50 protein-coding genes (1 of these 50 running past the window's edge) are annotated in these 57,671 nt (G+C 41.3%); 28 read left to right on the forward strand and 22 right to left on the reverse strand.

The window, feature by feature from the left end; translation table 11 throughout:
* Positions 1-97: 97 nt before the first annotated feature.
* From CWC17_RS04460 to ettA, 4 genes are all read right to left on the reverse strand, one after another.
* Positions 98-592 (reverse strand): TlpA family protein disulfide reductase, encoded by a 495-nt coding sequence (locus CWC17_RS04460; protein ID WP_138612185.1) that lies wholly within the window; start codon positions 590-592, stop codon positions 98-100.
* Between the two features lie 65 nt (positions 593-657).
* Positions 658-1,566 carry a histone deacetylase family protein gene (locus CWC17_RS04465; RefSeq protein ID WP_138612186.1) on the reverse strand — a complete coding sequence of 303 codons (909 nt, stop codon included), beginning with the start codon at positions 1,564-1,566 and terminating at the stop codon, positions 658-660.
* Positions 1,567-1,619: 53 nt separating this feature from the next.
* The gene (locus CWC17_RS04470; protein WP_055016855.1) at positions 1,620-1,985 is read right to left on the reverse strand and encodes a PilZ domain-containing protein; all 366 of its coding nucleotides are present in this window, start codon (positions 1,983-1,985) and stop codon (positions 1,620-1,622) included.
* Positions 1,986-2,103: 118 nt separating this feature from the next.
* A complete protein-coding gene (gene ettA / locus CWC17_RS04475) occupies positions 2,104-3,777 on the reverse strand; it encodes an energy-dependent translational throttle protein EttA (RefSeq protein ID WP_029773845.1) in 1,674 nt (557 codons plus the stop codon).
* Positions 3,778-4,011: 234 nt separating this feature from the next.
* On the opposite strand from ettA, the gene metA reads away from it, so the two are divergent.
* The 6 genes from metA to CWC17_RS04505 all read left to right on the forward strand — a co-directional run bounded on the left by metA (position 4,012) and on the right by CWC17_RS04505 (position 12,894).
* Positions 4,012-4,959 carry a homoserine O-acetyltransferase MetA gene (gene metA, locus CWC17_RS04480; RefSeq protein WP_004587433.1) on the forward strand — a complete coding sequence of 316 codons (948 nt, stop codon included), beginning with the start codon at positions 4,012-4,014 and terminating at the stop codon, positions 4,957-4,959.
* On the forward strand, positions 4,949-6,022 hold the full coding sequence (locus CWC17_RS04485) for a homocysteine S-methyltransferase family protein (RefSeq protein WP_138612187.1): 1,074 nt from the start codon (positions 4,949-4,951) through the stop codon (positions 6,020-6,022). The genes metA and CWC17_RS04485 overlap by 11 nt, the downstream gene beginning before the upstream one ends.
* A 10-nt stretch (positions 6,023-6,032) precedes the next feature.
* Positions 6,033-8,663, forward strand: coding sequence for a methionine synthase (gene metH, locus CWC17_RS04490; protein ID WP_138612188.1), 2,631 nt, complete (start codon positions 6,033-6,035; stop codon positions 8,661-8,663).
* A 535-nt stretch (positions 8,664-9,198) separates the two neighbouring features.
* On the forward strand, positions 9,199-9,954 hold the full coding sequence (locus tag CWC17_RS04495) for a hypothetical protein (RefSeq protein WP_138612189.1): 756 nt from the start codon (positions 9,199-9,201) through the stop codon (positions 9,952-9,954).
* Positions 9,955-10,138: 184 nt separating this feature from the next.
* Complete coding sequence (locus tag CWC17_RS04500) at positions 10,139-10,636, forward strand: (2Fe-2S)-binding protein (RefSeq protein WP_055019833.1); 498 nt, start codon at positions 10,139-10,141, stop codon at positions 10,634-10,636.
* Positions 10,633-12,894, forward strand: coding sequence for a xanthine dehydrogenase family protein molybdopterin-binding subunit (locus tag CWC17_RS04505; RefSeq protein ID WP_138612190.1), 2,262 nt, complete (start codon positions 10,633-10,635; stop codon positions 12,892-12,894). Before CWC17_RS04500 ends, CWC17_RS04505 begins: the two co-directional genes overlap by 4 nt.
* Before the next feature lie 66 nt (positions 12,895-12,960).
* Here the strand turns inward: CWC17_RS04505 and CWC17_RS04510 are convergent, their stop codons facing one another.
* The gene (locus tag CWC17_RS04510) at positions 12,961-13,158 is read right to left on the reverse strand and encodes a CsbD family protein (protein ID WP_002958133.1); all 198 of its coding nucleotides are present in this window, start codon (positions 13,156-13,158) and stop codon (positions 12,961-12,963) included.
* 274 nt (positions 13,159-13,432) lie between these two features.
* On the opposite strand from CWC17_RS04510, the gene hrpB reads away from it, so the two are divergent.
* Both hrpB and CWC17_RS04520 read left to right on the forward strand, forming a co-directional pair.
* Positions 13,433-15,859: an ATP-dependent helicase HrpB gene (hrpB, locus tag CWC17_RS04515; protein WP_138612191.1), complete on the forward strand. Its 2,427-nt coding sequence runs from the start codon at positions 13,433-13,435 to the stop codon at positions 15,857-15,859.
* Positions 15,860-15,947: 88 nt separating this feature from the next.
* Complete coding sequence (locus CWC17_RS04520; protein WP_138612192.1) at positions 15,948-16,412, forward strand: nuclear transport factor 2-like protein; 465 nt, start codon at positions 15,948-15,950, stop codon at positions 16,410-16,412.
* A 9-nt stretch (positions 16,413-16,421) separates the two neighbouring features.
* On the opposite strand, the gene CWC17_RS04525 is transcribed toward CWC17_RS04520, so the two are convergent.
* The gene (locus CWC17_RS04525) at positions 16,422-16,637 is read right to left on the reverse strand and encodes a hypothetical protein (RefSeq protein ID WP_138540644.1); all 216 of its coding nucleotides are present in this window, start codon (positions 16,635-16,637) and stop codon (positions 16,422-16,424) included.
* Between the two features lie 560 nt (positions 16,638-17,197).
* On the opposite strand from CWC17_RS04525, the gene CWC17_RS04530 reads away from it, so the two are divergent.
* From CWC17_RS04530 to CWC17_RS04565, 8 genes are all read left to right on the forward strand, one after another.
* Positions 17,198-18,928 carry a DUF4856 domain-containing protein gene (locus tag CWC17_RS04530; protein WP_138612193.1) on the forward strand — a complete coding sequence of 577 codons (1,731 nt, stop codon included), beginning with the start codon at positions 17,198-17,200 and terminating at the stop codon, positions 18,926-18,928.
* An 85-nt stretch (positions 18,929-19,013) separates the two neighbouring features.
* Entirely contained in the window at positions 19,014-20,288 is a 1,275-nt protein-coding gene (locus CWC17_RS04535; protein ID WP_138540646.1) for an imelysin family protein, read from the forward strand.
* 8 nt (positions 20,289-20,296) lie between these two features.
* On the forward strand, positions 20,297-22,531 hold the full coding sequence (locus CWC17_RS04540; protein WP_138612194.1) for a TonB-dependent receptor family protein: 2,235 nt from the start codon (positions 20,297-20,299) through the stop codon (positions 22,529-22,531).
* A 10-nt stretch (positions 22,532-22,541) separates the two neighbouring features.
* The gene (locus CWC17_RS04545) at positions 22,542-23,582 is read left to right on the forward strand and encodes a sterol desaturase family protein (RefSeq protein WP_138612195.1); all 1,041 of its coding nucleotides are present in this window, start codon (positions 22,542-22,544) and stop codon (positions 23,580-23,582) included.
* A gap of 110 nt (positions 23,583-23,692) precedes the next feature.
* Complete coding sequence (locus tag CWC17_RS04550; protein ID WP_138612196.1) at positions 23,693-25,600, forward strand: DUF1800 domain-containing protein; 1,908 nt, start codon at positions 23,693-23,695, stop codon at positions 25,598-25,600.
* Positions 25,601-25,609: 9 nt separating this feature from the next.
* Positions 25,610-26,950 (forward strand): DUF1501 domain-containing protein, encoded by a 1,341-nt coding sequence (locus CWC17_RS04555; RefSeq protein WP_138612197.1) that lies wholly within the window; start codon positions 25,610-25,612, stop codon positions 26,948-26,950.
* A 158-nt stretch (positions 26,951-27,108) separates the two neighbouring features.
* Positions 27,109-27,822 (forward strand): DUF1499 domain-containing protein, encoded by a 714-nt coding sequence (locus CWC17_RS04560; RefSeq protein WP_138612198.1) that lies wholly within the window; start codon positions 27,109-27,111, stop codon positions 27,820-27,822.
* Positions 27,823-28,025: 203 nt separating this feature from the next.
* On the forward strand, positions 28,026-29,075 hold the full coding sequence (locus tag CWC17_RS04565; RefSeq protein WP_138612199.1) for an NAD(P)-dependent alcohol dehydrogenase: 1,050 nt from the start codon (positions 28,026-28,028) through the stop codon (positions 29,073-29,075).
* A gap of 69 nt (positions 29,076-29,144) precedes the next feature.
* Here CWC17_RS04565 and CWC17_RS04570 read toward each other — a convergent pair whose 3' ends face one another.
* Positions 29,145-30,347: an MFS transporter gene (locus CWC17_RS04570; RefSeq protein WP_138612200.1), complete on the reverse strand. Its 1,203-nt coding sequence runs from the start codon at positions 30,345-30,347 to the stop codon at positions 29,145-29,147.
* Between the two features lie 369 nt (positions 30,348-30,716).
* Here CWC17_RS04570 and CWC17_RS19730 point away from each other — a divergent pair, with 369 nt between their 5' ends.
* Positions 30,717-32,018, forward strand: a complete 1,302-nt coding sequence (locus CWC17_RS19730; RefSeq protein ID WP_138612201.1) for a methyl-accepting chemotaxis protein — start codon at positions 30,717-30,719, stop codon at positions 32,016-32,018.
* 98 nt (positions 32,019-32,116) lie between these two features.
* Positions 32,117-34,252: a TonB-dependent receptor gene (locus CWC17_RS04580; protein WP_138612202.1), complete on the forward strand. Its 2,136-nt coding sequence runs from the start codon at positions 32,117-32,119 to the stop codon at positions 34,250-34,252.
* 47 nt (positions 34,253-34,299) lie between these two features.
* On the opposite strand, the gene CWC17_RS04585 is transcribed toward CWC17_RS04580, so the two are convergent.
* Complete coding sequence (locus CWC17_RS04585) at positions 34,300-34,476, reverse strand: DUF2986 domain-containing protein (RefSeq protein WP_138540656.1); 177 nt, start codon at positions 34,474-34,476, stop codon at positions 34,300-34,302.
* 169 nt (positions 34,477-34,645) lie between these two features.
* Here CWC17_RS04585 and CWC17_RS04590 point away from each other — a divergent pair, with 169 nt between their 5' ends.
* On the forward strand, positions 34,646-36,133 hold the full coding sequence (locus tag CWC17_RS04590; RefSeq protein ID WP_138612203.1) for a dipeptidase: 1,488 nt from the start codon (positions 34,646-34,648) through the stop codon (positions 36,131-36,133).
* Positions 36,134-36,208: 75 nt separating this feature from the next.
* Here the strand turns inward: CWC17_RS04590 and CWC17_RS04595 are convergent, their stop codons facing one another.
* Entirely contained in the window at positions 36,209-36,994 is a 786-nt protein-coding gene (locus CWC17_RS04595) for a putative porin (RefSeq protein WP_138612204.1), read from the reverse strand.
* 240 nt (positions 36,995-37,234) lie between these two features.
* Between CWC17_RS04595 and CWC17_RS04600 the strand changes: the two genes are divergently transcribed.
* Entirely contained in the window at positions 37,235-37,414 is a 180-nt protein-coding gene (locus CWC17_RS04600) for a 2TM domain-containing protein (protein ID WP_138540659.1), read from the forward strand.
* A 63-nt stretch (positions 37,415-37,477) separates the two neighbouring features.
* On the opposite strand, the gene CWC17_RS04605 is transcribed toward CWC17_RS04600, so the two are convergent.
* The 3 genes from CWC17_RS04605 to CWC17_RS04615 all read right to left on the reverse strand — a co-directional run bounded on the left by CWC17_RS04605 (position 37,478) and on the right by CWC17_RS04615 (position 39,708).
* Positions 37,478-37,915, reverse strand: coding sequence for an OsmC family protein (locus CWC17_RS04605; protein ID WP_138612205.1), 438 nt, complete (start codon positions 37,913-37,915; stop codon positions 37,478-37,480).
* Positions 37,916-38,066: 151 nt separating this feature from the next.
* The gene (locus CWC17_RS04610; protein ID WP_138612206.1) at positions 38,067-38,204 is read right to left on the reverse strand and encodes a DUF2256 domain-containing protein; all 138 of its coding nucleotides are present in this window, start codon (positions 38,202-38,204) and stop codon (positions 38,067-38,069) included.
* 1 nt (position 38,205) lies between these two features.
* Complete coding sequence (locus CWC17_RS04615; RefSeq protein WP_138612207.1) at positions 38,206-39,708, reverse strand: cryptochrome/deoxyribodipyrimidine photo-lyase family protein; 1,503 nt, start codon at positions 39,706-39,708, stop codon at positions 38,206-38,208.
* 84 nt (positions 39,709-39,792) lie between these two features.
* Between CWC17_RS04615 and CWC17_RS04620 the strand changes: the two genes are divergently transcribed.
* The 5 genes from CWC17_RS04620 (at position 39,793) to CWC17_RS04640 (ending at position 44,758) form a co-directional block, all read left to right on the forward strand.
* Complete coding sequence (locus CWC17_RS04620) at positions 39,793-40,398, forward strand: flavin reductase family protein (protein WP_138612208.1); 606 nt, start codon at positions 39,793-39,795, stop codon at positions 40,396-40,398.
* Positions 40,399-40,491: 93 nt separating this feature from the next.
* Positions 40,492-42,081: a YHYH protein gene (locus CWC17_RS04625; protein WP_138612209.1), complete on the forward strand. Its 1,590-nt coding sequence runs from the start codon at positions 40,492-40,494 to the stop codon at positions 42,079-42,081.
* A gap of 9 nt (positions 42,082-42,090) precedes the next feature.
* Complete coding sequence (locus tag CWC17_RS04630; RefSeq protein WP_138612210.1) at positions 42,091-42,621, forward strand: hypothetical protein; 531 nt, start codon at positions 42,091-42,093, stop codon at positions 42,619-42,621.
* Positions 42,621-44,075: an ATP-binding protein gene (locus CWC17_RS04635; protein WP_138612211.1), complete on the forward strand. Its 1,455-nt coding sequence runs from the start codon at positions 42,621-42,623 to the stop codon at positions 44,073-44,075. The genes CWC17_RS04630 and CWC17_RS04635 overlap by 1 nt, the downstream gene beginning before the upstream one ends.
* A gap of 8 nt (positions 44,076-44,083) precedes the next feature.
* Positions 44,084-44,758: a response regulator gene (locus CWC17_RS04640; RefSeq protein ID WP_138612212.1), complete on the forward strand. Its 675-nt coding sequence runs from the start codon at positions 44,084-44,086 to the stop codon at positions 44,756-44,758.
* Between the two features lie 16 nt (positions 44,759-44,774).
* Here the strand turns inward: CWC17_RS04640 and CWC17_RS04645 are convergent, their stop codons facing one another.
* Entirely contained in the window at positions 44,775-45,629 is an 855-nt protein-coding gene (locus CWC17_RS04645) for a PA4780 family RIO1-like protein kinase (RefSeq protein WP_138612213.1), read from the reverse strand.
* Positions 45,630-45,880: 251 nt separating this feature from the next.
* Here CWC17_RS04645 and CWC17_RS04650 point away from each other — a divergent pair, with 251 nt between their 5' ends.
* On the forward strand, positions 45,881-46,156 hold the full coding sequence (locus CWC17_RS04650) for an EF-hand domain-containing protein (protein ID WP_138612214.1): 276 nt from the start codon (positions 45,881-45,883) through the stop codon (positions 46,154-46,156).
* Between the two features lie 10 nt (positions 46,157-46,166).
* Positions 46,167-46,619 carry a hypothetical protein gene (locus tag CWC17_RS04655; RefSeq protein ID WP_055017149.1) on the forward strand — a complete coding sequence of 151 codons (453 nt, stop codon included), beginning with the start codon at positions 46,167-46,169 and terminating at the stop codon, positions 46,617-46,619.
* A 108-nt stretch (positions 46,620-46,727) separates the two neighbouring features.
* Here CWC17_RS04655 and CWC17_RS04660 read toward each other — a convergent pair whose 3' ends face one another.
* The 5 genes from CWC17_RS04660 to CWC17_RS04680 form a co-directional block, all read right to left on the reverse strand.
* Positions 46,728-48,107, reverse strand: a complete 1,380-nt coding sequence (locus tag CWC17_RS04660) for an FG-GAP repeat domain-containing protein (protein WP_138612215.1) — start codon at positions 48,105-48,107, stop codon at positions 46,728-46,730.
* 166 nt (positions 48,108-48,273) lie between these two features.
* Positions 48,274-50,214 (reverse strand): putative bifunctional diguanylate cyclase/phosphodiesterase, encoded by a 1,941-nt coding sequence (locus CWC17_RS04665; RefSeq protein WP_138612216.1) that lies wholly within the window; start codon positions 50,212-50,214, stop codon positions 48,274-48,276.
* A 133-nt stretch (positions 50,215-50,347) separates the two neighbouring features.
* A complete protein-coding gene (yghU, locus tag CWC17_RS04670) occupies positions 50,348-51,187 on the reverse strand; it encodes a glutathione-dependent disulfide-bond oxidoreductase (RefSeq protein WP_138540672.1) in 840 nt (279 codons plus the stop codon).
* An 89-nt stretch (positions 51,188-51,276) separates the two neighbouring features.
* Positions 51,277-51,858, reverse strand: coding sequence for a rhomboid family intramembrane serine protease (locus tag CWC17_RS04675; RefSeq protein ID WP_138540673.1), 582 nt, complete (start codon positions 51,856-51,858; stop codon positions 51,277-51,279).
* A 103-nt stretch (positions 51,859-51,961) separates the two neighbouring features.
* Positions 51,962-52,645, reverse strand: a complete 684-nt coding sequence (locus tag CWC17_RS04680) for a type 1 glutamine amidotransferase domain-containing protein (RefSeq protein WP_055017153.1) — start codon at positions 52,643-52,645, stop codon at positions 51,962-51,964.
* Between the two features lie 163 nt (positions 52,646-52,808).
* Between CWC17_RS04680 and CWC17_RS04685 the strand changes: the two genes are divergently transcribed.
* A complete protein-coding gene (locus CWC17_RS04685; RefSeq protein WP_138540695.1) occupies positions 52,809-53,732 on the forward strand; it encodes a LysR family transcriptional regulator in 924 nt (307 codons plus the stop codon).
* Between the two features lie 11 nt (positions 53,733-53,743).
* Here CWC17_RS04685 and CWC17_RS04690 read toward each other — a convergent pair whose 3' ends face one another.
* The 4 genes from CWC17_RS04690 to CWC17_RS04705 form a co-directional block, all read right to left on the reverse strand.
* Positions 53,744-54,478, reverse strand: a complete 735-nt coding sequence (locus tag CWC17_RS04690) for a dienelactone hydrolase family protein (protein WP_138612217.1) — start codon at positions 54,476-54,478, stop codon at positions 53,744-53,746.
* Between the two features lie 77 nt (positions 54,479-54,555).
* Complete coding sequence (locus CWC17_RS04695) at positions 54,556-55,887, reverse strand: glycerophosphodiester phosphodiesterase family protein (protein ID WP_138612218.1); 1,332 nt, start codon at positions 55,885-55,887, stop codon at positions 54,556-54,558.
* A gap of 55 nt (positions 55,888-55,942) precedes the next feature.
* Positions 55,943-56,806: a carboxylate/amino acid/amine transporter gene (locus tag CWC17_RS04700; RefSeq protein ID WP_055017155.1), complete on the reverse strand. Its 864-nt coding sequence runs from the start codon at positions 56,804-56,806 to the stop codon at positions 55,943-55,945.
* Between the two features lie 103 nt (positions 56,807-56,909).
* A protein-coding gene (locus tag CWC17_RS04705; protein WP_138612219.1) for a M3 family metallopeptidase crosses the window boundary here: on the reverse strand, positions 56,910-57,671 show its 3' portion. The gene runs 1,374 nt beyond the window's last position; 762 of the gene's 2,136 nt are visible here — the last part of the coding sequence; its start codon lies off the right edge, out of view; the stop codon is at positions 56,910-56,912.

Consider the following 57,671-nt stretch of genomic DNA (forward strand, 5'->3'; position numbering starts at 1 on the left):
ACACTTCATAGGCTCTGCCTTGTCTAAAAACCAAACATACTGCTGCAAATTTAACCATCAAAGGCCAGCACGCCCTGATTAACATGAATTTATACACTTAGTTGCTCACTTCGCGTAATAAAGTCCTGGCATATACGTGTAGGTTTTCGTCTTCAGGGTTTGAAGTGTTGGTTAAATAAATTACACGCCCAGCTTTATTAATAAATAGGGTAGTGGGTGTGCCTCTTATTCCTAATTTTTTTGCTATGGCATCGGCTTTAATAGCTGTTTTAAATGTATAGCCTCTATCAATTATTGCTTTGGCGGGGCTGGCATCATCGTCTTCTTTAAAGCTTACCGCAATGACCTTTAAGCCTTTGTGTTTTATTTTTTCAAGTGCTGGTTGCAGCTTTTTACAATATGGGCACCACGTAGCCCAAAAATGTAAAACGTAGGGTTGGCCTAATAAATCGTGCGTTTGAATGGTTGAACCATCAGCCATGTTTAACGTTATTGCAGGCAATAGTGGTAATGAGTCATCATCAGCGAGTTGCTGTGCAGAGCTTATAAAGCTTAATAAAATCAGTGTAATTGCAGAAATTAGTTTTCTCATGGTTCGTTCTTATTATTTTTTAATAGTGAGTTTAATAAGAACGTGAATTAAGTTATTTCATTTCATTAAAAACCAGCAGCCTGCTCAATCACTATTGCATGGCGCTGCGCTAAACGCGTATGGTTTCTGTCGTAACCGCCACCAATAACACTGGCAATAGCGGTGTTATGTTCAAGGCAGCGCTTGAATACTAAATGATCACGCTGTTTAATCCCATCCCACGTTATATCTAGCTTACCTAAGCCATCGTCTTGCCAAACATCTACACCGGCATCGTATAGGACTAAATCGGGGTTGAGCTCTTTTAGTAAAAACTGCAGGGTATCATCCACAATGCCTAAGTATTCTGCGTCTTGCATATTGTTAGCAAGGCCTATGTCTAAATCGCTGGGGGATTTTCTAAACGGGAAGTTTTTTTCGCAATGTATAGAGCAAGTGTACGCATACGGCTGATGTGCAAGCATTGCCGCTGTGCCATCGCCTTGGTGTACGTCTAAATCAAAAATGAGCACATTGGTCACTTCACCGCTTTGTATTAATGTTTGCGCGGTAAAGGCTAAGTCGTTCACCATGCAAAAACCTGAGCCAAAATCAGTGTGTGCATGGTGTGTACCGCCTGCTAAATGACAGGCTAAGCCATGCTTTAATGCTAAGCGTGCAGTTTGTAACGTGCCTTGGGGAGCGGTGAATGTACGATTCATTAATGGTTGCGACCAAGGTAGGCCAATGCGGCGCATGGCTTTTTCGTCTAGGCGGTTATGCCATAAATCGTGAATGTAGTTTTCACAGTGTACCAGTTCAAGTGGCTCGGGGGAGCCTAAAATAGGCTCTACTAAATTATTACCTGCAATGCCTAAACCTTTAACCTGCTCATACAAATGAGCAAATTTACTCATTACAAATCGGTGCTTAGGGTCAAAGCTAAACGAGTAATTACTGTGATAGACCAAAGGTAAATGAGGGTTTAGGCGCATAACTGTATCAATAATAAAGTTTGCGCTATGGTAATAAACTTAACTAAAGCAGTCTATTGTGGGTCTTCAATTAATGAAGTAAGTTCTCGGTGAAGTAGTTTGTCATCAGCTAAATTAAGCTCTACCAATCGTTTTAAATAGGTAATGCTGTTTATATCAATATGGTGGCATTTAAGGCCAACGTGCTTTTGCTCAATATGGCAAATAAGAACGTCCATTCTTATTTCTATATCGCTTTGTGGCAAAGTAAAGCGTAGTGTTGCGTCGCTGTCTTTTTTACCATTAAAAGCGTCACATTTTGTGATCAGCGCTCCGTGTAACGATACATCAAGCAACTTACATGGGTAAGTGCTCCCTGCAAATTCTAGCTGTGCAGAAGTTGAAAAAAGAATGCGCGAGAACTGACGACGATTTTCCATAAAACGAGTGCCTTTTTTGTAATATTTTAAACAAGCATAGCGGGAAATAGCGCATAGCGATAAAAAAAGGCATAAAAAAGCCCCGCATAAATGCAGGGCTTGTTGTATCAGTTAACACTTAACCAATTTTTTTGTACTTAATACGCTTAGGTTGCGCAGCTTCTGCACCTAAGGTCTTTTTAAGCCACTCTTCGTATTCAGTGTAGTTACCATCGAAAAAGTTAATTTGGCCTTCGTCGCGGTAATCTAAAATGTGTGTTGCAATACGGTCAAGGAACCAACGGTCATGCGATATACACATTACACAGCCTGGGAACTCTAAAATAGCGTTTTCAAGCGCGCGTAGTGTTTCAACATCAAGGTCATTGGTTGGCTCATCCAGTAGTACCACGTTACCGCCCGCTTTTAAAAGCTTAGCAAGGTGTAGGCGGTTACGCTCACCACCCGATAAGTCTTTTACAAACTTTTGCTGGTCGTTACCTTTAAAGTTAAAGCGGCTAACGTATGCACGGCTTGGGAACTCAAAGTTACCAATTTTTAGCACATCTTGCCCGTCAGATATTTCTTGGAAAACAGTTTTGCTTTCGTCCATATTGCCACGGAACTGATCAACTGTTGCAAGCTCTACAGTTTCACCTACGCTGATGCTGCCGCTATCTGGCTGCTCTTCACCACTTAGCATTTTAAATAGGGTTGATTTACCCGCACCATTGGCACCAATAATGCCCACAATCGCGCCTTTTGGCATACTAAAGCTTAAATCGTCGATTAATACGCGATCGCCAAAGCTCTTACGTAAGTTATTCACTTCAAGCACTTGGTCGCCTAAACGCGGGCCTGGTGGAATAAATAGCTCGTTAGTTTCGTTACGCTTTTGGTAATCAGACTGCTGTAGCTCGCTAAACTGCGCCATACGTGCTTTAGACTTAGCTTGGCGGCCTTTAGGGTTTGAACGTACCCACTCAAGCTCTTGAGCAATTGATTTTTGACGTGCTTTTTCAGATTTTTGCTCTTGCTGTAAACGTGCATCTTTTTGTTCAAGCCAAGAAGAGTAATTACCTTCCCACGGAATACCTTCACCACGGTCAAGCTCTAGTATCCAGCCAGCTACATTATCAAGGAAGTAACGGTCATGGGTTACTGCCACAACAGTGCCTTCGTAATCATGTAAGAAGCGCTCAAGCCATGCAACCGACTCAGCATCTAAGTGGTTAGTAGGCTCATCGAGAATAAGCATATCTGGCTTTTCAAGTAATAAACGACAAATAGCAACACGGCGACGCTCACCACCTGAAAGGTGCTCAATTTTAGCATCCCATTCTGGTAGACGAAGTGCATCAGCAGCGCGCTCTAAAACGTTATCGATGTTGTGGCCATCGTGCGCTTGAATAATCGCTTCAAGCTCGCCTTGCTCTTTTGCTAGGGCGTCAAAGTCAGCGTCTTCCATTGCGTACTCGTTGTACACTTCGTCAAGGCGATTAAGGGCGTGTTTAACTTCGCCAACGGCTTCTTCAACTATTTCGCGTACTGTTTTGCTTTCATCCAGTACTGGCTCTTGCGGTAAGTAACCAATTTTAGTGCCCGGTTGAGGGCGCGCCTCACCTTCAAAGTCTTGGTCAACACCGGCCATAATGCGAAGTAATGTAGATTTACCAGCACCATTTAAACCTAGCACGCCAATTTTAGCGCCAGGGAAAAAGTGCAACGAAATATCTTTTAAAATTGTGCGCTTAGGTGGCACAACTTTAGATACTCGACTCATCGAGAAAATAAACTTATCAGGTAAAACCATGGAGGAAAGCCTTCAAATAATAATAAAAATTTCAATGTTGTATTGTAGTGGCTCACGGGTGAAACAGTCAACGAATGGCGGGTTTTAAAGCGCTAATGGCTGCAGGTTGATAAAGTATAAAATCATGAATAAATTTCATTTAGACATCTATACATCTAGAGGTTGATATTTTTGGCATTCTGTTCATAATGAGAGCGTATTAATTCTCGGTTTTTATGAGCAGGAGCTTAAAAGATGCCAATTACAGTTAAAGACGAACTACCGGCTATTGCCCGTTTGCGTGAAGAAAACGTGTTTGTAATGCCAAAAAGTCGTGCAAAAACGCAAGAAATACGTCCAATGCGTTTGGCTATTTTAAATTTAATGCCTAATAAAGTAGAAACCGAAGTACAGTTTATTCGTTTGCTTGCTAATTCTCCTTTGCAAGTAAATGTAGAGCTATTGCGCCTAGATACGCACCGCAGCAGTAGCAACTCTGAAGAGCACCTAGATACTTTTTACCGTTATTTCTCCGAGGTAAAAGACAATAACTACGATGCATTGATCGTTACCGGCGCGCCACTAGCTCACCTTGAATACGACGATGTTGCCTACTGGGACGAGCTAAAAGTGATTATTGATTGGGCAGAGCAGCACGTTACCTCTACGTTGTTTTCGTGCTGGGCGGCGCATGCAGCGTTATACCACCGTTACAATTTAAAGCGTGATTTAAAAGAAGATAAACTCTGTGGCGTGTTTACCCACCAATGTTACTTTGACCATGGGGCGCTTACAAGAGGCTTCGACGATACCTTTTTAGTGCCGCACTCACGTTATGGCCACATAGATATAAATAAAATTAATGCCTGCGACGATATAGTCGTGCTGGCAGGCTCTGAAAAAGTAGGCGCTTACTTAATGAAAAATAAGTCGGGCAGCCAAGTGTTTATAACTGGCCACCCAGAATACGATGCCGACACACTAAAAGCAGAGTACGAACGCGATTTACAGAAAAGCCCTGATGCGCCAAAACCCGAAAACTATTTTCCAGATAACGATGCAAGTAAAAAGCCCTCAAAAACGTGGCAAAGCCATGCCTTTTTGCTGTTTTCGAACTGGTTAAACTACTACGTGTACCAAACTACACCTTATGATATTAATCTAGTTAGCCAAGATGTGAGGACTAACAACTATGCCGAATAACGTGCCAAACAAAAATAAGCAAAGCGAATTAAGCGCTGCGCTAAAACAGCGTATTTTAATTTTAGATGGTGCAATGGGTACCATGATCCAAACTCACAAGCTTGAAGAAGAAGACTACCGAGGCGAGCGTTTTAAAGACTGGCACGTACTAATTAAAGGCAATAACGATTTATTAAGCCTTACAAAACCTGAGCTAATAACCGATATACACCGTAGCTTTTTAGCCGCCGGTGCAGATATTATTGAAACCAATACCTTTAACTCAACCACCATTTCGATGGAAGATTACGACATGGCCAGCATAAGTCGTGAGGTAAACCTAGAGTCGGCCAAGCTTGCGCGCGCTATATGTGACGAGTTCACAGCTCAAAACCCAGAAAAACCACGCTATGTAGCCGGTGTGTTAGGGCCAACCTCTAAAACCTGCTCTATCTCGCCAGATGTAAACGACCCAGGCTATCGTAATATTACCTTTGATAAGCTGGTTACTGCGTATGTTGAGTCTACCTTGGCATTAATGGAAGGCGGCGCTGATTTAATACTTATCGAAACCATATTCGACACCCTAAATGCAAAAGCAGCCTCATTTGCAGTAGAAGAAGCGTTTGAGCAAGCCGGGCGCACATTACCAGTGATGATCTCGGGCACCATTACTGATGCGTCAGGCCGTACGCTTTCAGGGCAAACAACCGAGGCATTTTATAACTCTATTCGCCATATTAAGCCTATTTCAATTGGCCTTAATTGCGCCCTTGGCCCCGACTTACTGCGCCAATACGTAGAAGAGCTTTCGCGCGTATGCGAAACCTTTACCTCAGTGCACCCAAATGCGGGTTTACCAAATGAGTTTGGTGAGTATGACCTAGAAGCAGAGGACATGGCCGCCGAGATTATCGATTGGGGTAAATCGGGCTTTATAAATATTGTGGGTGGGTGCTGTGGCACCACGCCTGCGCATATTCGCGCCTTTGCTAAAGGGCTTGAAGGGGTTACACCTCGCCCTTTACCAGAGCTTGATGTTCGCATGCGTTTATCAGGCCTTGAAGCCTGTAACTTAAATTAAGGAGCCGACAATGACTCAACAAATTGCAGTATTTACCAACGTCGGCGAGCGTACTAACGTAACCGGTTCTGCCATGTTTAAACGCTTAATCATGGAAGAAGATTACGAGACAGCGCTTAACGTTGCTCGCGAACAAGTAGAAAATGGCGCCCAAATTATTGATATAAACATGGACGAAGCCATGTTGGACTCAAAAGCAGCCATGGTTAAGTTTTTAAACTTAATTGCCTCAGAGCCCGATATATCTAAAGTGCCTATTATGGTCGACTCCTCTAAATGGGAGGTAATAGAGGCAGGCCTTAAATGTATTCAAGGCAAAGCTATTGTTAACTCAATATCGCTTAAAGAGGGTGAAGAGCCGTTTAAACGCCAAGCTAAAATTATTAAACGATTTGGCGCAGCCGCTGTTGTTATGGCGTTTGATACCGAAGGCCAAGCTGACACCGCAGATAGAAAGTACGAAATATGTGAGCGCAGCTACAAAATATTAGTCGATGAAATAGGTTTTCCGCCGGAGGATATTATATTCGACCCTAATATATTTGCTGTAGCCACCGGTATAGAAGAGCACGACAACTACGCCGTAGAATTTATTGAAGGCACACGCCGCATTAAGCAAAACTTACCTCACTGTAAAGTGTCGGGCGGGGTGTCTAATGTATCGTTTTCGTTTAGGGGTAATAACCCCGTACGTGAAGCCATTCACTCGGTGTTTTTATACCACGCGATAAAAGCGGGTATGGATATGGGCATTGTAAACGCAGGTCAACTTGCGGTTTACGACGACATCCCCGAGGAACTTCGTAAAGCCGTAGAAGACGTAATCCTCAATACCGACCCCGGTGCAGGTGAGCGCCTTGTTGAAATAGCCCCTAAGTTTTCGGGTATGGCACAAGCCGAACGCGTAGAAGATTTAGAATGGCGCACATGGCCTGTTGAAAAACGCCTAGAGCACGCCCTTGTCAAAGGCATTACCACCTTTATAGATGAAGACACGGAAGAGTGCCGCGCAGCTGCCGATAAGCCTATTCACGTGATTGAAGGGCCACTCATGGATGGCATGAACGTGGTAGGGGATTTATTTGGTGCAGGTAAAATGTTTTTACCGCAGGTTGTTAAATCTGCCCGCGTAATGAAGCGCGCAGTGGCCTACCTAGACCCATTCATAGAAGCTGAAAAAGAAGAAGGCGCCACTAACGGTAAAGTAGTTATGGCCACCGTAAAAGGCGACGTGCACGACATTGGTAAAAACATTGTAGGCGTAGTACTGCAATGTAATAACTACGAAGTGATCGACTTAGGCGTAATGGTACCTGCCGAAAAAATACTGCAAACCGCCATTGACGAAAAAGCCGACATAATCGGCCTTTCGGGTTTAATTACCCCATCGCTTGATGAAATGGTACACGTAGCCAAAGAAATGACCCGCCGAGGCTTTGAGTTACCACTTATGATTGGCGGCGCTACGACCTCTAAAGCGCATACTGCAGTAAAAATAGAGCCACAGTACGACAAAGGCGTAGTGTACGTAAATAACGCCAGCCGAGCAGTGGGCGTAGTATCCAGCTTGTTATCAAACGATCTAAAACCCGCCTTTTTAGAAAAAACCAAAGCCGAGTACGACAAAGTACGCGAGCAGCAAGCGCGCAAAAAGCCACGTTCAAAACCGGTTACCATACAGCGTGCCCGCGATAACGCCGCCAAGCTTGATTGGGATAACTACACGCCACCTGTGCCTAAAAAACTGGGCGTGACTGAGTTTAATAATGTATCAATCGCCACGTTACGTAAATACATAGATTGGACCCCGTACTTTATGACGTGGTCAATCGCTGGTAAATACCCGCGCATAATGGACGATGAAGTCGTTGGCGAGCAAGCACGTAGCTTATTTAAAGACGCTAACGACATGCTCGACGACCTTGAAAAGTCAGGTGCTTTGCAACCTTTAGGTGTTATTGGTTTATTCCCTGCAAACCGTGTGGGCGATGACATAGAAATTTACACTGACGAAACTCGCAAAGAGCTGTTAACCACCTCATGCCATTTACGTCAACAAACCGAAAAAACCGACTTTGCTAACTATTGTTTGGCCGACTACATTGCGCCAAAAGGCACACCTGATTACTTTGGTGCGTTTGCCGTAACGGGCGGCTTAGAAGAAGACGACTTAGCCGATGCGTTCGACGCCAAGCAAGACGACTACAATAAAATAATGGTAAAAGCAGTTGCCGACAGGCTCGCAGAAGCCTTTGCAGAATACCTGCACGAACAAGTGCGTAAAGAGTATTGGGGTTACGCAGTCGATGAAAACTTAAGTAACGATGAGCTAATCCGCGAAAACTACCAAGGTATTCGCCCTGCGCCAGGTTACCCTGCGTGCCCAGAGCACACCGAGAAAAAGAAAATTTGGCAGCTGCTCGATACCGAAAAACGCATTGGTATGCAGCTCACTAGCTCCTACGCCATGTGGCCAGGGGCTGCGGTTTCGGGCTGGTATTTCTCACACCCAGAGGCAAAATACTACGCCGTAGCCGCGGTGCAAAAGGATCAGGTAGAAGATTATGCCAAGCGAACTAATATGACGCTGGAAGAGGCAGAAAGATGGTTATCGCCTAACTTGGGGTATGAGCCGGAATAGAGCGAAGTGGTTGAATAGCGAAGCGGTCAGTTTTTAGCTGTCAGCTATCAGTAAAAACAAAACGAGCCAAATTGGCTCGTTTTTTATTAGCTTATTAATTAATAGTACAAAATTGTAAGGTTCGATTAATGTCAGCTATTTACCATTGCTTTTTAATAGTTTTATAACCCTAATTACCCTTTCAAGGGTGATAGTAAGTAATAAAAATAATTCTGTAAACTCACGCATAATATTTCTCCTCAGTTATTGTTGATTTAATAGTATGTTTAGAATTCAAATTGGTCAAATTCATTAAGTTATTGTTTTTAATGGATTTTATTTTTCATCTGGTAGGCGTGTTTATTATACTGGGTTCTTTGGGTATTATGCTGGGAATTACTGGGGGAAAATGTTATTTTTTTTAAAAAAAACTGAAATTAACTACTTTTAAATTGTTTTTTGCTTGAGTAGTTATTTTCAGCATATTTTAAAGAGGGTTTTCACTAATATTAATCTTCATAAAGTTGTACAGGTACTTTAAACTTGAGGTCTACTGATGAAGTCTCTAAATTACATATTGCTTTGCCTAACTCTATTTTTCACATCGAACACATTTGCGCTTGAGAAGAAGTATCACGGGAGTGTTTTACCTGTTATTGCTGCTTTTAAAACGCAGGATAAAACTGCGATTGCTGCGCATATTCGCTACCCTCTAAAAAGGCAATATCCATTGCCTGACATTAAAAATGAAGCTGAATTTATTAACCGCTTTGATGAAGTGCTTGACGACGAGCTAGTGGCAGTTATTGGCAGCTCTAATATAAATACCGATTGGGATAAAGTTGGTTGGCGTGGCATTATGCTAAATAACGGCGTGATGTGGGTGGATACTGACGGTAAAATTATTGGTATAAATAGCCACACAGCTAAAGAGCAGGCATTTGCTAAACACTTAATTAAGCAAGACAAGCAGTCACTTCATTCAAGTATTAATACGTTTGAAGAACCAATACTTGATTGGAAAACGGCTAACTACCATATTCGCGTTGATGATTTAGGTGATAGAAATTACCGTTATGTAGTGTGGGGTATTGATAAAAAGCCAAGCGATAAGCCCGATATGGTTTTATTAAACGGTGATATTACCTTTGAAGGCACTGGCGGTAATCATCATTATACGTTTAAAAACGGACGTTATAGTTACATACTACACGTTACTGTAATTGGCTGCGATACATCGCCACCTGGTTGGCTTGAAGTTTATAAAGATGATGAGCAGTTATTAAAAGAGCGAGTTATAAGCGCTAAGTAGAGTCAACAAACCCTTCTTATGTATACCCTATAAGCGGTCACTTAATAACGGCTATTAATTAGCAGTTCGCCGATAAAAATTTCAATAAAATTGATCTAAGTGGTAGGCTAAAAATGTAGCAATTATTCAAACCGTTCTCGCGCAACAAGGCATTCCTTTAAAGCGCTTTGCCAAGGAGTTAAATATGATCACGCTTACCGTTAATGGTAATAAACATGAGTTTACAGGCGATCCGTCAACGCCGGTGCTTTGGTATCTTCGAGATGAATTAAATTTAACCGGGCCTAAATTTGGCTGTGGTATGGCGCAATGTGGTGCGTGCACCATACATATTGATGGCGTAGCGCAGCGCTCATGTATATTACCGGTTTCGGCTGTAGCAGGTCGCAATATTACCTCTATTGAAGGGCTAAGTGAGCAGGGCGACCACCCCGTGCAAAAAGCCTGGGTTGAGCATAAAGTGCCGCAGTGTGGGTTTTGTCAGTGCGGGCAAATCATGCAGGCGGCAAGCTTATTAGCCGCTAACCCCAACCCAACTGATGATGAAATAGTAAATAATATGTCTGGCAATATTTGTCGTTGTGGCACGTATCCGCGTATTCATAAAGCGATTAAGTCGGCAGCTAAAACCATGGCGGGCGTTGAATATTTTGACCCAAATGAACAAGGGGAAGAAGTATGAAAAACAACAATACGTACTTTGACCTAAACCGCCGCCAATTTTTAAAAACCAGCGCAATAGGCGCATTGGTATTAGGCACTTATTTTGTAGGCAGTGCGCCAAGAGCGTTTGCTGGCGTGTTAGAGCAACCCTCTGAGCAAGCAAAGCGCGCTAACTTATTTATAGCTCTGCGCCCCGATGGCATGGTTGAAATAACCTGCCACCGCTCTGAAATGGGCCAACAAATTCGTACCGCCATTGCCCAAATTGTGGCAGACGAAATGGAAGCGGCGTGGGACAAAGTAGTGGTTATTCAAGGTAAGGGCGACCCTAAATACGGGGATCAAAATACCGATGGCTCGCGCAGTATTCGCTACAACATGCAGCGCCTGCGCGAAATGGGCGCAAGTGTACGCTACATGATGCAGCACGCAGCTGCTAAATATTGGAACGTTGAGCCACACACCTGTACAGCTAATCAGCACGTGGTTACCCACAGCTCAGGGAAAACGCTTGGCTATAAAGATTTAATCGACCTCGCGCTTGGTATTACACCGCCAGAGCCTGACAAGCTAACACTTAAAACACGCAAAGAATGGCGCTATATAAATACCGGTATGGCGCACATAGATTTAACGGATTTAGTAACCGGTAAAGCCACATTTGCTGCCGATGTACGCGAACCAAAAGCGCTGGTGGCGATGATTGAGCGCCCGCCGGTAGTAGGTGGTGTGGTTAAATCGTTTGATGCCAGCGCCGCTAAAGCAATTAATGGCGTAGTTGATGTTATTGAAATGCCTGTTCCAAAAGGCGCACCGCAATTTCAGCCAAAAGGCGGCATTGCTATTGTTGCTAAAAATACCTGGGCTGCATGGCAGGCGCGTAAAGCACTTAAAGTAGTGTGGGATGATGGTAAAAATGGCGATTATAATTCAGAGAACTTTAAAAAGTCGTTATTACAAACAGTGAGTGAGCCGCAAGCGCATGTGCGTGAAAAAGGCGATGCCACCAACATATTGGCTAAATCGAGCAATACGTTAGTAGCCGACTATTACGCGCCGCACTTGGCCCAGGCACCTATGGAGCCACCGTGCGCCACTGCAATGTACAATAAAGACCGCGTTGATATTTGGGCTGCAACGCAAAATCCGCAAGCAGATATGAAAACCGTAGCCGCATTACTGGGTATGGACGAGAGTAAAATTAACGTACATGTCACCATGTTAGGTGGCGGTTTTGGGCGTAAATCAAAACCTGATTTTTCGGCAGAAGCCGCATACATTTCAATGAAAGTAGGGCAACCTATTCGCGTACAATGGACGCGAGAGGATGATATACAACACAGTTTTTATCATGCGGTGTCGGCTCAACATATTGAAGCTGCACTAGATGAAAAAGGTAACATAGAAGCTTATTTACATCGCACGGCGTTTTCGCCAATTATGTCTACCTTTCAAGAAGGGGCAACGGCGCCAGCAGGTTTTGAACTGCGTTTAGGCTTTACCGATAACCCTATTAACTCACCTAATTTAAAGCTAGAAAACGGCGAAGCACCCGCTAAAACAAGAGTAGGCTGGATGCGCTCGGTATCAAATATTTTTCATGCTTTTGCTATTCAGTCATTTATTGCTGAAGCGGCGCACAAAGCAGGGCGCGACCAAAAAGACTATTTACTTGAAACCATAGGCCCTGATCGTATTTTAGATGTAACCGAGCAAAATGCCTCGTACGATAACTATGGCGCCGATAAAGACGTTTACCCATTAGATATTGGTAAATTACGCCATGTTATTGAAAAAGTGGCTGAGATAAGTAAATGGGGCCGAAAGCTGCCAAAAGGTCGCGGGTTAGGTATTGCAGCGCACCGCAGCTTTTTAACGCATGTGGCTACTGTGGTTGAGGTAGAGGTATCGGACGCTGGCGATTTAAACGTGATTAAATCGTGGGTGGCTATTGATGCGGGTACGGTTGTAAACACCGATACAGTTAAAAATCAAACGCAAGGTGGTTCTATTTACGGTATTACCACTGCAATTAGCGATGGTATTACTTTTGATAAAGGCCGAGTACAGCAAAGTAACTTTCATGATTACCGCGTACCGCGTATGAGCGATTCACCTCTAGAGGTAGAAGTAGAAATAATACAAAGCGATGCGCCACCAGCAGGCGTAGGCGAGCCCGCAACACCGGTTTACGCCCCCGCATTGTGTAACGCTATTTTTGCCGCTTGCGGTAAGCGTATTAGGCAACTGCCTATAGGTAACCAATTAAAAACGTAAATAATTTCCTTTATTAGCCATAAAACAAAAAAACCGCCAAATGGCGGTTTTTTTAGAAGTAAGCGATTAGTGAGTTTTTTCAAACTCATCTACTTCACGCTCTGCTTCTTCTTTAGATTTACCGTACTGCTGCTGGATTTTACCCACTAGCTCTGTACGGCTACCTTCAATTTTGTCTAAATCGTCGTCAGTAAGATCGCCCCATTTTTGTTGTGCCTTACCTTTAAGTTCGTTCCAATTACCTTTCATACGATCGCTGTTCATAAGTTTCTCCTTACTTAGATTTAATTAACGTTCACTATAAAAGGAGCAAGGCGTGTACCAATAAGTTAAATTTAAATTTTATAATTATAATCAAGGTGTTATGTTTTTATTGGGGCAGTAGAAGTTAATATAGCGCGCATGTTCTTAAAAAATGTACAGAGCGGTTTGTAATTATTTCTGATTATGATGCTTTTTTATAACCACTCAGCTTTAGCGGCGCGTTTATTTTTGGTTTTTGTTACAATGCATACAAAGCAATTTTGGGTAAATAGCAGTGCTGCCGGTTCAAAACATATATCAACAACTTGTAACTACATTACAAACTAACCCTATAACGTTATTACAAGCACCACCTGGTGCAGGTAAATCAACCTGGTTACCGCTACAACTTATGCGCGACGGCCATTTTAAACGTATTGTAATGCTGGAACCGCGCCGCTTAGCTGCACGTAATATTGCCAATTACTTAGCACAGTGCCAAAACGAAAAAGTGGGGCAAAGTGTTGGTTTACGAGTACGTGGCGAGAGTAAAGTAAGTAGTAATACGCGCCTTGAAATAGTCACTGAGGGCATGCTTACACGCATGCTACAAAATGACCCCGAATTAAGCGACATTGATTTACTGATTTTTGATGAATTTCATGAGCGCTCAATTGCAGCCGATACCTCACTGGCCTTTGCTTTAGAGACCCAAAGTGCGCTGCGTGAAGACTTAACCATACTGCTTATGTCGGCCACCCTTGATACCGAGCGCTACACACAGTTTTTTGATTGCCCTGTTATTCAATCAAGTGGGCGAAGCTATCCCATAGATGAAGTATACGTACCCATAAAAGATGAAAGCCGCTGGCTTGATGCTATTCCCGCTTTAATAAAACAAGCACTAAGTGAGCAAAGCGGCAGTGCGCTAGTGTTTTTACCTGGGCAATTTGAAATATTACGTGTGCAGCAAGCGCTTAATGATTTACCAAGTGATTGCTTAGTTGCCACATTATTTGGCGAGCAAGATAAAGCTAATCAGCAAGCGGCGATTGCCCCTGCGCCTGAGGGCATGCGAAAAGTGGTGCTTACCACCAATGTAGCCGAAACCAGCTTAACTATTGAAGGCATACGTATTGTTATTGATAGCGGTAAACGCCGCGCTGCAACGTTTAACTTAAAAACAGGCGTAACGGAGCTTACAACACAAAGTATATCGCGTTCCTCTGCCGTGCAGCGCGCAGGGCGTGCAGGGCGAATAGAACCAGGTGTAGTTTATAGGCTTGGTTCAAAACAAACCTTTGAGCGACGCAATAGCCACGATAACCCCGAAATACTCACCTCAGATATAAGCCAACTTATGCTTGAAGCAAAACAGTGGGGCGCAAATATTAGCGAACTCACCTTGCTTGATACGCCAACAACGCAGCAATGCACACAAGCAATGAGCTTACTAACTATGCTTGAAGCCATCGATGGCAAAGGCAAGCTAACCAAGTTGGGCAGCAACATGCTGGGTTTTGGGGCGGATATTCGCTTAGCGCATATGCTTTTAAAAGCGCAGGCGCTTGAGACAAAGCTCCCTGGTATTTATCGCTTAGCACTTTATTTAGTAGCGCTGCTTGAGAGCAGAATAAACACCGCCAACGAGCTAAGTTTAGCGCTACACAGCCTGCAGCAAAGACCGCACCCAGTATTTAAACAGCAGTTAAAATACTGGCAAAGCCGCTTAAAAGTAACCGACAGTAACAGCGAGCTAAACACCGAGTATTTAGGTTTGCTGGTGGCATTAGCTTACCCCGATCGCATTGCAAAAAAACGTGGTAATGGTTACTTACTTGCCAATGGAGCGGGCGCTGATTTAAACACCGATTACTGGCATAACGATGACTACCTGGCTATTGCAAGCATGGGCGGTTATAAAGGCACGCGTATTTTTGCAGCCACCGCGCTTAGCCCATTTGAGCTACAAGATTACTTACCGCACTTGTTTACTACGCTTACCCGCTGTGAGTTTGATGAAAAAACCGCACGCTTTATCCATCAAGACGAAGTAAAGCTTGGCGCTATTACCCTTGCAAGCCAACCTAGCAAGCAAAAGCTTGATAAAACAGAGCGCGCTAAAGCGTGGCTTAATTTATTTGCTAAACACGGCTTTGCATTATTTAATGAACAACCCGATGCGCAGCAATTATTAATACGCATGAGTTTAGCCAGTCAATTTATGCCCGATACGTTCCCGGCAATAAGCGAGCAGCAACTTATCGAAACAGCTGAAGATTGGTTAGGCGTATATTTACAAGATATAAAAACACTCGAGCAGCTTAAAAAGTTTAACTATTTTGAAGCACTGCAAAATTGTTTTGACTGGACTCAGCAAACAGCCCTAAAAACACTGTTACCGCTTAGGTTAACGGTACCGAGTGGCTCAAATATAAAAATTAATTACCAACTAGATGGCCCCGCAAAACTTAGCGTGCGCATGCAAGAAGTGTATGGTTTAACCAGTACGCCTATGCTTGCCAATGGCAAGCTGCCACTGCTTATGGAGTTACTATCGCCGGGTAAGCGCTCTTTACAACTTACACAAGATCTTGCGCACTTTTGGGCTACCAGTTACCGCGATGTACAAAAAGAAATGAAAGGACGTTATCCCAAGCATTTTTGGCCAGACGACCCAGCCAATAGCGTGGCAACTAATAGAGTGAAAAGCAAAATGTAGGTGTTAGTTACATAATGTTATTTGTTTGATTATTGAACGTTCTAAGGTAATGTACCTATAAAACACTTTTAGCTACAGGGAATAGTCAATGAGGTTACTTTTAACATTAGGTATGGTATTGGTTATTAGCTTTTCAGCCCGAGCTGAAGAGTCATTTGATTTAAAAACATTTGCGCAGCATTACTACAAAACCATGACCGCCACGCAAGCCCCTAATGCAGGAGTTAAAGAGCTTGAAACTTACCTTGCTTTATTAACAGACGATGTAGGCAGCCAGCATATACCATATCAAATAGATGACTCTCGCACTGCTGATGGTAAAAAACAAATGCGCAAAGGGATGAGTTTTTATTTAGGCGCGCATACCCACTATAAAAGTGAGTTACTCAATACCTTTATATTTAACAATAGCGGTTTTGCGATTCGTTATAAAAACCACGCTAAAGGTATTCACCCACAAAGCAAACAGCCAATAGAGTACACATCAGTAATGATGGAAGTAATAGAGGTTGAGAATGGTAAAGTGGCGATGATCCGCAAATACCACGAATAACTTTATTGGTTAAACCTCTTTGCCGCCGTGTTGCTCTGCTAAGTCATCAAGCTCTGCAGAGGTGTAATCAAACCCGCTTTCATCATACTCGTAAGTAACTTTTACACTGTCGCCACCATTAAATAAGCGTGTTTTAACTTGGTTTACGGGCCAATCTTTTAGTACATGCACAAAACGGTTGGCAACTTGCGAGGATTCAAAACGGTAGCGAATTTCTGTTTTCATAAAAAAGGCTCTGTCATTATATGGCTTAGCTAAAAGTGAGTAGTAAAGTTACACATTTAATGCATTACCACCTCTCATGGTCTTTAGTATACCTTTAATCAATAGGCTGATATAAGCCCGTAACACAGTATGTAAAGCAAAAATTTACCCAAAACCGCTATAAGTGGCTCGCTATTGAAGTAAATAATAATTGTTGACCCAGCTTTTTATCTAAAAAGTTAAAACATCTTTATTTCTGCATAATCCTAGTATTGAATTTACACATTAATAACTTTTTCACTAAATTACCTACCTAAAGCGCCAAGTTAAAATATTAAGCTGTTGTAAGTAAAGTTTTTAATACACTTGATAGATGTGGATGATTGACCCATTACTTAATATTTAACGTATTGAATCACCTTATTAAATAGTGACTTTAAAATAAGGCTTTTGTTCTAAAAAATAAAACTATTTAAAAATTTAAACAAAAACTAAACATTTAGGTTGATTGTTAGTTATTTGTAATTAGAATAGTCGCTATTACAAATAAGAATGATTCACATACAATATTAGGATTCAACATGATTTTGCGTAAATCTCTCCTTGCTAGTGCAGTAATTACTGCAACTTTGGGTTTAACTGCGTGTGGTGGCTCAAGCTCGAACGATAGCGATGAAACACCGACCACACCAACAGTGACTAATTCGGCACCTACTGCAATTAGCTTATCAACATCAGCTGTAACAGAAGATGTAGTTGGTGCAGTTGTCGGTACTTTAAGTGCCACCGATGACGATGAAACAGGTATGGTATTTACGCTAGCTGATGATGAGCAGTATTTTGAAATTAACGACAGCAATGAATTAACGCTTAAAAGCGCATTAGCGCTTAATGCTGAGCAAGTAGAAACCTTAGATGTAACAGTTACCGCAACCGATGCCGGTGAGTTAAGCTTTACGCAAACATTGAGCGTATCTGTAACAGATATTGAAGCGCAAGATGGCGTAAATGTTTACGAATTTGCTTCAACAGTCGATACAAGCAATTCGGCTGTAAGTTACACAGGGCAAGTGGCTCGCCATGCGCTTTCGGCGCAAATTAAAGCCTACATAGGTTTATTAGATGTAGATTACATCGAAAGTAATGGCTTGACAGGCGATTCAGTAAAAGCGCAGCTAATGGCGTATTGGAGTGATTACGAAGCCGTAAAAGATAATAGCTTTTTGTTTGTTGATGGCAGCACAACGCTACAGCAATCATTTGCTGAAATTTCAAGTTCAGGTAAATCGTTAACGGGTAAAGTTGCCGGTAACGATGCATCAAAAATGGAAGAAGAGTGGCTAACAGAAGGCACATTTGAAGGGTGGAGTGACTTTGGTACTCAAGCTAAAACACCTGAAGGCCTTATTTTTCATTACTTTGATTTATTAGCGGCTAATGTAGGTGCAATAGCAAGCGGCACACAATCTGAAGATATAAACGGTAACGACATTACAGCAGCTTATATTACAACAAGTGGCCTAGATTTAAATCAGCTTATTCAAAAACATACATTAGGTGCGTTAATGTTCTCGCAAGGTACAGATGACTACCTAGATGAAGGGCTTGAAGAAGATAACACCGATGCAGCAGCCGCTGGCACTAATTACAGCACTTTAGAGCATCAATATGATGAAGGTTTTGGTTACTTTGGCGCTGCTCGTCATTACTTAGAATTTAGCGACGACGCTATTGCTGATGGTAGTGCAAACGCAGATGTTGATGGCGATGGAAAAATAGATTTAGCCAGTGAGTACAACTGGGGTAATTCAGTCAATGCCGCTAAACGAGATAACGGTGCAACAGTTGCGACTGACTTTAGCAGCGCAGCAATGACGGCATTTATAGCGGGTCGTAAAATTATTAACGATGCAGCACCAAGCGCATTAACTGATGAGCAAAAAACGCAGTTATTAGCACAGCGCGATATTGCTGTTGCTAATTGGGAAAATGCAATTGCAGCGACTGTTGTTCATTACATTAACGATACATTAGCAGACATTGATACAGTGCAAGGTACAGAGGCAAGCGCTGAAGATTTTACTAACTTAGCTAAGCACTTTAGTGAAATGAAAGGTTTTGCACTGAATTTTCAATTTAACCCATTTTCACCTTTTTACAGCGACGATAACGCAGGTAAATTTGCCGAGCTACATACGTTACTAGGTGAGGCGCCACAGTTAACAGATGCCTACAAAGCACAGTTAGTTGAAGCGCGTGATTTGATGCAACAAGTATACGGCTTTGATGCACAAAACGTTGAAAACTGGTAATTACCACCTGTTTTAGCACCAAGGAAGGTCAGCCCACGGGCTGGCCTTTTGACGTTTAATTTTCGAAGTTTTTAGGGTTGAAATAATGATCAATTATGCAAAAAAAGGGGTCGTAGTTGCAGCAGCTGTTTTAACACTTAGTGGCTGTGGTGAAAGTAGCTCAAGTAGCACGGGCAGTGATTTTCAAGGTAGTGATAGCGGGCAAACTACTACGCCAGTGGTGACAGAGTTTGATGAAGCACAACTGGTTGCTAACTTAGTCGACAATGTAATAACACCTACGTTTGTTTTGTTTAATCAACAAGCACAACTACAAACGCAAGCAGTAGCCAATTACTGTCAAGCCGAATTGCAAAGCGTTCAAGAAAGCTCTGAAGAGGCCATAGCACTGCGTACTCAGGCACAGCAAGCATGGCTTGATACCATGGCGGGCTGGCAGCAAGCCGAAATGATGCAAATGGGGCCATTACTTGATAACTCAGGCCAATTACGCAATCAAATATACTCTTGGCCTACGTTTAGCCGATGTGGGATAGACCAAGATGTGGTGTATAACCAAGACGGGGTAATAAACCAAGATCAAAATCGCCCGTATGATATTAACGAAAGAACAGCAACACGTAGGGGCTTATTTGCACTTCAGCACGTGTTGTTCAACGAGCAATTAGATCATCACTGTAGTGTTGCTAACGAGGCGTTGGCTGATTGGAATAACCGTACTGATCTGGCGCGTCGCCAGGCTCGATGTGAGTTTGCGGTGGTGGCAAGTGAAGATGTTTTAAACTCCTCAGCACAATTATTACAAGCTTGGCAAGGTGATAACGGTTTTGCGAATGAGTTAAAAAATACAGGAGACAGTGGTGGGCGCTTTAGCACTACTCATGAAGCACTTAACCATATTAGCGATGCGCTGTTTTACATCGATACACTCGTAAAAGATAAAAAATTAGCAGAGCCAATTGGAATTTTTTCAAATTCGTGTGGTACATCAGCATGCCCTGAAGATGTAGAAAGCCTAGATGCAAAAAGTTCTTTAGATAATATTCGTAACAATTTAACCGCGTTTGAAGCGTTAATAATAGGTAATTTAGAAGGCGCAGAGGCGGGTACTGGTTTTGACGACTTTTTAGATGCAGAGCAAGCACAGGCAACAAAAACGCGCTTAATAGAAGGCATTGCAGCACTAAAGACTACACTTAGCCAAATTGATAGCTCGTTAGCAGATTTACTCATAAGTAATGAGCAACAAGTACGTGATGTGCATGGCGAGGTTAAAGTACTTACTGATGAACTTAAAAATGACTTTATCAATGAATTAGCACTTGAGCTACCTACTACTTCTGCAGGCGATAACGACTAAGGGCAACAATGAAATACAATAAACTTACAATTGCATTGCTTATGGCCGTAAGTTGCCAAGCAGTTGCAGAGCAACAAAGCGACATAGAGCATATTCAAATTATTAGCCACAATGACAAGCTACGTACCGAGGCGGGATCTGCCACTTTAATTGGTGAAGCGCAGCTTGAACAATTTGAATTTGATGATATTCACCGTATTTTATCGCAGGTTCCTGGCGTAAATATACGTGAAGAAGATGGCTTTGGGCTAAGGCCTAATATTGGTTTTAGGGGCGTAACCCCCGAGCGTAGTAAAAAAATCACGATATTAGAAGATGGTGTTTTAATTGGCCCTGCGCCGTATTCTGCTCCCGCGGCTTATTATTTTCCGCTAACTACACGCATGACTGCGGTTGAGGTATTTAAAGGCCCAGCAGCCATACATTATGGCCCACAAACGGTGGCAGGTACGCTTAATTTAGTGTCGCGCCAAGTGCCAGATGATGCCAGTGGTATGCTTGATGTATCAGCAGGGTCTGATGGTTATAAAAAAGCGCACGCGTATTATGGTAACCGCGAAGGGCAGTTTGGCTTTTTAGTTGAAGGAGTACACCTAGAAAGTGACGGATTTAAAGAGCTTGATGGCGGGCAAGACACCGGCTTTGAAAAAGATGACCTATTAGTTAAATTAGATTACAAACTCGATGGTGAGCAGTTTAAGCAACGTTTTGAGTTAAAACTAGCGTACTCAGATGAGCTTTCAAATGAGACTTATCTTGGTTTAACAGAGGATGATTATAGCGAAAACCCATACCGTCGTTATGCAGCTAGTGGCCCTGCCAATATGGACACGAAGCATACGCAAGTTATGTTTACTCATCAGTTGAGCACTGACAATTTTGCACTGACTACCCGAGCGTATCGTAATGACTTTGAGCGTGCTTGGTTAAAGCTTAACTCAGTTACTAACAGCAGTGGCAGTTTGTCAGATATTTTAGCCGACCCAACGCGTTTTGAGCGTGAATATAGCGTTATTAGTGGTCAAGCTGATTCGGTTCAAAATGGCGAAAGCAATGTGTTTTTGACCATGGGCACTAACGACAGAGCCTTTTTCTCTCAGGGGATTCAGTTTGATGGCGATTGGCAAGTGGCGGCATTTGGGCTTGATCATTCTCTCTCATTTGGGGTTCGCTTTCATCAAGATGAAATAGAGCGTGACCACTTCGAAGATACCTACGCTATGGTTAACTCGGTTAACACCCGCACAGATACTGCAAGTGTATTTACAACGCAAAATACGGAGTCTACCGACGCATGGTCTGTTTATATTGAAGACAAAGTGACGTTCGATAAGTTAACACTCGGTGTAGGCGTGCGCGGTGAGTTAATGGATATGTCGTATCAGAATGATTCGCCGGGGCAAGAAAACGATTGGCAAAATAAATCGAGCCGAATTTGGCTACCTGGCTTAAGTGGTTTTTATCAGTTATCTGAAAACGCAGGGTTATTATTTGGTGTGCACCAAGGCTTTGTGCCATCAAGTCCATCGAGCCCAGTGCGTGAAGGGGATGATGAATTTGAAAAAAGCGTAAACTATGAATTTGGTGGCCGTTATAACGATGGTAATCGCCAAATTGAGGTGGTTAGCTTTTTTAACGATTACTCAAATTTAGTTGAAAGCTGCGGACAATCAAATTGTGGAATTGCAAACGAATTTGACCGTGAATTTAGCGGTGGTGAGGTGGATGTGTGGGGCGTTGAGTCTCAATTTGCACAAACCTTCTCACTAAACGAAAGTATCGATATTCCTGTGCGTTTAACGTATACCTATACGCAAAGCGAATTTAAAGAAGAGCTATTTAGTGAGTTTACGCAGTGGGGGCACATACGCCCAGGTGATCACTTACCATATTTGCCCAATCACCAGGCTGCACTTAGCTTAGGGCTTGCACATAACGATTGGTCTGTAGATGTATTAATAAAATACACTTCAGATATGCCAGAGGCTGCGGGTGTTGCTTATTCAGCGGGCGAAATTGGCAATACAACAGGCAACGACTTTGCTATGCCATTAGCCGGTGTTGATGTGCCATCAACTACGGTTGTTGATATTGCAGCACGCTACGAGCTTGATCAATATGGGCATATTTACGCAAAGGTAGATAACCTGTTTGACCAAGATAATATTGTTAGTCGTCGCCCATATGGTGCACGTCCTGGTAAGCCTCGCAGTGTTGCTGTAGGTTATAAATACCAATTTTAAGAGGTAAGTAATGCTCGAGACTTTATGGCAAACACTGCTGCAAACGCCTAATTATTTGTTTGATGCCAATAAACGCATATTTATTGGCTATAGCATTGCGGCGTTAGTTATTGCTATGTTGCTGTATTTCTCGGGCCGCGCCCAACAAAAAAAGCGCACTTGGCGTGGGCTGGGGCGTTATTTATTTAGTAAGCGTATTTGGCTTAGTAAAAGCGCCAAGCTTGACTATCAATTGCTAATTATAAATCGTTTACTCAAAGCCGCGCTATGGGTGCCTATAGTGCTAACTATGGTACCTGTGGCGATTGGCGTAAGCGATGCCTTGCAATGGCTTTTTGGAGAGCGTGCTGTATGGCAACTGCCAAGTACTGTGGTGCTAATAATATTTACTGTACTGCTTTTTATATTTGATGATTTGACCCGCTTTTTATTACATTTAGCACTGCATAAGGTGCCGTTTTTGTGGCATTTTCATAAAGTGCATCATAGTGCGTTAGTGCTCACCCCAATGACTATTTATCGCAGCCACCCGTTTGAAAGCTATTTATATGCGTGTCGAATGGCGTTAGCGCAAGGTTTTGTGGTGGGCGTTTGTGTGTATTGCTTTGGCCGAAACTTAACTATGCTAGATATTTTTGGTGCTAATGTATTTGTATTTGCCTTTAATGCGTTAGGCGCTAATTTACGCCACTCTCATGTATGGTGGAGCTTTGGTAAAAAAATAGAAAATTGGTTTATTAGCCCAGCTCAGCATCAAATTCATCACAGTGATAACCCAAAGCACTTTGACCGTAACTTAGGCTCTGCTTTAGCCATTTGGGATAGAGCTTGTGGCACGCTAATAAAAGCGCATCAAGTAGGTAAAATTACTGTGGGCGTAGGCAATAAAGACCGTGGCCACAACAGTGTAATAGATGCGTATTGGCGGCCAATTTACGAGAACCTACAAACGCCTTGGCAGCGTGTGACTAAAGCCGCTAATAAGGTGAATGTTTATAACAAAAAAAAGCCCATCATTGAGGTTAATATTAACGATAAAACAGTTAAATAGCGCTCGGTTACAAAAAATAAAGGGTTAAGTTGTAAATTTTGTGTTTCAATAATCGCATCAAACTCGGTACATACACGCGTACCTTCTTAAATTTACGATGACGATTTAACATGTATTACAAATCAGTTTTATTGGCAAGTAGTGCCTTATTACTCAGCGCCTGTGGTGGTTCTGGCGGCGATGATACGCCCACCGTTAATTCAAATAAAGTACCTACCTTGTCCGTATCCAACATTCCTGGCGAATTAAAAAAAGGACAAACCATTGAGCTAACTGCAACAGCAAGCGATGAGGATGGCACTATAAGCAGTGTGATTTGGCAACAAACTGCAGGCATAACGTTATTGAGTGAGCCACTAGAAGCGTTAAGTACCCGCCTTACAATACCTGCTGCACAAAGTTATGCACCCATAACATATTCATTTAGTGTAACAGCCACTGATAACGAAGGGGCTACAAGCACTCAAACCGTTACATTTGTAGCTAAAAATAGCATGGATATGCACAGTGCTGCTAGGTTATTACATCAAGCCAGTATGGGCCCAACGCTTGCTGAAATAAATAATGCTCAGGGTTTAAGTGAGCAACAATGGCTCGATAACCAAATAGCACAGCCAATTGGCTACCACCACGACTACCTTGTCACACTTGAAGATGATGAAGACTTTAAATACATAAGCCGTATAGATGCATGGTGGAAAGCGGTGCTACACAGTGACGATCAGCTGCGTCAGCGCGTTGCATTTGCACTAAGTGAAATATTAGTTGTATCGGATGAAAATAGCGATTTACGTGCGCAACCACAGGGCATGGTTACTTATTACGATTTATTACTCAAACATGCATTTGGCAACTTTAGAGAGTTACTCGAAGAGGTAACGCTTTCGCCCATTATGGGCACTTATTTAAGCCATTTAGGTAACGAAAAAGAAGACGAAGCACTCAATATTCGCCCTGACGAAAACTACGCCCGCGAGGTCATGCAATTATTTACTATAGGGCTTGATGAGTTAAACCTTGATGGCAGTGCTAAGCTAGATGCAAACGGCAATAGCATAGCAACTTACGGGCAGGCGCAAATACAAGGGTTTGCGCGTGTATTTACAGGCTGGACATTTGCAGACAGTGAGACTTTTAAACGCGTAAGTCGTGATTATATTAACCCTATGCAAGCTTATAGTGAGTACCATTCGAGCAAAGAAAAAGTCCTGTTAAATGGTGAGGTTATACCGCCTGGTTATGGGCCAGAGGAGTCGCTAAAAATAGCCCTCGATAATTTGTTTAATCACGATAATGTAGCGCCATTTATTTCTAAGCAGCTTATTCAGCGGTTAATTACCTCAAACCCGACTGCGCAATATGTAGAGCGCGTTGCTCGTGTGTTTAATGACAATGGAAGCGGTGTACGAGGCGATTTAGCCGCAGTTGTTAAAGCGATTTATTTAGATGATGAAGCGCGCCATTTTGGCAGCGTACTTAGCTATCAAGGTAAAATTAAAGAACCGCTTTTAAAAACCGTACAGTTTTGGCGAAACCTTAATGCTAAGTCACTACAAGGGTATTATAAAACGTGGAACCTGGTTGACAGCTACGGACAAGGCCCAATGCAGTCAGCGTCTGTATTTAATTTTTTCAGACCAGATTACCAAAGTGCGACTTTGCGCTCCCAAGGGCTTGTCGCCCCCGAATTACAAATAGCTAACGATGCGACTTTAATAGGCACAATGAACGCTCTATTTGCAAGTTTAGTTTGGAGTACCGCTGAAGCGCATACCGATTTAAACCCAGCCGGTATTTATGTCTATGTACAAAGCGATATGGATTACTTGGCGCAAAATGGCATTAATGCACTGATAGAACAATATAATACCTTGTATTTTGCCGGCAATATGAGCGCTGATACTAAGCAAGCCTTGCTTGATTTAGATGCCTACTTTAATGAGGAGCAGTACCGTGTAAGGGTTTCGTACTTGTTATACATGATTGCTATTTCACCAGAATTTAACGTGCAGTATTAGGAGCGCATAATGAGCATTAATAGAAGGCAATTTTTATCATTATGTTTAAAAGGCGGGGTATCGGCAGCCGCTTTAACCAGTTTACAGCTACAGGCGCTAACGGGCGCAACTAATGCAATAGAACTTGGTGATTATAAAGCCCTAGTGTGTGTGTTTTTATACGGCGGAAACGACTCACTTAATATGTTGCTACCCCTTGAGGGAGAGCAGCGTAGTTTATATGAGCAAAGTCGGCAAAACCTCGCAGTAGAAAATCCTTTGTCGCTAAGTGTTAGTTCGCAATTTGCAGGTGGTGTGGGCATCCACCCTTCACTTGCGCCTTTACAGAGTGTGTTTGAGTCGGATGATTTAGCCTTTATTGGCGGCGTAGGCACTTTGCTTACTCCCACCACATTAGCTGACTATAAAAATAACGCAGTACCTTTACCTAAGCATTTGTTTTCACATAACGATCAGCAAGCCTCATGGATGTACGGCCGAGAAAAAGCCTCTTTAAACAGTGGGTGGGGCGCACGTATGCTCGAACGGTTAGCTGTGCATGACGAGTTTGCGGCAAATATCTCTCTCGATGGCACAAACTTATGGCAAACAGGCACAAATAGCAGTGCTTTTGCGCTTAACAAAAGTGGTATAAGTACGATTAACGCCTTTGGTGGTTATCAGCCGCGTACTGAGCACGTTACTAATATAATGAATCGTGTGTTAGGCAATGCAAGCCATGTGCTTGGGCGTGAATATGCTACTGGCTTAAATAGTGCAATTACCAATACGCAAACTATGAACAGTGCGCTAGAACAAGCACCTGATCTAATTACTTCTTTTAGTGATACTAGCTTGAGTGAGCAATTAGCTGCGGTGGCTAAAACGATTAGTGTGCAGTCGTCGTTAAGTACTCAGCGCCAAGTGTTTTTTGTCTCTATGGGGGGATTTGATACCCATGATGATCAGCTTACGGCACACCCTGCGTTGTTAAATACGCTAGCTCAAGGGCTCAGCGAGTTTAACAGTGCCATAAAAGAGCTAAACATGAATGATAAAGTTACCACATTTACTATGTCGGACTTTGGCCGCACGCTCACCTCAAATGGAGATGGCACTGATCATGGCTGGGCGGGTAATCAAATTGTAATGGGTGGTGCGGTAAAAGGACGTAATATTTATGGTGAGCTACTTACTCAGCAATTAGAGGGCGAATACGATACCGGCGGTGGGCGGTTAATTCCGCAAGTGGCTAACGAGCAGTACTTTGCAACGCTCGCGCAATGGTTTGGTGTGCCTGTTTCAGAGCTGGTTGATATTTTTCCTAATTTAAGTCACTTTAATAGCGAAACCTTGGACTTTTTTGTGTAAAGATACTGATATGTTAACTGCAGCGCTTACAGCGAGTTGGTATCTATAATCAGTGACGTTGGCTGTTGATTGTAATCTAAACCCCGTGTTAGGCAGTATAATGTACTGGTTTCAAATACTTAAAATTAAAGATCACACATGATAAAGGAATCATAATAATGAAAATTTTAGTGAGCTTAGTAAGTTTAATCGCCTTTTTACTCGTTTTACTGCCTGGGCCTTTGTATAAGTATGGGGTTGTTGAGCTCAGTACTGCGTTTGCAGGTTTTAGGTTTGGTGTGTATGTAGGTGGCGCTGTATTAGTGCTGCTTGTTATACAAGTTATTTTTATGCGTAAAACGCTTAGCATGGGCAGCACTTTAATGGCAGTGGTGTTTGCAGCCATCGCGATTGCAATGCCACTGAGCATGATGAGTAAAGCTAAAAGCGTACCAGCGATCCATGATATTTCGACCGATTTAATTAACCCACCAAAATTTGTGGCAATTGTACCGTTGCGAGCGGATGCTAAAAACCCAGCTGAATACGCAGGAGAAGAAACAGCCAGGCAGCAACGCAAGGCTTACCCTGAGCTAAAAACACTAAATTATGCACAATCAAAAACAGACTTATTAGCTGCTACAGAACAAGCGGTTAAAAATTTAGGGTTTGAGCTTGTTAATGTTAATGCGGCTACGGGTATTGTAGAGGCAACGGATACCACCACATGGTTTGGTTTTAAAGATGATGTAGTTGTGCGTATCAATGACGAAGGCAGCCAGCGCTTTGTCGATATACGCAGTAAGTCACGCGTGGGGCGAAGCGATTTAGGGAAAAATGCTGAGCGTATACATTCACTCATTGATGAGATAAATACGTTACTGGATAAGTAACCAACATTTAAGTTAAAAAAGCCCAACCTTGTTGGGCTTTTTTGGTCAGGGTGCATTCACAGCGCCGGCGTTAGTGTAAACCACATCAAAGTGCATACCGGTTTTATTTTTAGAGCCAGCCCTCATGGGATTAGTTTTAAAATAAAGCACTTAAATAAGCGAAAAGGTAGACGACTTAAATTTTTACAGACTATGGAGTTGTTATGAAAACAGTAGGATATGCAGCAAAAAGCGAAGGTGCGCAACTAGGTGAATATACTTTTGAGCGCCGCGATTTACGCGATAACGATGTAGAAATTGAAATTTTATATTGTGGCGTATGCCACTCTGATTTACATGCAGTGCGCAATGACTGGGGCGGAAGCCGTTACCCGTTAGTCCCTGGGCACGAAATTGTAGGTAAAGTAAAAGCCATTGGCAGCGCTGTTAAAAAATATGAAAAAGGTGACACGGTAGCGGTAGGTTGCATGGTTGATTCATGCCAAAGCTGCAAACAGTGTGATAACGGCGAAGAGCAATTTTGCCAAGAAGGCATGGTAGGCACATACGCAGGTAAAGATAGAGTAACCGGCGAGATGACCCAAGGTGGCTATTCTAAACATATTGTTGTTCGTGAAGAATTTGTACTATCAGTCCCTGAAAACCTAGAGCTTTCGCGCGTTGCCCCTTTATTATGTGCAGGTATCACTACTTACTCTCCATTACATAAGTGGGGCGTTACAAAAGGCAGCCATGTTGCCGTTGTAGGGCTTGGTGGCTTAGGTCACATGGCTGTTAAAAATGCCGTAGCCATGGGCGCGAGTGTAACTGTGGTTGGGCGAAGTGAGTCTAAAAAAGATGACGCAGTAAAACTTGGCGCGCAGCATTATTTAGTGTCGACTGACGAAGATGCAATGAAAGCGTCGCAGTCGGCTTTTGATATTATTATTGACACCGTACCTGTTAAGCACGATTTGTCTATTTACACACCCTTATTAGACATAGATGGGACGCTAGTTATTGTTGGGCAAGTTGGCCCCGTAGAAGAGCTAAACACTGTGCCTCTTTTAATGGGTCGCCGCCGCATCGCAGGCTCACTAATTGGTGGGATAGAAGAAACCCAGCAGATGCTAGATTTCTGCGGCAAAAATAACGTATTGCCAGAGTGCGAAATGATTAATATTGACCAAATAAACACCGCGTATGAGCGAATGGAAAAATCAGACGTACGCTATCGTTTTGTTATTGATATGGCGTCGTTAGAGGCCCAGTAAGGTGGGTGATTAAATACCCTTATTAAAGTAAAAGAGCGGCTAATTGTATTAGCTGCTCTTTTTATATGCTTAACACGTTTGTGCTGCGGGTTGTTGTTTATTAAGTTGCAAGTAGCTTAAAAACCACATTACCAAGCCGCCTAGAAACAACGCAGCTGCAACATAACCCGTTTGATTAGGTGCTGCACCTTGTGCAATAACAGCCCCGCCGACCCAAGGGCCAATAGCATTTGCGGTGTTAAATGCGCATTGTACTAATGCGCCAATCATTGCATGGCCCTCTGGGGCGACATCCATTAATAAAGATTGAATAAGCGTTGCCAAACCCACACTGCAACCAATAAAAAATATAACCACATAAAGCATCCATATATTGTAACTTGCGCTAACGTAGGCAATAGCAAATACGATAGTGCACACCAGTGCAAGGCCTGTGGTTTTAATGGCCGATTTATCGGCCGCTTTGCCTAATAGGTAATTACCTAACGTACAACCAATACCAAACATCACCATGGCGATAGAAATAGTGTAAGGGGCTGTTTTAGTTACATCTAAAATGGTATCGGCAATGTAAGTATAAATACAAAACACGCCGCCAAAGCCAATAATTACAATACCTAAAATAGACCACACCAGTTTATTTTTAAGTACGCCAAACTCGTTAAGTAAGTTAGATGGCTTAGCGTTATCAATATTTGGCACTACTTTGTATACAAATATAAACGCAATAAACGCTAAAACGGCAGCGCCCCCTAAGCAATACCGCCAGCTTAGGTTTTGCCCCACCAAGGTAACAATAGGCACGCCAACAATGGTTGCAATGGTCAAGCCCATAAATACTTTTGACATAAAGCTTGCGCGTTTACCCGAAGGGGCAATATCGGAGGCAAGCAAAATAGCAGCACCAAAGTAAGCACCGTGAGGTAAGCCACTTAAAAACCGAAAAACAACAAGCTGCTCTAGTGAAGTTGCTAATGCACTCAAACCATTAGAAATACACATTAGGCTTAAAAAAATCAGCAAAGCTTTGCGTTTTCGCATGTTGGCCGTTGTAAGCATTAATACCGGTGCGCCAACTACAACGCCAATCGCATAGGCGCTAATGGCATAGCCACTTTGCGAAGGGGTTGAGCCAAACGTTTCACTGATAAGCGGCAGCATAGGCATCATTGAAAACTCTGATAACCCTAAAATAAATGTACCTAGCGCTAACACTAATAAAATAGCCGCTTTGTTTAACTGATTAGATGCCGACGCAACATCTGAACTCATAGAAGATCCCTCAACTTTGATTTTAAAATAACGAATAGCCACACGTTAACTGTGTGGGGAGTAAACATATATTAGGTGTGGAGTGTGTCAGTGAGATGGCTATTTTAAGTTAAAAAGTGTACTGCGTCATGTATAAAAATAGTATTTTTGGCTTGTTTTACTTTTGTTAACTACTGAAAAATGATAGCTATGGTGTTAATTTATAAAAAGATAATGCAGAGCAGCAAATTAGTAAGCGATTATTTGCTCGCAGAATAGCTAAAAAACACTTATATTTACAAAGTTGTTACATTTATTGCCAGCTAACATATTATTTTTATATTTGCTTGTTATTGTCGCTCTAATATTAGTCTCTAAAGGTTTTAACACATGTTTGGTCTACGAAAAGATAACGCTAAAGTTGATGAATTGGAACGTCAACTCAATGAAAGTAAATCAGTACTATCCGCTATTTATAAGCATGTAGCGTATATTGAATTTACACCTGAGGGAAAAATTTTAGATGCTAACGAACTTTTTTTAGACACCATAGGTTACAAAAGAGAGGAAATAATTGGCAAGCATCACCGTATGTTTTGTGACTCTGACTATGCTAATTCAAATGAGTACAGCCAATTTTGGCAATCGCTGCAAGGTGCAAACTCAGCGAGTGGTGCTTTTATGCGCTTTAACGCTAATGGTGAAAAACTATGGCTAGAGGCTACGTATTTTCCTGTTGAAGTAAACGGGGTGGTTACTAAGGTTATTAAAATAGCGTCGGATATTACAAAAAATTATGTACAGCGAAAATCTCAAGAAGCGCTCACCGAAGCACTTGATAAGGCACTGGCCACAATTGAATTTAACCCTGATGGCACCATTATTAAAGCTAATCAAAACTTTTTATCTACAGTGGGCTATTCACTTGCAGAAATAGTGGGTAAGCACCACAAAATGTTTTGTACTGACTCTTTTTATCAAAATAATCCTCGGTTTTGGGAGGAGCTAAGCGAGGGACAGTTTAAATCGGGTAAGTTTAAGCGCATAACCTCTAACGGGGATGAAATTTGGTTAGAGGCAACCTACAATCCTATTTTAGATAACAAAGGCAACGTAATAAAAGTCGTGAAGTTTGCCTCTAATATAACTGAACGGATAAAAGAAAACGAAGCTGTAAGTGACGCTGCAAAAATTGCACACGAGTCAGCCGTATCGAGTGCGCAAACGGCCAAAAGAGGGTCTGAGATATTACACGATGCGATTGCAAACTCCGATGCAATTGTAAGCCAAGTGCTTAAATCGGTTGATTTAATTAAAAATCTGAATGAACAATCGGCGGTTATCGGGTCTATTGTTTCGACCATAAGCAGTATTGCCGATCAAACTAATCTATTGGCGCTCAATGCCGCTATTGAGGCTGCACGGGCGGGTGAGTACGGCCGCGGCTTTGCCGTTGTGGCCGACGAGGTTAGGCAGCTTGCTGCAAGCACCAGTAGTTCTACCAACGAAATTGCTACTGTGGTTAAAAATAACCAAGAATTGACTAACGATATTTCAAAACAAATTACCTCGGTGTCTGATTCCTCAGAGCAGGGTCGTGAGCTTGTAGCAAAAGTATCTGAAGTAATACAAGAAATAGAACGAGGCGCTGATGCTGTCTCTGCCACAGTGTCTAGACTTAACGTGAGTTAAGTTGCAGTAATTTGTTAAACTGCGACATTTTGTCGCGCTATAATCCTATAAGTACATTATATAATTTATGCCATATATAACAGTGGCATAAATTATAAATGGCTTATATCAAACGTATACAACACACTTATTTACTCTCTCCTTTAGCACTATTAATTAGCGGCTTTTTATCGCCTGTGGTGCTCGCTGATGATAATGACTTAGAAGTTATTGAAGTTCACGGACATACACAAAATAAGCACTTATCACTTGGCTCATCAGAGGCAATGCTTAGTCACTTAGGTGTTGATTTTTCGGCTGCGGGCGGAGTGTCTAACTTACCTATTTTAAATGGTTTAATGGGCGATAGGGTAAAAGTACTTGTAGATGGAGCGGATTTAACAGCTGCCTGTGCTAATCAAATGAATCCGCCGCTTTCTTATATTTCTGCCAATCAAGTTGCGGCCTATAAGGTTGTTGCTGGTGTCTCGCCAGTAAGTGCAGGTGGCGATAACATTGCAGGTGTAATAAGTGTGAATTCTATTTCACCACAATACAGCGAAACGAGCGAGTTAGCATGGCACTCCGGTTATGTGTCGGCTAAATACAGTAGTGTTGATAATGGCCGAAAGTTAGGTGTTGGCGCTCGTATAGCCAGTGATACATTAAGCTTTGATTACCAAGGCGCGTTTAGTGATGCCAACAGCTACGAAGATGGCAAGGGTAACAAAGTACTTGATACATTATACCGCGCTCAAAATCACAGTTTAACGGGCGCGATACGCGATGAAAAACAACAACTGGTTGTAAAGCTTACGCATCAAAAAATACCGTTCCAAGGTTTTGCTAATCAGTACATGGATATGACTGACAATACCAGCTATGGCGCTATTGCCCAATATAAGCGCAGCTTTGAAAACAGTGAGCTGCAAGGGCAGGTCAATTGGCATAGTGTAAAGCACGAAATGGGCTTTTTTAGTAAAGAAAAAACCGGCATGATGCCCATGAAAACAGATGCAAAAGATATAAGTACGCAGCTTAAATGGCGTCTTACACTTGATAAAAATAGCTCATTACTGCTCGGGCAGGAATATTATAACTACCGCATTGATGATTGGTGGCCGGCGATTGAAGGCTCAACCATGATGGGGCCAAATGATTATATAAATATTAATAATGGGAAGCGTGAGCGTATTGCCTTATTTGCAGAGTATGAAAGCCAAATTAATAATAAGCTTTGGTTAAATACGGGAGTGAGGGTTGAGCGTGTTAATACGCAAGTTGATGAAGTGCAGGCCTATAACGATGGCATGAGTATGATGGATATGGGTAGCATGAGCACAATGAGCACTGCTAATAATGCGCTAGCTGCAAATGACTTTAATAATGCCGATAGAGACAAAACCGACACTTTAGTTGATGTAAATGTACTCACTAATTACCAAATTACACTTTATGACGAGCTCCAATTAGGCCTTGCACGCAAAAATCGCGCACCCAATTTATATGAGCGCTACAGCTGGGGTGTAAGTAATATGGCAAGTACTATGATTGGCTGGTACGGCGATGCTAATGGTTATATAGGTAACCCAAACCTTAACGCCGAAACCGCCCATACCATTAGTGCAACGTATTCAAAAACAGCTAAAGATGATGCGTGGCGTGTAAGTGCTAATGTGTGGTACACCGATATAAACGACTACATTGATGCAAATATTGTTCGTAATTTTAATAGTTATGGCTTAGCAAACACAACGCGCAATATTTTACAGTTCACTAATGTTGACGCCACATTGTATGGTGCAAAGCTTGATATAAGTAAGTCGATTTATCAATCAAAGCAGTTTGGCGAATGGCTGTTAAAAGCAAACGTTACAAGTACCCGTGGCAAGCGCGACGACACAAACCAACCGCTATATCAAATTAAGCCATTACATACAGAGTTAACATTAAGCCAGCAAATAGGGGGATTTGAAAATACGCTGTCGTGGGAGTGGGTTGATTCAAAATCACGCGTTGATGTTAACCGCCTTGAAAACCAAACAAGTAGCTATAATTTAGTGAATTTGTCCTCTAAAGCCACCTTTAATGCATTAACGCTAAGTGCTGAGGTAACTAACTTATTTGATGAGTTTTACGAGTTGCCATTAGGGGGAGTAAGCATCGCTGCACTAAAACAAAATAATAGCGCGGGCTTTACCCAATTAGCGGGGCAGGGGCGCTCATTTAATATAAGCGCAAGTTATGCTTTTTAGACGTTATTAATAGTTAAGCCACCATTGTTGTGGCTTAACGCTAATTATTAATCAGTAGTCGTACTTTGCTCATCGTCGGCACAAAGAGATTGATCTGCTTCTAAAGCTCGTTTTTCGCGCTCGGCTTTAGATACATACGCTGGTTTATTACTTTTGTGTAATTTAGCATTAGCACGTTTATCTTTTTTCTGAAATTTAGTGACGATTTTTTTACGGCGATTCATTAGTACTAATACTCTGATAAATTTAGGTCGCGCATTATACAACCAATGCGATTAAAGCCGCCATATAAATTTAAAACACGATCATTGTAATCCTGTCGCAAAGCGCTATTTAATATTATGCTGCAGCGCTATAATTTGGCCTTTATTTAGTCATACAACGGGATACGTTTTGAAAAAGTTAGTTTTGCTCTGCAGTGCTTTATTTGCTTTTAATACTCATGCGCAATTACATGAAAACATTGATAGTGTAGCTGATTACGCTGTAAATACTTATCAACAATCACAAATTCACACACTAACTAATTTAGTGGCTTTTCCTACAGTAAATAAAGATTCAATACCCGCGCCACAAAATCCTGACTTTATTAATTTTAAGTCGGTATTACAAATGAAAGCCGCAGAACTTGGGTTTGATTACCAAGACTTAGGCTATACCGTGCTTATAGGTATGGGCGATCAAAACGAAAAGGTTACCGTTGTTACTCACGGAGATGTACAACCTGCTAATGCAAGTAAGTGGAAACAAAGCCCATTTATCATTGATACCTCTGAGCCTGGCAAATTAGTAGGGCGCGGCACAGAAGATGACAAAGGCGCTATAGCTACTGCGCTTTACGCTATGAAAGCGATTAAAGATAAAGGCATAAAGCTTGATAACCGTATAGAGTTGATGATTTACCTTGCCGAAGAGTCAGACTGGGGCCCACTTACTGAATTTATGAAAACCTATGAGCAACCAAAATATGCAGTAACCATTGATGCATCATACCCTGTAGTTGTTGCCGAAAAAGGCTGGAGCTTAATTGCCCCTACGTTTAATGCTACCTCAAAGCAAACTGGGGTTTATGTAAGTGATGTTGCTGGTGGTGCGTTTAAAAGCCAAATACCGGAAGATGCAAGCTTAGTGCTGCATAACGCAAGCGCTGCAATTATTAACTCATTAAAAGCAAAAGCTAAAACGCTTAGTGACGTTGAGTTTAGTTTTAAAGAGCAAGGTAAAGGCTTAAAAATAACTGTAAAAGGGGTATCTGCGCACTCATCTGAGCCTGAGTCGGGCGTTAATGCCATCGCACACCTGGGTGAGTTATTTAAAGATGTAGCGCTTGAAAATAATAGCGATGGCCAGCTTATTAAATTTGTAAACCAATTAATTGGCTTAGATATTCATGGTAAGCAATTTGGTAATATTGCTTATAAGCATAATTTTATGGGCCCAATGACAGTGGCGCCTACCCTTATCGAGCGCGATGGTAATGCACTAACGTTAGCCATTAACGCGCGCCGCCCAGTAGGCAAAGAGGAAAAACTACTTAAAGCGCAAATTAACAGTGCGATAAAGGAATGGGAAACAGCAAATAACGTAATGCTGAGTAAAGTAGATACGGTTATTGGTACACCCATGCTGTTAGATAACGCACCGCACGCACAAAAGTTGCTCGATATATTTAAGCATTTTACCGGCGACAAAAAAGCTGACTTTGTATCAATTGGCGGCGGTACTAACGCAAAACTATTTGATAATGCAGTTTCGTTTGGCCCTTCAATGCCGGGTAAACGTTATACAGGCCACTCAGAGCATGAATTCATTACGCTTGAGCAATTGGAACTAAATTTACGCATGTATACCGCGATGATGATAGAGCTAGGTAATATGTAAGCTATAGATTTTTTTAATATAAAAGCCGCCTTGCTTAACTGAAGTGACTCAAGCAAGGCGGCTTTTTTGTATTTATTAAAACTGAGCTACAAAACTAAGATTGTATATATCATAGTTATTTTTATCAGTGTAATTGGCGCTGAAATAGTAGCTATCGTTAATAAAGTATTTACCCTCAACAACTAAATCTGAGTCGCTTACGCCAATACCCACTGCAACGTGCTTATTGAAGTAGTAATTTGCCAGTACATCAAAAAAAGGGTCATCACCAGCATCGAGATAGTCAACATTTATAGAAACGTAGCTTTCATCGTAAAGGTGAGCAAAGTAACGTGATGATAAGTCCCACGACTCTATTTCATCGTCAGTCTCGACAGTAAAACCTAGGTAGTCAGTATCATTAATTTGATGATTATATTGCGCTTTGAATAAATAAACTGTATCACCATATTCATAATCTACCATGCGTGCAGATACTTTTAACGAATCTGCAAATAAGTAACCTATACCAAGCGAATAGGTATCTGTATCGCCAATGTTGGGTAATTCAAAAGTTGCAAAAGCATTACCGTAAAAGCCTTCTCCAAAAATTCCTTTTCTACTATTACCATCTGAATTAAAGTAATTTAAGCCTATATTACTATCTGTATCTAGGTAGCCATAATCATCCCACACTCCCGAGCTTTGTTGCTCTTCAAAGTAATAATGCGTAGATAATCCGTACACATTATCGCTGTAATAGCGTGAATCTATTTTTGCGTAGTTAATCGTATTAAACCATTGCTTTGATGCTGATTGTTCAGCGTTTACTGACGCTGCACAGCTAAGTGCAAGCAAAGAGAGCGGCATTAAGTAGCGCATAAGTATCCTTTCTTATAAAGTTATATAGTTGTATCCAGAAAGGGTATTATATTTAAAGCAAGTTAAAACACATCCAATTAATTGTAAGTAACTGTATGTTTGTATAAGTATTTGTAGGAATGCGCTTGAAGGGGCTGCTATAAATTTATGACTAATGTCATATTAACTGATGACAAATGGCACCTTTAAGGTTTAAAAATTAAGGCAATAATAACCTTACATTTTAAGAGGAGAGCAAACATGAATACACCAGCATTTTTTGATAATTTTAAACGTTACTTAGTGGTTTTAACTTTTTTTACTGTAGTTAACCTAATTACATCACCCAATTATTTGTGGGTTGTGTGGCCTGCTCTAGGGATGGGTATTGCGCTTCTTAACGACTTATTAGATTTAAATCGTTCAAAAAGGGTAGGGTAATGAAAGTGAAGCCAAGTGAATATTTACTTGGCTTAAATTACTTAACGTAAAAGGGATAGCCGTTTATGAGGCGCTCTCGAGTGTTGCATTAAGAGATATTTCGGTATTGAGCAGCTTTGAAATTGGGCACCCTTTTTTCGTTTGCTCACACAGAGCTTGAAATTGCTCGTTAGCAATATCTTTAATCCGTGCGTTTACTTCAAGTGCTATATGGGTGACTGCAAAACCATCGTCAACTTCATCGAGACTTACCGTTGCTTTGGTATCAATTTTATCGGCTGTAAAGCCTGCATCACCTAATGCAAGTGACAACGCCATACTAAAACAGGCACTGTGCGCCGCACCTACCAATTCTTCTGGATTTGATCCTGCTTCGTCTTCAAAGCGAGTATTAAAGCCAAAAGGTTGTTTATCAAGTGCGCCGCTTTGCGTAGAAATACTGCCTTTACCTGTTTTAATATCGCCAGACCAGGTTGAGCTTGCCGTTTTTTTAATCGTCATTATCTTCTCCTTGCTTTGCGTGTAAGCTTTTCAGACTAAATAAGTGCTATTTACATAAAGCAGCTAAATACAGCCTTAAAAGCCGAATTATTCATACCTTTGCAAAATAGACGCCAGTTAGCTCACACGTAGTATGAAGGATTAATACCTTTTATTTTTTATTACGTTTACAGCGCTCTGAGCAGTAAATAACGTTATCCCAATCACGCAGCCACTTTTTGCGCCATGTAAAAGGCCTATTGCAAACAGGGCATGTTTTTTGTGGTAAGTGACTTTTTTTGTGTGCCATATTAATTGCTTTTTGCGGTGTGTTTTTGTGTGCGGGTAAGTCCTACATGCTTTTTTAATATGTTAGGAATTGCACGTTTAACATCGGCGCGCTCTCGATATTGCCATAAACGTTCGCGCGCTTGTTTAGATGCATCGGCTAAATCAAGCATGGGCTCGGGGTAATCTTCTCCAAATTTAAAGTCGTTAAACAGCGCTTCCATGGGTGTTTGTTGCCACGGTTCGTGTAAATATTCTATTGGTAGTTTTTCAAGTTCGGGGCACCACTTTTTAATAAAGACGCCGGTTGGGTCTTGATCTTCAGATTGTTTAATTGGGTTGTAATGCCTAATGGTATTAATGCCCGTAACCGATGCCTGCATTTGTATTTGTGGGTAATGAATACCCGGTTCAAAGTCTAAAAAGTAATTTGCCAAAGGTAAGCTTGCCTGCTGCCAGCTTATATTTAAATGGTGAGTTACAAAGCTTACCAACATAGCGCGCATTCTAAAGTTTATATAACCGGTGGCTTTTAAACAGCGCATACAGGCATCGATAATGGGTATGCCCGTTTGGCCTTGTGCCCAGCGCTCAATATCGCGTTCTACATGCTCATCGGTACGATACGGAAATACATGATAACCCGGGTTTAATGCTTTAAATTCCATGGTGCATTCGCTCTCAAACTTTTGCATAAAATGGCAGTGCCAATGCAAACGCGATACAAATGCAGCAAGCGGGCGCTTCCAGCCTTTTTTATTGGGGTGTTTTGAATGGTATTCATCAATAGCCTTTTGGTATACCTGTTTAAGGCTTATATTACCCCACGCTAAATAAGGCGAAAGCCTAGAGCAATGAGTACGGCTTAAACTTGGGCTAGATATTCCTTTTTGATACCCCTTACCGCGCTCAGCAAAAAAGCTTTGCAGTATTGTGCGCGCAGTTAAAGGCCCACCTACCTGAAAGTTATCATCATTTTGCGTGTAGCTTTTGGGTAATTTAGGTGTTTTGTGGTTATCAAGAGAAATGGTTTTTATATTTTGCCAATTAGGAATAGCAATAGGAGCCTGCATTGTTTGTTGCCAGCGTGCGTTCCAATCTTTACGGTTTTTTTTGCCACGAATAACGGCGCCCGTTTGTGATTCATGCCAGTGTACTTGTTGCTCCTTACACCACATGGCAACGGCTTTATCTCGCTGAAAGGTATTGTTTAAGCCAATTTCTTGATGGCTAAATATGTTTGCTATTTGGTATGTTTGATTAAGCGTGTTTAACAGTGTCAGCATGTCTTGGCTAAAAATATAAAGCGTTGTTTTATAGCGAGTTAGCTGCTGATTTATTTCACATATTGATTGATAAACAAATCGCCAATGGCGCGCATTATAATGTGCATCCTCAAGCATTAGTGGCTCAAAGTTGTATAGCAGTAACGTGGGTAAACCGTTATTAAAAGCATGTTTAAGTGGTTGATGATCGCTAAGGCGTAAATCGCGTTTAAACCACACTATGTTTATTTTTTCGCGCATATTTAAAAAAGTGGCTGCAGTTATGAAATACTGTACGCAATAAAGTGTTTTTACGATTTGCAGTACGACGTATAAAGGAGAATTATGTTTTTAGATTTAACACAAAACACGCAGCAAAATGTTTACTCTTATTTAGTTGGGGGTATTAGCCCTCGTCCTATTGCATGGGTAAGTACATTAAATAAAGATGGAGTGGCTAATGTTGCGCCATATTCTTTTTTTACTGTAGCGAGCTGTAACCCGCCAGTACTGAGTGTTACGCAGGTAAACCCTCGAGATAAAGCAATTAAAGATACTTTAGCGAATGTATTAGCTACTAAAGAGTGTGTGGTTAATATTGTAAGCCATTCTCAGGTAGAAAAAATGAATCAAAGCTGCGCAAACTACGCCAGTGATGTGAGTGAATTTGATGCGGCTAATATTACTAAAGTAGCGAGTGAAATGGTTGCCGCCCCAGGTGTTGCCGATTCAAAAATACGCTACGAATGTAAGCTTAGAGAAGTGATTACATTTTCAAACGAACCCGGTGGTGGGCAAATGATACTGTTAGATATTGTTGGTATTTGCGTTGAAGATGAAACATTTGTTGATGGCTATATAGATCCTACTAATTTAGATTCAGTAGGGCGCATGGGCGGAGATTACTACGCAACCACAAGGGATAAGTTTGCTGTTAAACGTCCATCATAGTGTGGGCGTTTAATCTTTCATAATTTGTGCACATTGTTTGCACTTTTACTTGTTAACTTTGTCTTATTAAACGTTAATGTAAAAGGTTGAATAGTGAAAGTACAATTTAAAAATAATACCTCAAACATCACCAAATTATTTGCGTTAAGTACACTGTGTATAGCTTTAACGGCATGTAACAGCGACTCAGCAGACACAACGTCAGACAGCGATACTGTTAGTAATAGTGTCCCTAGCGTTGATGCGGGTATTGATCAAACCGTTAACGCAGGAGATACCGTTTATTTAAGTGCAAGCGTTGAAGATGATGATGACGTATCTGTTACGTGGTCTCAGTCATCAGGGACTGCTGTTACTCTCACATCAAGTACAACATTAACGAGCGAATTTACCGCGCCAGAAGTACTCGCTGATGAATCGCTGGTGTTTGAGTTAAGCGCAGATGATGGCGTAAATAGCGCTGTTATTGACACAGTTACTATTAATGTTGTTGCCTCTGTGGCTGTATCAAATACAGATGCAAAGCTTGCAAGCTGGATAATTAACAACGATACCACATCTACTTATATACAAAATAACGGTGGTGTTGTTGAAGATGTGCAGTCGGTCGAACTGGTAACTGTATCTGATCAAAGCACTGATGTTGAATACATGTATGTGCAAGCAACGGATATTCCAAAATATGATATTACCCTTACGCAAGATCAAGTTGATGCGTTAAACAATCGCCCGCGCGCAGCAAGCGACTTTTATAATGGGGCTACCTCTGCTGTTGCAGGGCAAACCGTTTTATTTGGCGAAGACATTGGTTATAAAAGCAGTCCCCAAAACTGTAATGACACTGGTGGCGCAGGTTATTGGCCGCCAGGACCCAGTTGCCCTACAGAGCAAAGTGTAGAGGCTTACTTTCCCGTTACGCCTACTGATTTATCAGACACCGATACATGTGAAACAGGTTTAGGCACTGTTGGCTTAATGGTAAATGGTACCAGTATATTTAACTGGGGTGATGGTATGAGTTATGGCAATAATGTGTGGTACACGCTAGCCCCAATTGCAGAGCAATATGATATTGATATATGTGGTGGACATGCAGCAAATGGGGAATACCATCATCATTTTTACACAAGTTGTTTAGCTGATTTATTAGAAGATGATGGCGATGCACATTCTCCTATTTATGGTTTTGCAGCCGATGGTTATCCTCTTTATGGCCCATACGAAAGTAATGGAGAGCTTGCTTTAAGTGGATGGGAAATGCGTGACTATGGTGCTCCAACAAGTGAAGGGGGCTGTGATAGCGAAGGAGATCGAAGCTGTACGTTAGTTGATCAGTACGATATTAGCCAAGGTACGCAAGAAAGTGAAGCAGGTCCGGATATAGGTGAAGAAGTAACGACACTTTCTGGAAATACACTTAATGCTGACGATGGTTACTATTTTGAAGACTATTATTACGCCCATAAAACGGTAACAGGTGCTCAACTCGATGAGCATAATGGCCATGATACAAACGATGGCAAGGGCTATCACTACCATATAACACTAAAGCTTGATAGCGACGGTAAATTACAACCTGCATTTCCCTATCAAATAGGCCCACGCTTTAAAGGTGAGCTTGCTGATAACTCTATTGGTAGCTGTGATACTGGCGAAATGATGGGTCCGCCGCCAGGCGTTTAAGGAGTTTCTATGCGTTATATTAAATACGCACTGATCCTTGTTACTACTACGCTATTGAGTTTTAAGCTCTTTGCGCAGCAGGAAATGATGGATCATAGCCACATGCCTATCGCAGTGCCAAATGATGCACCTACACCGGCACTGAGCCTTGCGTTATTAAAAGATAGTATGTCGGGCTATAACTTAATACTAGACACTCAACGTTACGACCTATCGGTACCGCCGGCTGGAAAGATGAATATGCAGCAAATGATGACTGCTACGATAAACCCCAATAACGGGTTTTTACAAGGGCATGCACATTTGTATATTAATGGCGTTAAAATACAACGAATATACGGACATGCACTACATTTACCTTCGTCTTTATTTAAACGTGGTATAAATACTATATCAGTGACTCTTAATAATCATGGGCATATGTATTGGACAGCACAAGGTAAAAAAATAGTCGCTACATTGTATATTAACGACGAAAGTGAAAAGTTAATAACGTACAGATTTGAAAGCTTCCCAAGTAAGGTTGAAGACGCACATTAATGAAAATTCATAACAAACTTTTTTTAATTTTATTTAGTTTCACATTCAGTATTATTGCTGGGTTGGTTGGGCTTATACAGTACAGTATAGGGCAAGGCGTTATTGATTTTGTAAACGCAAAAGAAGTAAAAGCGCTTGAGCCTTTAACTGTGACACTGGCTCAAAAATACGAAAAAAAACCATCGTGGGATTACATTATTGGCAGTGATATGCAATTTTTGAGGTTGGTTGAATCTCAGTTGCGCTCGAGTCAGTTTTTATCTGATTTACCCGATATGCCACAAAGACCTTTTATGCGAGAAGATAGAAGGCCTAGAAATCACGAACGTTTTGAACAACGAGAGCGCCGACCACCACCTGAACATACAGCACATTATGCTTTGCTTGATGAAAAGGGGCAGCGTATTTTCGGTAAATATTTTAACGATTTAACCTATATAAAAACCCCCATTGTTGTAGATGATAAGGTTATTGCATATCTTGCAGTGTCTAAAAGAGATAGTTTAGCTGATGGTTATGAGCTCGACTTTTTAGAGCAACAAACTAATTATGTTTGGCTGATAGCGTTAACTGCGGTATTACTCACACTTTTATTATCCTTTTTACTTTCACGCCACTTGGTTGATCCGGTTAAACAAATAGCAAGCGGTATGCACAAGCTTACGAAAGGGCAATACAGCACTAAGCTTTCATTGGATCGAAAAGACGAATTAGGCCAACTAAGTGAAGACTTTAATACACTTGCGTTTACACTTGCTAAAGACGAGCAAGTACGTAAGCGTTGGCTTGCTAATATTTCACATGAGCTAAGAACACCCATGAGCATTTTACTTGGTGAGCTTGAAGCTATGCTACTTGGCATACGCGAGCCCAATAGTAAAAATATTAGCTCTGCTAATGATGAAGCGCTTCATTTAAAACGCTTAATAGATGATTTACATATGCTCAATAGTGCTGAGCTTGGCGGTATGCATTACACCATAGAGCCAACAGATATTGGCCTGTTGTTAAACTCTATTGAGCACAAATATCAAGTGTTGTTTGAACAGCATAAAATAAATTTTTATTTATTAAATAGTGCTAAACATGCCATTGTTGAAGCAGATAAAACGCGTATATTACAATTACTGGATAATATTTTAATGAATGCCGTACATTACGCACAGTGCACAACTATTTCTTTAACTGCGAGTAATATAGAGGTTAAAAATCAGCCTTATTTAGAAATCGCAATTGAAGACAATGGCGTAGGTGTTGATGAATCTCATTTATCACACTTATTTGAATACTTATATCGAGTAGATAGCGCGCGTAATCGTCAAGAAGGTGGCTCTGGTTTAGGTTTATCAATTTGCCAACATATCGTAAAAGGCCACCAAGGTAAAATAGCCGCAGAAAAAGCGAGTTTAGGCGGTTTAGCGATTATTATTCGCCTGCCCTTAATAAAGGTTTAGAGTACAGAATGGAAGATCAAATACTTATCGTTGAAGATGAAATAAAATTAGCTAACCTAATGAGCGACTTTTTAACAAGCCATCATTACGCAACGCATAAAATTCATCATGGGAATGAGGTGTTACCTTGGCTTGAGCACAATAGGCCAAGTTTAATATTACTCGATATAATGTTACCAGGACAAAGTGGTATTGAACTGTGTAAAGCGATAAGAAAGTTCTCTAATGTGCCTATCATTATGGTATCGGCGAAAGTAGAGGAAATAGACCGTTTACTTGGCCTAGAGCTAGGAGCCGATGATTATATTTGTAAGCCGTTTAGTTATGCGGAGCTGGTGGCGCGCGTAAAAGCAATTTTAAGGCGCTTAACAAGTGTTGGTGAGCTTAGTTCATCAACAATGAAACTAAATGAAAGTACTTACAGCGTGCAATACAAAGCGAGTAGCATAGAGCTTACAAATTTTGAGTTTCAGTTATTTAAACCTCTATTTAATAACCCTAACCGTATTTTTTCGCGTGATAGCTTAATGGATACTATGTACGCTGACCAACGGATCGTGAGTCATCGTACTATTGATAGTCATATTAAAAAGTTACGTAAAAAATTAGATGAAGTCACCCAAACCGACAGTGTTATTCAGTCGGTTTATGGGGTGGGTTATCGATTTGTTCATCCTCAATAGTTAAGCATTGAGTATTTTATTCTTCGTCAGCGTTTTTAATACGTTCTAAACGGTCGAACTCTTCATATTCGGCCGCTTGAATTTCATCTAAAACTGAATCAACATCAGCAAGCTCATCACTTTCTTCAAATGTACCGCTTAACACTGTATTAGGTGTTAGATTTGCTTCTTCAAATAAAGCCCACATTTCTTTTGCGTACTGTGTTTGTAATAAGCTTGGTGCAAACTGCCCATAATAACGGCGCATATTGTTCACATCGCGACTAAACATCGCTTGGGCGCTGTTATTAGCTGCTGCATTAACGGCCTGAGGTAGGTCTATAATAACAGGGCCATTACTATCTACTAATACGTTGAATTCAGATAAATCGCCATGAATAAGACCCGTACAAAGCATCAATTTGATGTTGTGGATCATTGTTTTGTATTGTTCAATGGCTTGCTCTTGAGTTAACGTAACGTGACCTAATTGCGGCGCTACATCACCCTCTTCATCACACACAAGTTCCATTAGCAGCACACCGTCAATACAGTAATAAGTATCAGGCACTCTCACGCCAGCACGCGATAAACGCGAAAGGGCGTCTACTTCAGCATTTTGCCAAATTTCTTCTTCTAATTGACGGCCATAGCTTGAACGTTTACCCATTGCACGGGCTTGTCGACCACCTCGCACTTTACGACCTTCTTGATATTGGGCTGCTTTTTTAAAGCTGCGTTTAACGGCTTCTTTGTAGACTTTAGCACAGCGAATTTCGCCACCGCTGCGTACCACAAATACATCCGCTTCTTTGCCGCTCATTAAGCGGCTTATCACTTCATCAATTAGGCCATCATCAACGAGTGGCTGGAGGCGTTTAGGTATTTTCACTGCGATACAACTAGAAAAATTGGAAGATTAAACATGTATGTTTATAAGCCCTTAGTATGTTAGCTCTCAAAAACGTGTTGAAAGTGGTTTTAAGTAATTAGTTATCACAATAACCGAAATACCGAATAAGGTAAAAATAACATGCTAAAAACCGTACTTTTTTCACTTCCTTATTGTTTGCACAATATTTGCTATTTTTCAGCGTAGTCTATCAGTACACCCTAATTAATATTAAACGCAAGGTTACCACTATGAAGCATTTTTCTATTTTTGCAGCTGCTGCATTATTATCAATGGCTTTTTCTGCCAATGTGGCTGCTCGAGGCGGTGATAACCCACCACCTAAACCTGACTTTTCAACTATAGATGCAGATGGCGATGGTGTTATAAGCTTTGCCGAATTTAGTGAGAGCGCACCACCACAAGGTGATGCACAAACTATTTTTGATGCAATAGATGCCGATGGGAATGGCGAAATTAGCGAACAAGAATTAAGTGAACACAAGCCACCACGCCGTGCACGTTAAGGAAGAAAAAATGATCAACAGTATTGGTAGCTCTGCGAGTTTTATGGCTCAACAATCGAGTCAAGTAAGTGCTTTAACCACAGAGCAAACTGAGTTTGTTAAAGAAACGCTGGCAGAATTTGATGCACAAAACCTAAGCACAGAAGATGCGCAAAGCATTCAAGCCGCATTTGAAGAGCAGGGGATCTCGCCTACAAAAGAGTTAGCGGATTTAATGAGCGAACTTGATTTTGACGCTAAAAGTATTGGCGATGCAGGACGCCCTGAAGGGCAGCGTCCGCCACCGCCGCCACAAAACGCGCTAGAATCTGTTGATACTGACGAAGTGGTTAGCTACTTAGATGAGTTATTAACTGAGTATTCAAGCCAGCTATCTGATGAAGATAAAGAATCAATTCTTTCATCGGTACAAGAAAAATTTGGCTTAAGTGAAGGCGATTCACTGCTAAATGTAACAGCTTAGGTGTTATAACTTGAGGTAAAGCTGAGCGTTTATCCTTAGGTCTTAAGTCCAAAGCTCGGTTAATGTGTTTAACATTGCCGAGCTTTTTTTGTTGGCTTTTTAAAATGTTTAATTTAATTGTGTTTTGATTTTGCTGGTGCCGTCTTTTTCTGTAAATTTAAATACAAAGTCTTTTTTACCATCTTGGTTTATATCAACCAGCAAAATATCTTTATTGTGTTTAGGCAGTACTAATTTTAACTTTTTGCGTTTTTTGTTCAGCAGTGAGTTTTGCTCACCATAGTAGATATGCAGAGTTTTTTTACTGTATTTATACACTGCATCAATATGACCATCGCCATTTATATCACCTAGATAAAGAGCCGGAGAAGACTCACTTCCATTCATATCTACTTCCATTTCTAAATCGAGCTCAATGTTGGATTCATTAGCAAAGGTTCCATCGCTTTGCTGTTTATATAAATTCATTTCTACATCAACATCTGTGCTACCGCCGCCCATGGCCATTGAGGCGATTGTGCCTAGGCCAATATCTAAATCTATTTTTTGTAAATCAATGAGCCCATCGTTATTGAAATCTGTTTTTAATACTAGCTCGCTTGGCCCTTCTGTATTAAATAGATTAATAGGTGTAGTCGCAAAGCCTGTCGCATTTCCTAAATACAACGTATGAGCAATTTTAATATCAAGCGAATCCATACCTTGTGTAGGCTTAAATTGCCTAGTAGTAAAATCTAAAAATCCATCGTTATTTACATCTAAAAGCTGCTTAATTTTTCGGGTTTCGCCGTTATTCAGCTCGCCTAGTTCAATATTAAAATTAATAGGGGTTAAGGCATCGGCATAGCCTGGTGCATCCGCTAACAAAACATTAGCACCAAAGTCGCTGGCAAAAACTAAGTCGCTTACACCGTCTTTATTAAAATCAATGACGATAGGTTGGTTGTTTATATTAACCTCAAGAGATAACCCTTCTTTTGAAAATCGCCCATTATACTCAGCTGCTTGTTCAAATTTATGTGGCTTGAATGCTCCCTCATTATTTTGAATATATAAGGTACTGCTTGATAATCCTGGAATTAAAATATCGCTAAGGCCATCGTTATTGGCATCAAAAACAAAATTTATTTTTTCAAATTTATCTACTTTCAATTGGCTAATCACTGAACTGTAATTAAATAGAAGCTCAGCTTCTTTTGCTGTACTTTTATAAACACCGTTATCAGTTAACACAAGGGCTTGTTTATCTGCTTTATTTGCAATGGCAGCTATATCAAAACCAAATGCATTTTTAGGTAAGGTAAGCTCATAGCTCTGCGAGCTCAGCAAGTTTATTACCTCTAGTTGCTTTGACTCTTTGTTATAAGCGAATAGAGTGGGGGTATCGGTAGTGATCAATTTATCTGTTGTTTTTATTACCATTGTTTGTGCAAAAACGCTTGCTGGTGTAAGTAAAATGGCAAGTGAGTAACAAAGAGGCTTTAGCATGTTAAATCCTTTTACAAAAATTAGTACCACTACAAATAAGTGAAACTGTAGTGATTAAGATGCAATTAGACTACGCTATAAAAGGTTTCCCCAGTGTAAGTAATTGTAATAAATTGTTTAATGAAATGTGCTTATAAGTAAGGGCTTGAGGCAGGATCTTAAAAAACTAGCTACAGAGCTTATTTTGCTCATTTAAATATGAGTCTACAAATGCTTGCTCCATAGGCTTTGAAAAGTAGTAACCTTGTAGGTGAGACACACCAATTTCTTTTAGCACATTGGCTTGCTCTAGGGTTTCGACGCCTTCGGCAACTACTATAAAATCAAGTGTTGAGGCCATTTGCACAATTGCATGAATAATACTTAAGCCTCGCTTATCCATATTTTGAATGAAACTTTTATCTATTTTTACTATGTCTACACCAATATCTAACATGCTCGACAAGGATGAATACCCCGTACCAAAGTCGTCAATAGAAATACAAAACCCTTGTTTTTGCAGCTCTTTTACTGCTGCTAAAAAGGTGAGTTTATCCTCTGCAAACACAGATTCTGTGATTTCAAGGTGCAGGTTTTCGGGCTTTACATGGTATTGACTCACTATATTTACAACCTTAGTGACAAAATCAGGGTCTTGGAGTTGTATTACAGATACATTTACACTCACAGCAATGGCTGGCTGAAGGTTTTTAAACGTTTTAGCTTGCATACAGGCTTGTTCAATCACCCATAAGCCAAGCTCAGTTATGAGGTTGTATTGCTCGGCAATGGCAATAAACTCATCAGGAAATATCGCTTCGCCATTTAACTGCCAACGTAAAAGTGATTCAAACGATGTAACCTTTGTTGTTTTACTATCAACTATAGGCTGAAACACTAACCGCAAGCCGTTATTTTTTATTGCCATTGCTAATTGCTGACTGAGTAACTGTTCGCGCTCTTGCTGACGCTTTAAGTCGTTGTTGTAAATATTAACGCAGCCTTTTGCAGTTCGCTTTTGATGGTACATGGCTAAATCTGCTGAGCGGATTAATGCGCCCAAATCAGCCTCATGTTCAGGAAATAAAGCGATGCCAATAGTGGCTGATACCCAACTTTGATATTTATATCGTTCATGCTCGGCACGAATGCTTTTAATCACCTTTTTGGCAAAATTAAATAAATCTTGTTGATCTTCATAGGTTGTTAAAATTAAAAACTCATCTCCGCCCCAGCGACATTTATACAAGTGACGGGTGCAAACGTTAGTGAGTCGCTCTGCTATTTCTTTAAGTACTTGGTCGCCTACTTTATGGCCCATAGAATCATTTATTTGTTTAAAGCCATCTAGGTCTACAAAAAGCAGGGCTAGCTTTTCATTGGGGTGATCAGCTAGTTGTTTATTAGCTACTTTTAGAAAAGCGGTGCGGTTTAATAAATTTGTTAGTGGGTCAGTATTTGATAAGCGGTAAATTTCTTCTGTGCGTTTTTCTACTTTGCTTTCCATCTCGTTAAGTAGTTTGCGGTTTTGGTTTCGTAATTTTATTGCTGTTTGGGTAAACGTGGCCGACTTATAAGAAGAAGCGACCATAATGGCCGAAAAAGTCATGCCTAAAAAGCCCAGCACATAGTGATAATAATCATCAGATAGGGTAAGTACTATGGAATAAGGCATTAATAAAATAAAGCTGTAACACACAGAGGTAAAGCGACTACCCGATAGTAAATTGGCAGAGCCTCCAGCAAAGGCAGACAAAATAGCTATTGTGGTGGTAATTTCAACGGTGGATGAGCTTTTATGAAACCACAGTGCGTAACATGACCATGAAATAGCTGTTGCAATGCAGCCCACTGAAAAACGTTTTAAAAAGTTATTTGCATTAAATGGATGATTTACGCCTTTAGTGTAGTTAAAGTCAATAACATCCATTAGCCTTGCTGCTAAAATAACCAGCATGAAAAAAAGCCAAATTATTTTTTCTTGTTTGGTTGTCTTATTTGTTAAGTCAAAAGCAAATACAAGCACAAAGCTTACCAATGCAGAAACGCCAATGCCAGATAAAGCATTAGAATATAAAAGTTTTACGGCTTCTATACGTTCATTACTATTTAGGTTTTTATATTGCACTCATCAAAGCCTTATTAAAGTAATGCGGGTTACATTTATAAAAATACAATAATAAATATAGTTTAATGATAGGAAAATGCAGACTTTAAATAAAAAAATGCCCATAACACAATGTCTTGTTATGGGCTTTAAGTTAAAAATCGTTAGCGCTATGACGCTCGCTGAGTTGCTCTTCTTCAGGACCCCAAGTACGATTAACCCGTTGACCACGCTTAACAGCGGGGCGCTTCGCTATTTGTTCTGCCCAGCGCATTACATGAGTGTAAGAGGCTACATCTAAAAACTCGGCAGCGTCGTATAGTTTTCCAAGCACCAATGAGCCATACCAAGGCCAAATAGCAATGTCGGCAATAGAGTATTCACTACCCGCCATGTATTCGTTTTCACTCAAGTGACGATTTAATACATCGAGCTGTCGCTTAGTTTCCATAGTAAAGCGGTCTATCGGGTATTTCATTTTTGTTGGTGCGTAGCTATAAAAATGGCCAAATCCACCCCCTAAATAAGGTGCAGATCCCATTTGCCAAAACAGCCAATTACGGCATTCTGTCTTGGCTTTAAAATCTTTTGGTATTAGTACATCAAATTTTTCTGCCAAGTATTGTAAAATTGAACCCGACTCAAAAATGCGTGTTGGTGGCGTGGTTGAGTGATCCATGAGCGCGGGGATTTTAGAGTTTGGATTAATATCAACAAAGTCCGAGCCAAATTGGTCGCCTTCGCCAATGTCAATTAAGTAGGCATCGTAGTCGGCGTCGGTTAGGCCAAGCTCTAATAACTCTTCAAACATAATGGTCGCTTTTTGGCCATTAGGCGTGGCTAAGGAATAAAGTTGAAATGGATGTTCGCCAATGGTCAAGTTTTTATCATGTGTGGGGCCTGCAATAGGGCGGTTGATGTTAGCAAATTTACCACCACTTTCACTGTCCCACGTCCACACTCTAGGCGCAGTGTATTCGTTTTCATTACTCATAAATAACCTCAATTTAAAATGTATTAATTTCTATACTGACAAATAAAAAGCTGGGGGTGTAAATAATTATTTAAAGACAATGCAAAAAATTATCGTGCTTTTAATTTATCTGACTTGGCAAGTTTATACCCTAAAAAGAACCCACTTAACGCACCAAATAGATGACTTTCAAATGAGACATGAAAGCGCTGTGGCAAAACGCCCCAAATAAATCCGCTGTAAAGCACCGCAACTACTACGGCAATAACAATCGATTTGAATGAGCGCCTAACCACTCCATAGCACAGTATAAACCCCCACAAACCATAAATAACACCGCTTAAGCCTACATGAAAACTGCTACGACCAAAGGCCCACACTAATAGCCCGCCCATTAATGCAGTAAAAATGAACACAGTATAAAAGCGTTTTACACTGTATTGGCAAATAAGCCAGCTAAGTACAGTAAAAGGCAGCATGTTGCTAGCAAAGTGCCACCAGCTTCCGTGCAAAAATGGAGCGCATAAAATGCCAATTAACCCTTGTACACTTCGCGGATAAATTCCTAAACCATTAAGGGTAATGCCTGGTAAGCTATTGATAATTTGCAGTACTAAGCACAAAAAAACAACGCTAAATATTGCAAATCGAGTACTGGTTATAACTGAAGAAGATGATGAGTTAGTTGGCATATAAACGCCTTTGTAGGATTATTTTGTACCAGTATAGGAGTATGTTTTCGCTATTAAAAGCAATTTAAAAAGCGCGGCGATATACACCGCGCTTAATGGTTGTTTAACCAAGTTTGGTTAATAGCTTTTTCGCCGCAAGCTCTGAACTTGCGGGGTTTTGGCCTGTAATCACTAAACCATCTTCTACAGCTAATACGCCCCAGTCGTCGGTTTTTTGATAATCACCGCCTTTTTTAATAAGTTCATCTTCAACTAAAAATGGCACCACATCTGTTAATTGCACGGCGGCTTCTTCTGAGTTGCTAAAGCCTGTCACTTTTTTACTGGCTACAAGCGTATTACCTTGCTCGTCTTTAACATTTAAAAAAGCAGCACTAGCGTGACAAACAGCCGCCACAGGTTTTTGTTCTTTTACAAACTTTTCGATAAGTGAGATTGAATCGCTGTTATCTACTAAATCCCATAGTGGGCCGTGGCCGCCTGGGTAAAATACAGCGTCAAAGTCGCTGGCGTTTACTTCGCTTAATTTTTTTGTGTTTGCCATAAGTGTTTGTGCTGCGCTGTCATTGTCATAGCGCTTTGTTGCAGCAGTTTCAAAATCAGAAAGTGTACTCGTTGGGTCAATCGGTGGTTGGCCACCTGCAGGGGAAGCAAGTGTTACCTCTGCACCGGCATCTACAAACGCGTAGTAGGGGGCTGCGAATTCTTCTACCCAAAAACCTGTTTTTTCGCCTGTGTTACCAAGCTCTGAATGGGAGGTAAGTACCATAAGTATTTTTTTAGCCATAACAATATTCCTTCGATTAGTGAGTAAATTAAAGCTTGGTGTTAACCAAGGTGTTGTAATAACTATATGCACTCACAAGGATTTAAACAACGATGATAAAGTTAACTTTATTGGTTTAATTATTGATACAATGATTGAGTTAATAACCAAAGGTGGGTGTGTGATGAAAGTGTCGTTTGAGCAACTTAAAAGCATGGTGGTATTTGCGCAAATTGTAGAACAGGGCAGTCTAACCGCGGCTGCAAAGCAATTAGGGTTAACGCGAGCGGTGGTAAGTTATCACCTTAAAAAACTAGAAACGCAATTAGAAGTAACATTGCTTAACCGCTCTACCCGCACAATGGCTTTAACCGAGGCAGGTATTGCGTACTATGAGCGCTGTAGAGTGATCACCGAGCAAGCAAACGCGGCTAATCAGCAAATAGAAAACATTAAAAGTGAGCCACAAGGAATATTAAAAATAAGTTGCCCTGTTAATGTTGGCATGCAATTAATTGTGCCCGCAATTAATACGTTTAAACGTCAATACCCTAAAATTGAAATAGACTTACAGCTCACCGATGATGTGGTTGATATAATAAAAAATGGCTTTGATATAGCTATCCGTGGCGTCGCTTTAAGAGACTCTAATTTACAGGCTACTAAATTAACAACCATGAGTACCTGTATTTGTGGTTCTGCAACGTACTTTGAGCACTTTGGCAAACCGCACACGCCAGCTGAATTAGCCTCACATAAATGGGTGGTGTACCAACTTAGCAGTAAAACATTAACTCTTACCAAAGAGGGCAAAAAATACGATGTAATACTACAAGGTGGCATAAGTACCAACAATGCCGCCGCGCGTACCGCGTTTGTGGAAGCTGGGCATGGGCTTGGTCGTATTCCTTTGTATGACGCGTGGCCTAAAGTACAAGCTGGGCTGCTAGAAATAATACTTGATGACTATAAAACAAAAGATATAGAGCTTTATGGTGTGTTTCCGCCTGGGGCCGCTGGCTCTAAAAAGCTTAGGTTATTTATTGATTACTTAAAAGCGTATTTTGTAAAACAGCACACCGCGTTGGGCATGCTGAAAAACGTTTAAAAAGCCTTGTGTTAAAGCGTGCGGCTAAATAATGCAACAGCTTGCTGATACATAGTGATTGCAAGCGCTGCATCGTAGCGCTCGCCCTCATCACGCATAAATGCATGCTGTGCGTTTACTTCTTGCCATTGATAGTTAATACCCGTAGCGACACATTGCTGATAAATTTTGCTACGACCTTCCTTGGGTACATGTGGGTCTTGTTTACCCCAAATAAAGTGTACTTCGCCTTGAATATCAGCCATGCGTTCAAACGAATTGTTACCTGCATTAGCGGGTAAGGTATCACTATGAATATCGGTGGCGTATAAACAAAATGCCGCTTTTACATGTGGATTTAATGCGGCTCTGTAAGCTAAATGCCCACCGATGCACACACCCATAGCACCTACGGTACCAGTGCAGTAATCTTGGTTTTGTATAAAGTCGATGAGTGCCTGGGTATCACTGTCGTGTTGCTCAAGTGGCTTTTGCCATTTATCGGCATTCCCTTTATCTTTACCTGCCTCATCGTAGGCAAGTACAGTACCAATCGGGTTTAGCTCATGAAATACCTCAGGCACTAACACAACAAAACCATGGCTTGCTAAAATTGCGGCGCTGCGCGCAATCGGGGCTGTTTGCTGAAAAATTTCAGAGTAAAAAATAATACTTGGGTATTGGCCAGGAGCTTGAGGACGGTAAACGGTAGTTCGCATCAAGCCTGTTGGGGTGGGTAGGTCGGTATTATGGTGTTGGATTATCATAAAAGCGCTCAGTTAAATAATTAATAAGGTTATGGTAACTGAGCGCAAAAAAATAAACGACCGCTGAAATGTGTTTTTTAAATACTTGCAGGCATTTTATTGCAACTTGCGTAGTAGCTTACGGTCGCAGGCCAATCCGAAAATATTCCTATAACGCCTACATCCCGCGCGAGTACATCAACGACCTTCATCATGTCGCCATCGTTATCAATAACATCAGCGATCGATTGATAGTAATAGCCACCGCCCTCGTTAAGAGGCCCCGAGCGCTCAAGGCTCCATGCAATTAGTTCAAGCCCCGCTGCTTTTGCATCAATAGCGTATTGTGAGGGGACTATATTACTTTCGTTATCGATGGTAAGCATCATCCAAATAGGAGGCGCTAAGATTTTAACACCATCGGCTACCAGCGCTTCCATACTTGGTTGCCACGTATCAGGGTTACTTGGGTCAAAGCCCGCTTCGCTGTCGCGGTCATCTAAATATACGCTTTGATTTGCAAAGTCAGGATTGTTATTTATCCAATACTTTACATCATCAAGATTAAACGATTGCGGGTACACATCACTGCTTGGTACGTCTAACAGCGTGTACTCATCAAGCATTTTTTGTGCGTATTGCTGTTGTGTCATCCCCTCAAAAGGCATGCTAACTTGCGGCGACTTTAGCTCTGGGGTCATTTTTACCCCAAGGCTTTTAAATAACTCAATACTTTGCTTATGCGTTAATAACGTGCCACTAGTAGCGTATAGGTCTGTACGCCAGCTAGGCGTACCTTTGATGTATTCATCAACGGTGGTGGCTTGGGTATTGGCGCCATCCATTTTACCTTCAAGCGTTAAAAATTCGCTTAAGGTTATATCGCTTGTGCAGCATTTAGCGGTGGCAGGCGTGCCACTTGCCGCGTTAGCTGGAGTAAAAGGCACACTGCATTTAGCGGCAAGTTCATCAATGGCTAATATATTGGTGGTGGTGTGCAAATCGCACTGAGAGTGGCGACACACTAACTCTTTGTCGCTTGTAAAAGTAACATCGCATTCTACAATACCTGCTCCCATTCGCGCCGCAGCTATATAAGACTCTTTCGTATGCTCAGGGTATTGCATAGGCGCACCACGATGCCCAATAGAAAAATCTGTACGATAAAATGGCCCATCCTTACACGACTCTAATTTTGTTTTTAAATCGCTCTGAGTCATATCGTTAATTAGGTAATCAGCACGAGTACCTAATTGAATATCTGACGCATCGCCTTTTGCCACTTCAACAATCACTGGCGTAGGTGCTTCAACCACTTCAACAGTGGTATTGGTAACCACTACCTCTTTTTCTACCACTTCGACATCGTCATCGCAGCCGCTAAGTAGTGCCAGCATTACAGAGCTTGTTATTAGGGTAAGGTGTTTCATGTTTAATCCTTCATATTATTTTCCTTAACCCTAATCGTATTTAATGACAAATTAACTACAAGGGTGTGACGTTCTGTTTATTTGTTCCTACTTTATTGACTGCCAGTGCTGCTAACATAATTACCCCACCGATACTTAAGCGCATAATATCTGCATCTTTATTCCATATAAGCACGTTAACAATAATGCCGGCAGGAATAAGTACGTTGTTCATAACGGCTAACACGCCTACATTTACTTTGGTTGCGCCTTTATTCCATAAAAAGTAACCAAGGCCCGAGGCAACAATACCTAAATATATTAAAATACCCCACTGGGTAGGTGTACTCGGTAACTTGCTTGTATCGCCAAATAATACGTAGCAAGCACTTGCCACCACCAAGGCGCCAATAAAAAACCAGCCAAATACGGTTTTGTCATCTAGCTGATTAGAGGCCATTAAACGTTTATAAGTTACTTGTCCTGTTGCAAAACTAATATTGGCACCCTGAACCAGTAATAAACCTAACATATAGTGATTATTGAGGTTTTCCCAGCGGATAGCCACCGCGCCCAACACAGCGATAAGCGCCACTACAAAAAAGCGCGGGTTAAAATGTTTGTTAAGCGCATCGTTTAAAAGCGTTATATAAAGCGGCGTCATAACAGTAAAAAGCAACACTTCGGGTACGCTTAAAAATAAAAAGGAATGATAGTAAAAGCTGTACATAACACCCAGCTGCACAGCGCCTATCAGCATAAGCTTTAGTGCGAGTGGTTTTGAGGTAAGTTTAGGTTTTAAAAAGGGTAAAAAAACCAATGTGGCTAATGCAACGCGTATTAATACGCTAAACCATGCGTCTACTTGGCCTGCTAGGTACACACCAATTAAACTAAATGAAAAAGCCCACAGTAAGGTAACAGCAAATAAATAGCCCATAATTGTCGTTTTTTATAATTTATAATGTGGCTAGTTTATCTGTTATAAACAATAAAAGCCCGCAAGCGGGCTTTTATAAAGCAAAAATTAATAAACGAGGTTATTAATCAACTAAACCACGACGCTTAAGAAGTGCATCTGTTGTTGGTTTTTGGCCTCTAAACTCAATGTAGCTTTGCATTAAGTCGCGGCTGTTACCTTTAGATAGGATTTCTTCACGGAACTTGTCACCGTTTTCGCGGGTTAGGCCACCGTTATTTTCCATATGTGCAAAGGCATCTGCAGCAAATACTTCTGTCCATAGGTAGGCGTAGTAACCTGCTGAGTAACCACCGGCAAACGTATGGCTAAAGTAGTTTGATTTATAACGCGGTGGCACTGGGTAGTAATCAATACCGTGTGCTTTTAGCGCATCGCTTTCAAACTTTTGAACATCACTGATTTTTTTATCAGAACCAAATGAGTGCCATTCCATATCAAGTAAAGCAGCTGCTAAGTATTCAGTGGTACCAAAGCCTTGGTTGAATTTTTGCGATGCTAGTACTTTATCAAGTAATGCTTGTGGAATTGGCTCACCCGTTTTGTAATGCTTAGCGTAGTTAGCAAGTACCGTAGGTTCAATCATCCAGTCTTCGTGTGCTTGTGATGGAAACTCAACAAAGTCACGTGCTGTAGCAGTACCTGCTAGGCTTGGGTATTTAACATTTGAGAATAAACCGTGCGCAGCATGACCAAATTCATGGAACATAGTCGATACTTCGTCGAAGGTCATTAACGTAGGCTCGCCCTCAGCTGGTTTTGGAATGTTTTGTGCGTTATAAATAACCGGTTTAGTGCCTTTTAAGCCGCTTTGGCTTACGTATGC

Source organism: Pseudoalteromonas sp. S3785, assembly GCF_005887365.1.
In the GTDB taxonomy this organism is placed as follows: Bacteria; Pseudomonadota; Gammaproteobacteria; order Enterobacterales; family Alteromonadaceae; genus Pseudoalteromonas.

Coding starts and splice junctions, on each gene's coding strand:
- CWC17_RS04460 (WP_138612185.1), bottom strand. CDS start 592: ATGAGAAAACTAATTTCTGCAATTACACTGATTTTATTAAGCTTTATA.
- CWC17_RS04465 (WP_138612186.1), bottom strand. CDS start 1,566: ATGCGCCTAAACCCTCATTTACCTTTGGTCTATCACAGTAATTACTCG.
- CWC17_RS04470 (WP_055016855.1), bottom strand. CDS start 1,985: ATGGAAAATCGTCGTCAGTTCTCGCGCATTCTTTTTTCAACTTCTGCA.
- ettA (WP_029773845.1), bottom strand. CDS start 3,777: ATGGTTTTACCTGATAAGTTTATTTTCTCGATGAGTCGAGTATCTAAA.
- metA (WP_004587433.1), top strand. CDS start 4,012: ATGCCAATTACAGTTAAAGACGAACTACCGGCTATTGCCCGTTTGCGT.
- CWC17_RS04485 (WP_138612187.1), top strand. CDS start 4,949: ATGCCGAATAACGTGCCAAACAAAAATAAGCAAAGCGAATTAAGCGCT.
- metH (WP_138612188.1), top strand. CDS start 6,033: ATGACTCAACAAATTGCAGTATTTACCAACGTCGGCGAGCGTACTAAC.
- CWC17_RS04495 (WP_138612189.1), top strand. CDS start 9,199: ATGAAGTCTCTAAATTACATATTGCTTTGCCTAACTCTATTTTTCACA.
- CWC17_RS04500 (WP_055019833.1), top strand. CDS start 10,139: ATGATCACGCTTACCGTTAATGGTAATAAACATGAGTTTACAGGCGAT.
- CWC17_RS04505 (WP_138612190.1), top strand. CDS start 10,633: ATGAAAAACAACAATACGTACTTTGACCTAAACCGCCGCCAATTTTTA.
- CWC17_RS04510 (WP_002958133.1), bottom strand. CDS start 13,158: ATGAACAGCGATCGTATGAAAGGTAATTGGAACGAACTTAAAGGTAAG.
- CWC17_RS04520 (WP_138612192.1), top strand. CDS start 15,948: ATGAGGTTACTTTTAACATTAGGTATGGTATTGGTTATTAGCTTTTCA.
- CWC17_RS04525 (WP_138540644.1), bottom strand. CDS start 16,637: ATGAAAACAGAAATTCGCTACCGTTTTGAATCCTCGCAAGTTGCCAAC.
- CWC17_RS04530 (WP_138612193.1), top strand. CDS start 17,198: ATGATTTTGCGTAAATCTCTCCTTGCTAGTGCAGTAATTACTGCAACT.
- CWC17_RS04535 (WP_138540646.1), top strand. CDS start 19,014: ATGATCAATTATGCAAAAAAAGGGGTCGTAGTTGCAGCAGCTGTTTTA.
- CWC17_RS04540 (WP_138612194.1), top strand. CDS start 20,297: ATGAAATACAATAAACTTACAATTGCATTGCTTATGGCCGTAAGTTGC.
- CWC17_RS04545 (WP_138612195.1), top strand. CDS start 22,542: ATGCTCGAGACTTTATGGCAAACACTGCTGCAAACGCCTAATTATTTG.
- CWC17_RS04550 (WP_138612196.1), top strand. CDS start 23,693: ATGTATTACAAATCAGTTTTATTGGCAAGTAGTGCCTTATTACTCAGC.
- CWC17_RS04555 (WP_138612197.1), top strand. CDS start 25,610: ATGAGCATTAATAGAAGGCAATTTTTATCATTATGTTTAAAAGGCGGG.
- CWC17_RS04560 (WP_138612198.1), top strand. CDS start 27,109: ATGAAAATTTTAGTGAGCTTAGTAAGTTTAATCGCCTTTTTACTCGTT.
- CWC17_RS04565 (WP_138612199.1), top strand. CDS start 28,026: ATGAAAACAGTAGGATATGCAGCAAAAAGCGAAGGTGCGCAACTAGGT.
- CWC17_RS04570 (WP_138612200.1), bottom strand. CDS start 30,347: ATGAGTTCAGATGTTGCGTCGGCATCTAATCAGTTAAACAAAGCGGCT.
- CWC17_RS19730 (WP_138612201.1), top strand. CDS start 30,717: ATGTTTGGTCTACGAAAAGATAACGCTAAAGTTGATGAATTGGAACGT.
- CWC17_RS04580 (WP_138612202.1), top strand. CDS start 32,117: ATGGCTTATATCAAACGTATACAACACACTTATTTACTCTCTCCTTTA.
- CWC17_RS04585 (WP_138540656.1), bottom strand. CDS start 34,476: ATGAATCGCCGTAAAAAAATCGTCACTAAATTTCAGAAAAAAGATAAA.
- CWC17_RS04595 (WP_138612204.1), bottom strand. CDS start 36,994: ATGCGCTACTTAATGCCGCTCTCTTTGCTTGCACTTAGCTGTGCAGCG.
- CWC17_RS04600 (WP_138540659.1), top strand. CDS start 37,235: ATGAATACACCAGCATTTTTTGATAATTTTAAACGTTACTTAGTGGTT.
- CWC17_RS04605 (WP_138612205.1), bottom strand. CDS start 37,915: ATGACGATTAAAAAAACGGCAAGCTCAACCTGGTCTGGCGATATTAAA.
- CWC17_RS04610 (WP_138612206.1), bottom strand. CDS start 38,204: ATGGCACACAAAAAAAGTCACTTACCACAAAAAACATGCCCTGTTTGC.
- CWC17_RS04615 (WP_138612207.1), bottom strand. CDS start 39,708: ATGCGCGAAAAAATAAACATAGTGTGGTTTAAACGCGATTTACGCCTT.
- CWC17_RS04620 (WP_138612208.1), top strand. CDS start 39,793: ATGTTTTTAGATTTAACACAAAACACGCAGCAAAATGTTTACTCTTAT.
- CWC17_RS04630 (WP_138612210.1), top strand. CDS start 42,091: ATGCGTTATATTAAATACGCACTGATCCTTGTTACTACTACGCTATTG.
- CWC17_RS04635 (WP_138612211.1), top strand. CDS start 42,621: ATGAAAATTCATAACAAACTTTTTTTAATTTTATTTAGTTTCACATTC.
- CWC17_RS04640 (WP_138612212.1), top strand. CDS start 44,084: ATGGAAGATCAAATACTTATCGTTGAAGATGAAATAAAATTAGCTAAC.
- CWC17_RS04650 (WP_138612214.1), top strand. CDS start 45,881: ATGAAGCATTTTTCTATTTTTGCAGCTGCTGCATTATTATCAATGGCT.
- CWC17_RS04655 (WP_055017149.1), top strand. CDS start 46,167: ATGATCAACAGTATTGGTAGCTCTGCGAGTTTTATGGCTCAACAATCG.
- CWC17_RS04660 (WP_138612215.1), bottom strand. CDS start 48,107: ATGCTAAAGCCTCTTTGTTACTCACTTGCCATTTTACTTACACCAGCA.
- yghU (WP_138540672.1), bottom strand. CDS start 51,187: ATGAGTAATGAAAACGAATACACTGCGCCTAGAGTGTGGACGTGGGAC.
- CWC17_RS04675 (WP_138540673.1), bottom strand. CDS start 51,858: ATGCCAACTAACTCATCATCTTCTTCAGTTATAACCAGTACTCGATTT.
- CWC17_RS04680 (WP_055017153.1), bottom strand. CDS start 52,645: ATGGCTAAAAAAATACTTATGGTACTTACCTCCCATTCAGAGCTTGGT.
- CWC17_RS04685 (WP_138540695.1), top strand. CDS start 52,809: ATGAAAGTGTCGTTTGAGCAACTTAAAAGCATGGTGGTATTTGCGCAA.
- CWC17_RS04690 (WP_138612217.1), bottom strand. CDS start 54,478: ATGATAATCCAACACCATAATACCGACCTACCCACCCCAACAGGCTTG.
- CWC17_RS04695 (WP_138612218.1), bottom strand. CDS start 55,887: ATGAAACACCTTACCCTAATAACAAGCTCTGTAATGCTGGCACTACTT.
- CWC17_RS04700 (WP_055017155.1), bottom strand. CDS start 56,806: ATGGGCTATTTATTTGCTGTTACCTTACTGTGGGCTTTTTCATTTAGT.